60 protein-coding genes (2 of these 60 running past the window's edge) are annotated in these 55627 nt (G+C 70.4%); 42 read left to right on the forward strand and 18 right to left on the reverse strand.

Going from position 1 to position 55627, the window contains the following annotated elements; all coding sequences use genetic code 11:
• On the reverse strand, positions 1 to 422 hold the start of the coding sequence (locus KV102_RS08770) for a diacylglycerol kinase family protein (protein WP_220343218.1). It extends 490 nt beyond the left edge of the window; only the first 422 of its 912 coding nucleotides appear in the window; its start codon is at positions 420 to 422; its stop codon lies off the left edge, out of view.
• A gap of 114 nt (positions 423 to 536) precedes the next feature.
• Between KV102_RS08770 and KV102_RS08775 the strand changes: the two genes are divergently transcribed.
• Genes KV102_RS08775 through KV102_RS08785 form a run of 3 tightly spaced genes read left to right on the forward strand, consistent with a single transcriptional unit; the run spans position 537 to position 3615 of the window.
• Positions 537 to 1820: an adenylosuccinate synthase gene (locus KV102_RS08775; RefSeq protein WP_220343219.1), complete on the forward strand. Its 1284-nt coding sequence runs from the start codon at positions 537 to 539 to the stop codon at positions 1818 to 1820.
• Between the two features lie 48 nt (positions 1821 to 1868).
• Complete coding sequence (purD, locus tag KV102_RS08780; RefSeq protein WP_220343220.1) at positions 1869 to 3131, forward strand: phosphoribosylamine--glycine ligase; 1263 nt, start codon at positions 1869 to 1871, stop codon at positions 3129 to 3131.
• A 46-nt stretch (positions 3132 to 3177) separates the two neighbouring features.
• Positions 3178 to 3615 carry a nitroreductase family deazaflavin-dependent oxidoreductase gene (locus KV102_RS08785; protein ID WP_220343221.1) on the forward strand — a complete coding sequence of 146 codons (438 nt, stop codon included), beginning with the start codon at positions 3178 to 3180 and terminating at the stop codon, positions 3613 to 3615.
• 13 nt (positions 3616 to 3628) lie between these two features.
• Here KV102_RS08785 and KV102_RS08790 read toward each other — a convergent pair whose 3' ends face one another.
• Positions 3629 to 3916: a transcriptional regulator gene (locus tag KV102_RS08790; protein ID WP_301021503.1), complete on the reverse strand. Its 288-nt coding sequence runs from the start codon at positions 3914 to 3916 to the stop codon at positions 3629 to 3631.
• The gene (locus KV102_RS08795; protein ID WP_220343222.1) at positions 3913 to 4389 is read right to left on the reverse strand and encodes a hypothetical protein; all 477 of its coding nucleotides are present in this window, start codon (positions 4387 to 4389) and stop codon (positions 3913 to 3915) included. Before KV102_RS08795 ends, KV102_RS08790 begins: the two co-directional genes overlap by 4 nt.
• A gap of 108 nt (positions 4390 to 4497) precedes the next feature.
• Here KV102_RS08795 and purB point away from each other — a divergent pair, with 108 nt between their 5' ends.
• A complete protein-coding gene (purB, locus tag KV102_RS08800; protein WP_220345951.1) occupies positions 4498 to 5919 on the forward strand; it encodes an adenylosuccinate lyase in 1422 nt (473 codons plus the stop codon).
• Between the two features lie 94 nt (positions 5920 to 6013).
• Here purB and KV102_RS08805 read toward each other — a convergent pair whose 3' ends face one another.
• Positions 6014 to 6823, reverse strand: coding sequence for an ABC transporter permease (locus tag KV102_RS08805; RefSeq protein WP_220343224.1), 810 nt, complete (start codon positions 6821 to 6823; stop codon positions 6014 to 6016).
• On the reverse strand, positions 6820 to 7833 hold the full coding sequence (locus KV102_RS08810; protein WP_308290277.1) for an ABC transporter ATP-binding protein: 1014 nt from the start codon (positions 7831 to 7833) through the stop codon (positions 6820 to 6822). Before KV102_RS08810 ends, KV102_RS08805 begins: the two co-directional genes overlap by 4 nt.
• A 63-nt stretch (positions 7834 to 7896) precedes the next feature.
• Here KV102_RS08810 and KV102_RS08815 point away from each other — a divergent pair, with 63 nt between their 5' ends.
• Entirely contained in the window at positions 7897 to 8844 is a 948-nt protein-coding gene (locus KV102_RS08815; RefSeq protein ID WP_220343225.1) for a YafY family protein, read from the forward strand.
• Positions 8845 to 8860: 16 nt separating this feature from the next.
• On the opposite strand, the gene KV102_RS08820 is transcribed toward KV102_RS08815, so the two are convergent.
• The gene (locus KV102_RS08820) at positions 8861 to 10399 is read right to left on the reverse strand and encodes a DUF6297 family protein (protein WP_220345952.1); all 1539 of its coding nucleotides are present in this window, start codon (positions 10397 to 10399) and stop codon (positions 8861 to 8863) included.
• On the reverse strand, positions 10396 to 11037 hold the full coding sequence (locus KV102_RS08825; RefSeq protein WP_301021499.1) for an ABC transporter ATP-binding protein: 642 nt from the start codon (positions 11035 to 11037) through the stop codon (positions 10396 to 10398). The genes KV102_RS08820 and KV102_RS08825 overlap by 4 nt, the downstream gene beginning before the upstream one ends.
• Positions 11038 to 11160: 123 nt before the next feature.
• Here KV102_RS08825 and KV102_RS08830 point away from each other — a divergent pair, with 123 nt between their 5' ends.
• The gene (locus KV102_RS08830; RefSeq protein WP_255559665.1) at positions 11161 to 12303 is read left to right on the forward strand and encodes a serine hydrolase; all 1143 of its coding nucleotides are present in this window, start codon (positions 11161 to 11163) and stop codon (positions 12301 to 12303) included.
• A gap of 3 nt (positions 12304 to 12306) precedes the next feature.
• Here the strand turns inward: KV102_RS08830 and KV102_RS08835 are convergent, their stop codons facing one another.
• Positions 12307 to 12741 (reverse strand): MarR family winged helix-turn-helix transcriptional regulator, encoded by a 435-nt coding sequence (locus KV102_RS08835; RefSeq protein WP_220345954.1) that lies wholly within the window; start codon positions 12739 to 12741, stop codon positions 12307 to 12309.
• 86 nt (positions 12742 to 12827) lie between these two features.
• On the opposite strand from KV102_RS08835, the gene KV102_RS08840 reads away from it, so the two are divergent.
• From KV102_RS08840 to KV102_RS08890, 11 genes are all read left to right on the forward strand, one after another.
• Positions 12828 to 13265: a nuclear transport factor 2 family protein gene (locus KV102_RS08840; RefSeq protein WP_220343230.1), complete on the forward strand. Its 438-nt coding sequence runs from the start codon at positions 12828 to 12830 to the stop codon at positions 13263 to 13265.
• 26 nt (positions 13266 to 13291) lie between these two features.
• The gene (locus KV102_RS08845) at positions 13292 to 14161 is read left to right on the forward strand and encodes a phosphoribosylaminoimidazolesuccinocarboxamide synthase (RefSeq protein ID WP_220345955.1); all 870 of its coding nucleotides are present in this window, start codon (positions 13292 to 13294) and stop codon (positions 14159 to 14161) included.
• Positions 14162 to 14299: 138 nt separating this feature from the next.
• Complete coding sequence (locus tag KV102_RS08850) at positions 14300 to 15850, forward strand: long-chain fatty acid--CoA ligase (protein ID WP_220345956.1); 1551 nt, start codon at positions 14300 to 14302, stop codon at positions 15848 to 15850.
• A 164-nt stretch (positions 15851 to 16014) separates the two neighbouring features.
• Positions 16015 to 16287: a phosphoribosylformylglycinamidine synthase subunit PurS gene (gene purS, locus KV102_RS08855; protein WP_220343233.1), complete on the forward strand. Its 273-nt coding sequence runs from the start codon at positions 16015 to 16017 to the stop codon at positions 16285 to 16287.
• The gene (purQ, locus tag KV102_RS08860) at positions 16284 to 16952 is read left to right on the forward strand and encodes a phosphoribosylformylglycinamidine synthase subunit PurQ (protein ID WP_220343234.1); all 669 of its coding nucleotides are present in this window, start codon (positions 16284 to 16286) and stop codon (positions 16950 to 16952) included. Before purS ends, purQ begins: the two co-directional genes overlap by 4 nt.
• Before the next feature lie 31 nt (positions 16953 to 16983).
• Positions 16984 to 17286: a GNAT family N-acetyltransferase gene (locus KV102_RS08865; protein WP_220345957.1), complete on the forward strand. Its 303-nt coding sequence runs from the start codon at positions 16984 to 16986 to the stop codon at positions 17284 to 17286.
• Positions 17287 to 17397: 111 nt separating this feature from the next.
• Complete coding sequence (locus KV102_RS08870) at positions 17398 to 17811, forward strand: hypothetical protein (RefSeq protein WP_220343236.1); 414 nt, start codon at positions 17398 to 17400, stop codon at positions 17809 to 17811.
• 1 nt (position 17812) lies between these two features.
• On the forward strand, positions 17813 to 18301 hold the full coding sequence (locus KV102_RS08875; protein WP_220345958.1) for a hypothetical protein: 489 nt from the start codon (positions 17813 to 17815) through the stop codon (positions 18299 to 18301).
• A gap of 63 nt (positions 18302 to 18364) precedes the next feature.
• Positions 18365 to 19585, forward strand: a complete 1221-nt coding sequence (locus tag KV102_RS08880; protein ID WP_220345959.1) for an Nramp family divalent metal transporter — start codon at positions 18365 to 18367, stop codon at positions 19583 to 19585.
• 62 nt (positions 19586 to 19647) lie between these two features.
• Positions 19648 to 20064 carry a VOC family protein gene (locus KV102_RS08885; RefSeq protein WP_220343239.1) on the forward strand — a complete coding sequence of 139 codons (417 nt, stop codon included), beginning with the start codon at positions 19648 to 19650 and terminating at the stop codon, positions 20062 to 20064.
• A 35-nt stretch (positions 20065 to 20099) separates the two neighbouring features.
• On the forward strand, positions 20100 to 20945 hold the full coding sequence (locus KV102_RS08890; RefSeq protein ID WP_220345960.1) for a siderophore-interacting protein: 846 nt from the start codon (positions 20100 to 20102) through the stop codon (positions 20943 to 20945).
• A gap of 25 nt (positions 20946 to 20970) precedes the next feature.
• Here the strand turns inward: KV102_RS08890 and eis are convergent, their stop codons facing one another.
• On the reverse strand, positions 20971 to 22122 hold the full coding sequence (gene eis, locus KV102_RS08895; RefSeq protein WP_220345961.1) for an enhanced intracellular survival protein Eis: 1152 nt from the start codon (positions 22120 to 22122) through the stop codon (positions 20971 to 20973).
• 82 nt (positions 22123 to 22204) lie between these two features.
• On the opposite strand from eis, the gene KV102_RS08900 reads away from it, so the two are divergent.
• From KV102_RS08900 to KV102_RS08910, 3 genes are read left to right on the forward strand one after another with little or no spacing between them, the layout of a single operon-like run.
• Positions 22205 to 22519, forward strand: a complete 315-nt coding sequence (locus tag KV102_RS08900; protein WP_220345962.1) for a cupin domain-containing protein — start codon at positions 22205 to 22207, stop codon at positions 22517 to 22519.
• A gap of 30 nt (positions 22520 to 22549) precedes the next feature.
• Positions 22550 to 24856: a phosphoribosylformylglycinamidine synthase subunit PurL gene (gene purL / locus KV102_RS08905; RefSeq protein WP_220345963.1), complete on the forward strand. Its 2307-nt coding sequence runs from the start codon at positions 22550 to 22552 to the stop codon at positions 24854 to 24856.
• Positions 24857 to 24862: 6 nt separating this feature from the next.
• On the forward strand, positions 24863 to 25363 hold the full coding sequence (locus tag KV102_RS08910) for a GNAT family N-acetyltransferase (RefSeq protein ID WP_220343244.1): 501 nt from the start codon (positions 24863 to 24865) through the stop codon (positions 25361 to 25363).
• 4 nt (positions 25364 to 25367) lie between these two features.
• Here KV102_RS08910 and KV102_RS08915 read toward each other — a convergent pair whose 3' ends face one another.
• Positions 25368 to 25757, reverse strand: a complete 390-nt coding sequence (locus KV102_RS08915) for a nuclear transport factor 2 family protein (RefSeq protein WP_220345964.1) — start codon at positions 25755 to 25757, stop codon at positions 25368 to 25370.
• A gap of 56 nt (positions 25758 to 25813) precedes the next feature.
• On the opposite strand from KV102_RS08915, the gene KV102_RS08920 reads away from it, so the two are divergent.
• The 6 genes from KV102_RS08920 (at position 25814) to KV102_RS08945 (ending at position 31188) form a co-directional block, all read left to right on the forward strand.
• Entirely contained in the window at positions 25814 to 26905 is a 1092-nt protein-coding gene (locus tag KV102_RS08920) for a sensor histidine kinase (RefSeq protein ID WP_220343246.1), read from the forward strand.
• 120 nt (positions 26906 to 27025) lie between these two features.
• Positions 27026 to 27688: a hypothetical protein gene (locus KV102_RS08925; RefSeq protein WP_220345965.1), complete on the forward strand. Its 663-nt coding sequence runs from the start codon at positions 27026 to 27028 to the stop codon at positions 27686 to 27688.
• A 369-nt stretch (positions 27689 to 28057) separates the two neighbouring features.
• Positions 28058 to 28486: a hypothetical protein gene (locus KV102_RS08930; protein WP_220345966.1), complete on the forward strand. Its 429-nt coding sequence runs from the start codon at positions 28058 to 28060 to the stop codon at positions 28484 to 28486.
• Positions 28487 to 28520: 34 nt separating this feature from the next.
• Positions 28521 to 29279 (forward strand): LytTR family DNA-binding domain-containing protein, encoded by a 759-nt coding sequence (locus KV102_RS08935; RefSeq protein WP_220345967.1) that lies wholly within the window; start codon positions 28521 to 28523, stop codon positions 29277 to 29279.
• Positions 29276 to 29653, forward strand: a complete 378-nt coding sequence (locus KV102_RS08940; RefSeq protein WP_220343248.1) for a hypothetical protein — start codon at positions 29276 to 29278, stop codon at positions 29651 to 29653. Before KV102_RS08935 ends, KV102_RS08940 begins: the two co-directional genes overlap by 4 nt.
• A 20-nt stretch (positions 29654 to 29673) precedes the next feature.
• Positions 29674 to 31188 (forward strand): cation acetate symporter, encoded by a 1515-nt coding sequence (locus KV102_RS08945; RefSeq protein WP_220343249.1) that lies wholly within the window; start codon positions 29674 to 29676, stop codon positions 31186 to 31188.
• Here the strand turns inward: KV102_RS08945 and KV102_RS08950 are convergent.
• Both KV102_RS08950 and KV102_RS08955 read right to left on the reverse strand, forming a co-directional pair.
• The gene (locus KV102_RS08950; protein WP_220345968.1) at positions 31185 to 31688 is read right to left on the reverse strand and encodes a TMEM175 family protein; all 504 of its coding nucleotides are present in this window, start codon (positions 31686 to 31688) and stop codon (positions 31185 to 31187) included. The two genes, KV102_RS08945 and KV102_RS08950, sit on opposite strands and share 4 nt — an antisense overlap.
• 263 nt (positions 31689 to 31951) lie before the next feature.
• Positions 31952 to 33388 (reverse strand): DEAD/DEAH box helicase, encoded by a 1437-nt coding sequence (locus tag KV102_RS08955; RefSeq protein WP_308290278.1) that lies wholly within the window; start codon positions 33386 to 33388, stop codon positions 31952 to 31954.
• A gap of 207 nt (positions 33389 to 33595) precedes the next feature.
• On the opposite strand from KV102_RS08955, the gene KV102_RS08960 reads away from it, so the two are divergent.
• The 4 genes from KV102_RS08960 (at position 33596) to KV102_RS19555 (ending at position 38304) form a co-directional block, all read left to right on the forward strand.
• The gene (locus KV102_RS08960; protein ID WP_255560591.1) at positions 33596 to 35101 is read left to right on the forward strand and encodes a glycosyltransferase family 39 protein; all 1506 of its coding nucleotides are present in this window, start codon (positions 33596 to 33598) and stop codon (positions 35099 to 35101) included.
• 170 nt (positions 35102 to 35271) lie between these two features.
• Positions 35272 to 35610 (forward strand): DUF485 domain-containing protein, encoded by a 339-nt coding sequence (locus tag KV102_RS08965; protein WP_220343253.1) that lies wholly within the window; start codon positions 35272 to 35274, stop codon positions 35608 to 35610.
• A complete protein-coding gene (locus tag KV102_RS08970; RefSeq protein ID WP_220343254.1) occupies positions 35607 to 37259 on the forward strand; it encodes a cation acetate symporter in 1653 nt (550 codons plus the stop codon). Before KV102_RS08965 ends, KV102_RS08970 begins: the two co-directional genes overlap by 4 nt.
• A gap of 121 nt (positions 37260 to 37380) precedes the next feature.
• Positions 37381 to 38304 (forward strand): AEC family transporter, encoded by a 924-nt coding sequence (locus KV102_RS19555; RefSeq protein ID WP_220345971.1) that lies wholly within the window; start codon positions 37381 to 37383, stop codon positions 38302 to 38304.
• Between the two features lie 5 nt (positions 38305 to 38309).
• Here the strand turns inward: KV102_RS19555 and KV102_RS08980 are convergent, their stop codons facing one another.
• Positions 38310 to 39350 carry an NAD(P)-dependent alcohol dehydrogenase gene (locus KV102_RS08980; protein ID WP_220343256.1) on the reverse strand — a complete coding sequence of 347 codons (1041 nt, stop codon included), beginning with the start codon at positions 39348 to 39350 and terminating at the stop codon, positions 38310 to 38312.
• 73 nt (positions 39351 to 39423) lie between these two features.
• Here KV102_RS08980 and KV102_RS08985 point away from each other — a divergent pair, with 73 nt between their 5' ends.
• Both KV102_RS08985 and KV102_RS08990 read left to right on the forward strand, forming a co-directional pair.
• On the forward strand, positions 39424 to 40275 hold the full coding sequence (locus tag KV102_RS08985) for a patatin-like phospholipase family protein (protein WP_220345972.1): 852 nt from the start codon (positions 39424 to 39426) through the stop codon (positions 40273 to 40275).
• Between the two features lie 4 nt (positions 40276 to 40279).
• Positions 40280 to 40654 (forward strand): sterol carrier family protein, encoded by a 375-nt coding sequence (locus tag KV102_RS08990; protein WP_220343258.1) that lies wholly within the window; start codon positions 40280 to 40282, stop codon positions 40652 to 40654.
• Between the two features lie 3 nt (positions 40655 to 40657).
• Here KV102_RS08990 and KV102_RS08995 read toward each other — a convergent pair whose 3' ends face one another.
• Positions 40658 to 41983 (reverse strand): glycoside hydrolase domain-containing protein, encoded by a 1326-nt coding sequence (locus KV102_RS08995; RefSeq protein ID WP_220345973.1) that lies wholly within the window; start codon positions 41981 to 41983, stop codon positions 40658 to 40660.
• A 21-nt stretch (positions 41984 to 42004) separates the two neighbouring features.
• On the opposite strand from KV102_RS08995, the gene KV102_RS09000 reads away from it, so the two are divergent.
• From KV102_RS09000 to KV102_RS09025, 6 genes are all read left to right on the forward strand, one after another.
• Entirely contained in the window at positions 42005 to 43360 is a 1356-nt protein-coding gene (locus KV102_RS09000; RefSeq protein ID WP_220345974.1) for a dipeptidase, read from the forward strand.
• Positions 43361 to 43452: 92 nt separating this feature from the next.
• On the forward strand, positions 43453 to 44568 hold the full coding sequence (locus KV102_RS09005; RefSeq protein WP_220345975.1) for a hypothetical protein: 1116 nt from the start codon (positions 43453 to 43455) through the stop codon (positions 44566 to 44568).
• 221 nt (positions 44569 to 44789) lie between these two features.
• A complete protein-coding gene (locus KV102_RS09010) occupies positions 44790 to 45155 on the forward strand; it encodes a hypothetical protein (RefSeq protein ID WP_220345976.1) in 366 nt (121 codons plus the stop codon).
• Complete coding sequence (locus KV102_RS19560) at positions 45152 to 46240, forward strand: polymorphic toxin-type HINT domain-containing protein (RefSeq protein WP_220345977.1); 1089 nt, start codon at positions 45152 to 45154, stop codon at positions 46238 to 46240. Before KV102_RS09010 ends, KV102_RS19560 begins: the two co-directional genes overlap by 4 nt.
• A complete protein-coding gene (locus KV102_RS09020; protein ID WP_220345978.1) occupies positions 46222 to 46644 on the forward strand; it encodes a HEAT repeat domain-containing protein in 423 nt (140 codons plus the stop codon). The genes KV102_RS19560 and KV102_RS09020 overlap by 19 nt, the downstream gene beginning before the upstream one ends.
• Positions 46645 to 46844: 200 nt before the next feature.
• On the forward strand, positions 46845 to 47318 hold the full coding sequence (locus KV102_RS09025) for a hypothetical protein (protein ID WP_220345979.1): 474 nt from the start codon (positions 46845 to 46847) through the stop codon (positions 47316 to 47318).
• A gap of 93 nt (positions 47319 to 47411) precedes the next feature.
• Here the strand turns inward: KV102_RS09025 and KV102_RS09030 are convergent, their stop codons facing one another.
• Positions 47412 to 48983: a long-chain-fatty-acid--CoA ligase gene (locus KV102_RS09030; RefSeq protein WP_220345980.1), complete on the reverse strand. Its 1572-nt coding sequence runs from the start codon at positions 48981 to 48983 to the stop codon at positions 47412 to 47414.
• Between the two features lie 122 nt (positions 48984 to 49105).
• On the opposite strand from KV102_RS09030, the gene KV102_RS19095 reads away from it, so the two are divergent.
• Positions 49106 to 49234, forward strand: a complete 129-nt coding sequence (locus KV102_RS19095) for a hypothetical protein (protein WP_255559662.1) — start codon at positions 49106 to 49108, stop codon at positions 49232 to 49234.
• A gap of 6 nt (positions 49235 to 49240) precedes the next feature.
• On the opposite strand, the gene KV102_RS09035 is transcribed toward KV102_RS19095, so the two are convergent.
• Positions 49241 to 49699, reverse strand: a complete 459-nt coding sequence (locus KV102_RS09035) for an SRPBCC family protein (RefSeq protein WP_220345981.1) — start codon at positions 49697 to 49699, stop codon at positions 49241 to 49243.
• A gap of 61 nt (positions 49700 to 49760) precedes the next feature.
• On the opposite strand from KV102_RS09035, the gene purF reads away from it, so the two are divergent.
• The 3 genes from purF to KV102_RS09050 all read left to right on the forward strand — a co-directional run bounded on the left by purF (position 49761) and on the right by KV102_RS09050 (position 52671).
• Positions 49761 to 51272: an amidophosphoribosyltransferase gene (gene purF, locus KV102_RS09040; RefSeq protein ID WP_220343264.1), complete on the forward strand. Its 1512-nt coding sequence runs from the start codon at positions 49761 to 49763 to the stop codon at positions 51270 to 51272.
• A 16-nt stretch (positions 51273 to 51288) separates the two neighbouring features.
• Positions 51289 to 52338 (forward strand): phosphoribosylformylglycinamidine cyclo-ligase, encoded by a 1050-nt coding sequence (gene purM / locus KV102_RS09045; protein WP_220345982.1) that lies wholly within the window; start codon positions 51289 to 51291, stop codon positions 52336 to 52338.
• Between the two features lie 138 nt (positions 52339 to 52476).
• Positions 52477 to 52671, forward strand: a complete 195-nt coding sequence (locus tag KV102_RS09050; protein WP_220343266.1) for a DUF3073 domain-containing protein — start codon at positions 52477 to 52479, stop codon at positions 52669 to 52671.
• A gap of 49 nt (positions 52672 to 52720) precedes the next feature.
• Here the strand turns inward: KV102_RS09050 and KV102_RS09055 are convergent, their stop codons facing one another.
• Together KV102_RS09055 and KV102_RS09060 are read right to left on the reverse strand one after the other, a co-directional pair.
• Complete coding sequence (locus KV102_RS09055; protein ID WP_220345983.1) at positions 52721 to 54493, reverse strand: ABC transporter ATP-binding protein; 1773 nt, start codon at positions 54491 to 54493, stop codon at positions 52721 to 52723.
• Positions 54490 to 55627 carry the 3' portion of an ABC transporter ATP-binding protein gene (locus KV102_RS09060; RefSeq protein WP_220345984.1) on the reverse strand. The gene runs 560 nt beyond the window's last position, so the window shows 1138 of its 1698 coding nt (coding positions 561-1698); the start codon falls outside the window, past its right edge — the gene reads right to left on this strand; its stop codon occupies positions 54490 to 54492. Before KV102_RS09060 ends, KV102_RS09055 begins: the two co-directional genes overlap by 4 nt.

Raw genomic sequence — 55627 nt, forward strand, 5'->3', positions numbered from 1 at the left:
GCGCCGACGCCCACGTGGACGGCGTTGACGACCACGTGGTCGTCGTCGTCGATGGCGATGTCGTGCGGAGTCGGCGTCGCCCCGAGGAGGCCCTGAGCCACCTTCTCGGGGTCCTCGTCGAGACCGACCGTGCGGGCGAAGTCGTTGCCGGTTCCCATCGGGACCAGCGCCAGCGTGGCGGTCGAGAGCCGGTCGAGCGTCCACAACCCCTGGACCGTCGCGTGGAGCGACCCGTCACCACCGGCGACCACCACGACATCGACGTCGGGGTGCGAGACGAGCGCCTCCGCCAGGTCCTCGGCGTCGCTGGTGCGGGCCACCTCGACGGTCCAGGAACGGCGGAGCGTCTCCAGGATGCGCTCGAGCACCTCGTCGTCGGAACTCCCGGCGTCGGCGTTCGCGATCAGCAGTGCGGCGGTCATGGAACGAGGTCTATCACCGTGGGGAAACTCCGTCCGAGGGCGAGGCCGATAGACTCCCACCGTAAGAGCCCCTCCCGTGGGGCTTGTCGTATGTTGTCAGGTGGTGCGCCTCCCATGCCCGCAGTCGTGATCGTCGGAGCCCAGTGGGGTGACGAAGGGAAGGGCAAGGCGACCGACCTGCTCGGCAGCCGCGTCGACTACGTCGTGAAGTTCAACGGTGGCAACAACGCCGGGCACACGGTCGTGATCGGCGACGAGAAGTACGCGCTCCACCTCCTCCCCAGTGGCATCCTCACCCCCGGCTGCATCCCCGTGATCGGCAACGGCGTCGTGGTGGACATCGGTGTCCTCTTCGAGGAGATCGACGGGCTCGAGGCCCGCGGCGTGGACACGTCGCAGCTCAAGGTCAGCGCGAGCGCGCACGTCATCCCCGAATACAACAAGGTGCTCGACAAGGTCACCGAGCGATTCCTCGGCTCCCGCAAGATCGGCACCACCGGGCGGGGCATCGGCCCCACCTACGCCGACAAGATGAACCGCCAGGGCATCCGCGTCCAGGACATCTTCGACGAGAAGATCCTCACCCAGAAGGTCGAGGGCGCGCTCGAGCTCAAGAACCAGATCCTCACCAAGGTCTACAACCGTCGCGCCGTGACCGTCGAGGAGGTTGTCGAAGACCTTCGCTCGTACGCCGACCGGCTCGCGCCGTACGTCGCCGACACCACGCTGCTCCTCGACTCGGCCATCGTCGACGGCAAGATCGTCCTGCTCGAGGCGGGCCAGGCGACGATGCTCGACGTCGACCACGGGACGTACCCGTTCGTCACGTCCTCCTCGGCCACGTCCGGCGGTGCGGCGACCGGGTCCGGGATCGCGCCGACCAGGATCGAGCGCGTGATCGGGATCGTCAAGGCCTACACGACGCGTGTCGGCGAGGGGCCGTTCCCGACCGAGCTCTTCGACGAGTCCGGCGAGTTCCTCCGGGAGCAGGGTGCCGAGTTCGGCACGACGACGGGACGCCCGCGTCGTTGCGGCTGGTACGACGCGGTGATCGCGCGTTACGCGGCGCGCATCAACGGGGTGACCGACTTCGTCCTCACCAAGCTCGACGTCCTGACCGGCCTGGAGACGATCCCTGTGTGCGTCGCCTACGACGTCGATGGAGTGCGGCACGAGGAGATGCCGGTCAACCAGACTGACTTCCACCACGCCGTCCCGGTGTACGAGGAGCTGCCCGGCTGGAGCGAGGACATCTCCGGCGCGCGCTCGTTCGAGGACCTTCCGCCCACCGCGCAGGCGTACGTCCGCCGTGTGGAGGAGCTCTCGGGAGCCCGGATGTCGGTGATCGGCGTCGGTCCCGGTCGCGACCAGGCCATCGTCTGCCACGACCTGATCTGAGTCAGGCGCCGCCTGGTTCCGGGCCGGCGGCCACTAGGGTGGGGGCCCGTGAAGACCCTCGTGATCGGGACCGGCGGCCGTGAGCACGCCCTCGCCCTCGCACTCTCCCGTGATCCATCGGTCGCCGAGGTGCACGCCGCGCCGGGCAACCCCGGCATCGCGCGGATCGCGACGCTGCACGACGTCGACCCGATGGACGGCGAGGCGGTCGCCGAGCTCGCGGTCTCGGTCGGCGCGGACCTCGTCGTCGTCGGCCCGGAGGCTCCGTTGGTGGCCGGCGTCGCCGACGCCGTCCGCGCGCGGGGCATCGCGGTGTTCGGTCCGTCGGGGGAGGCTGCGCAGCTCGAGGGATCGAAGGCGTTCGCGAAGCAGGTGATGGCCGCTGCCGAGGTCCCGACCGCGGTCGCGCACGTGTGCACCGACGCCGACCAGGTCGCCGCGGCGCTGGACGCGTTCGGTCCGCCGTACGTGGTGAAGGACGACGGCCTGGCCGCGGGCAAGGGCGTCGTGGTCACCGACGACCGGCAGGAGGCGGTCGAGCACGCGGCCGGGTGCGGGCGGGTGGTCGTCGAGGAGTACCTCGACGGGCCGGAGGTCTCGCTCTTCGCGCTGTGCGGCTACAGCGAGGCCGAAGGCGCCACGGTTGTGCCGCTCCAGCCGGCGCAGGACTTCAAGCGCGCCTACGACGACGACGCCGGCCCCAACACCGGGGGCATGGGGGCCTACACGCCGCTCCCGTGGGCGCCTGCCGGGCTGGTGGACGAGGTCACCCGTCGCGTCCTCCAGCCCACGGTGGACGAGATGGCGCGGCGCGGCACCCCCTTCTCCGGGCTCCTGTACGCAGGACTGGCGCTGACCTCTCGCGGACTGAAGGTCGTCGAGTTCAACGCGCGCTTCGGTGATCCTGAGACCCAGGCCCTGATGGCACTGCTCGTGTCGCCGATCGGTCCGCTGCTCCACGCCGCCGCGACGGGCACCCTCGACGAGGTCCCGGCGCCACGGTGGCGTGACGGTGCGGCGGTCACGGTCGTCGTGGCCGCCGAGGGCTATCCCGTGTCGCCGCGCAAGGGCGACAGGATCCGCGGGGTCGAGGAGGCCGACGCGCTCGAGGGAGTCGACGTCATCCACGCGGGTACGGCGCTGGACGCCGCCGGGCAGCTGGTGACCGCGGGCGGGCGCGTGCTCGCCGTCACCGCCTCCGGCCCCGATCTGGACGCGGCGCGGCGACGGGCGTACGAGGCCGTCGACCTGATCACGATCGACGGCGCTTTCTCCCGCCGCGACATCGCCGCGAGGGCCGCCGGAGCCTGACTTCGGGTGCCGTGCCAGGGGCCGCGGTCGGTGCTTGACTGGGGAGATGTCAGTCACCGGAGAGTATGAACCCAGCCCTTCCGCGCGTGTCCGCAAGCACGTCGAGGAGATGGAGACGACGGGACGGCCCACGGAAACGCCGCTGGGTCTCCCCATCGTCGTGATGACGTTCCAGAGCCGCCGGTCCCACAAGGTCCACAAGACGGCGGTGATGAAGGTCGAGCACGACGGGTCGTACGCGCTCGTGGCGTCGAAGGGCGGTGCTCCTCAGCACCCGCAGTGGTACCACGCGCTGACGCTGCATCCCGACCTCGACCTGCAGGACGGCACGGAGAAGTACGCGATGCGGGTGCGCGAGCTCCACGGCGACGAGCGCGCGCAGTGGTGGGAGCGGGCGGTGGAGGCGTACCCGCCGTACGCGGACTACCAGCGCAAGACCGATCGCGAGATCCCGGTCCTGCTGGCCGAGCCCGTCGCTCGTTAGCGGTCCGCCCCGCTCATTCGCCGAGCAGCTCCTGGAGGGCCGTACGGTAGCGACGGTAGGCCGACCGTCCGCTCGAGGTGAGCGAGTAGGACGTCCCTGAGCCTCGCCCGCGCCCACTCTTGTGCACCTTGATGTAGCCGGCCCCCTCGAGCGCGGACATCTGCTTCGACAGGTCCGACTCCGCGATCGTGAGGTGCTCGACGAGGAACCGGAACGTCACCTGGTCGGACGCGGTGAGGACGGCCATCGCCGCCAGTCGCTTGGGGGCGTGGATGACGGGGTCGAGGTCGGCGAGGCTCACGCGAGACGCTTCTTGGTCGCCGCTGCGGCTGCCACGTAGGCGCGCTCGTACCACCAAAGGCCGGCGGCTGTGGTGACGAACCCGACCACCGCGCACACCCACCAGGGCGCGACAGCGACCGTGAGTGCGTTGAGGGCCAGTACGACCGCCGCACCCACGGCATAGAACCCCATGACGCGCCGGATCTCGGGCGGCTTCTTGCGGAACAGCGAGGGCGTCGCGCCGTGGTAGCTCTGGTACCAGGCGACGTAGACACCGAGGAGTGCCGAGAGCCCGATGATGCCGACGACGGCCACGATCTCGGCGGGCCGGCTGTCGCTCCGGCCCAGGCGGACCAACGCCGCGAGGGAACCGCCCCAGAGGGCGGCTGCGGGGAGGAACCACCGAGGGGTCGGTCGGAAGTCGGTGTAGGGCGCGGCCTCGGCGCGCTCGAGGGTCCGGAGCTGTGCGCGGATCTCGTCGTCACTTTCCATATCGGAAACCTATCAGGTTACTTTCCACTTGTGCAACTAGAAAGCAAGGGAGGCAGTCTCTCTCGGAGCGGTTCGGACTCGCACGGCCTACCTGGGACACTGGGAGGCGTGACGACTCCCAACGTGCTTGCCCTGCGCTACGCCTCGCCCGAGATGGTTCGCCTCTGGTCGCCCGAGCACAAGATCGTGCTCGAGCGCCGACTCTGGATCGCGGTCCTCGAGGCGCAGCGCGACCTCGGCATCGAGACGCCCGACGGCGTGATCGAGGCGTACGAGGCCGTCGTCGACCAGGTCGACCTCGCGTCGATCGCCGCCCGCGAGCGGGTGACCCGGCACGACGTCAAGGCGCGGATCGAGGAGTTCAACGCCCTCGCCGGCCACGAGCACATCCACAAGGGCATGACCTCGCGCGACCTCACCGAGAACGTCGAGCAGCTCCAGGTCCGCTCATCGCTCGCGCTCGTCCGCGACCGCGCCGTGGCCGTCCTCGCGCGGCTCGCCGAGCGAGCCGCGGAGTACGAGGCGCTCGTGATGGCGGGACGCAGCCACAACGTCCCCGCGCAGACCACGACCCTCGGCAAGCGCTTCGCGACCGTCGCCGACGAGATGCTCGTCGGCACCCGCCGGATCGAGGAGCTGATCGCGCGCTATCCGATGCGGGGGATCAAGGGTCCCGTCGGCACCGCCCAGGACCAGCTCGACCTCCTCGGCGGCGACCGCGACGCGCTGGCCGCCCTCGAGCAGCGGGTCGCCGACCACCTGGGCTTCGAGAACGTCCTGACCAGCGTCGGGCAGGTCTATCCGCGCTCGCTCGACTTCGACGCGGTCAGCGCCCTCGTCCAGCTCGTCGCAGGCCCGTCGAACCTCGCCACCACCGTGCGACTGATGGCCGGCAACGAGCTCGTCACCGAGGGGTTCAAGCCGGGTCAGGTCGGCTCCTCGGCGATGCCGCACAAGATGAACTCCCGCTCGTGCGAGCGGGTCAACGGTCTCGCCGTGGTCCTTCGCGGCTACCTGTCGATGATCGGTGAGCTCGCCGGTGACCAGTGGAACGAGGGCGACGTCTCGGACTCGGTCGTACGCCGCGTCGCGCTGCCGGATGCGTTCTATGCCGCGGACGGGTTGTTCGAGACGTTCCTGACCGTGCTCGACGAGTTCGGAGCGTTCCCGGCGGTGGTGCAGCGCGAGCTCGACCGCTATCTCCCGTTCCTCGCGACCACCAAGGTGCTGATGGCCGCGGTCCGGCACGGCGTCGGGCGCGAGGTGGCGCACGAGGCGATCAAGGAGCACGCGGTGGCCGTCGCGCTGGAGATGCGGGAGAAGGGTGCGAGCGTGAACGACCTGTTCGGCCGGCTCGCCGCGGACCCCCGGCTCGGACTCACCGAGTCCGACCTCCGCGCCCTCGTCGCCGAGCCGCTGTCCTTCACCGGCGCGGCCGTTCCTCAGGTGGAGTCGGTCGTCGCGCAGGTGGCGCAGCTCGTGGAGCGCTATCCCGACGCTGCCTCGTACGCCCCCGGTGACATCCTCTGACCTGCGGCGAACGTGAACTGAGGCGAAAGGCTGAGGCATCGCGACCACCCGGTGGTCGCGATGCCTCATCCTTTCGCCGATTCTCTCGTCGCGGTCAGCTGCTGGCGCGCATCGCCTTCGCGCCGACGACCAGGCCAAACGCGCACGTGATCGTCGCAGCGACTGCGCCGGCGACCGCGTCGCCGTCCCAGGTGCCCGCGATCAGGGCACGCTCCGCGTCGACGACGTACGTCAACGGGTTGACCTTGGAGGCGACCTCGAGCCATCCCGGTGCGCCGGTGAGCGGGAGCAGGATCCCGGCGAGCAGCATCAGCGGGAACAGCAGTGTCTGCTGGACGCCCCAGAACGCCCACTGGTTCTCCTTGACCGCGAGCGCCAACGCGTACGACAGCGCGCCGAGCCCGACGCAGAACACCGACAGCACCGCGAGCCCGACGACGAGTCCGGCGACGTCGGGACGGAAACCGAACGGCACCGCGACGCCGACGATGACCAGCGCCTGCACGATCGTCGGGACGATCTCCTTCAGGGCGCGTCCGATCATGAGCGACGAGCGGGACAGCGGGCTGACGAGAGTGCGCTCGTGCGAACCGGTCTGCATCTCGACCTGAAGGTTGGAGCCGGTCGTGGAGGTGCCGAACAACGCCAGCATCACGATCACGCCCGGCACGAACCACTGGAGGGTGTCGGCCGTCGACTGCCCCGACGAGGCCACGAGCAGCGGTGTGAACAGCCCGAGGAAGAACAGCGGCTGGATGATCCCGAAGACGATCGAGAACGGGTCGTGGGCGACGGGACGCAGCTCGCGGCCGAAGACGAGCCCGATGTTGTGGAGCTGGCTGGTCGGCCGGCTGGTCGCCGCCGGGGCGGACGTCGTACGGGGGTGGGTGTCGAGGGCGGTCATGCCGCCACCTCCTCGGTGGTCTGGGTGATCGGGTCGGTACGGAGGTCGGTGCGGCCCTCGCGCAGGCTGCGGCCGGTGAGGGCGAGGAACACGTCGTCGAGCGTCGGTCGCGCCACCTCGACGGTTGCCGGCGCGATGCCTGCGCCCGTGAGGTCGGTGATCAACGCGCTGACGTGGCCGGCGCCCCCGGCGACCTGGAGGTCGACCGCGGTGCCGTCGTGGGCGAGCTGCGCTCCCGGGAACGCCGCCGCCGCCCGCTCGGACGCGCGAACCGCGTCCTCCACGCGGGGGAACGTCATGGCGATCCGGTCCCCGGCGTGCTCGGCCTTGAGAGAGTCGGGCGTGTCGTCCGCGACGACCTGCCCGTGGTCGATCACGACGATCCGCTCGGCCAGGGCGTCAGCCTCGTCGAGGTAGTGCGTCGTGAGGACGACCGTCGCCCCGTGCTTGCGTCGCAGGTCGACGACGTGCTGCTGGAGGTTCGCACGGTTCTGCGGGTCGAGCCCGGTCGACGGCTCGTCGAGGAACAGGAGTCCGGGCGAGTGGATGAGGCCCATCGCGATGTCGAGCCTGCGCCGCTGTCCGCCTGACAGTGTCATGACCTTCCTTGTCGCCTGCTCGCTCAGGGCCAGTGACTCGAGCAGCTCGCCGGCGCGGCTGCGCGCCTCGCCCCGCGACATCCCGTACGCCCTGCCGCTGACGACGAGCTCGTCGATCACGCGCTGCGAGTGGCCGGCGCTGTTGCCCTGGCCGATGTAGCCGATCGCACGGCGGACGGCGTGCTGGTCCGTCGTCACGTCGAGCCCGGCCACGCGGGCCGAGCCGGACGTCGGTGCGAGCAACGTGGTCAGCATCCGAAGCGTCGTCGACTTGCCCGCGCCGTTCGGTCCGAGCAGCGCGACCATCTCGCCGTCGGCGATGTGGAGGTCGAGGTCCTTGACCGCGGTGACGGTCTTCTTGCCGGAACGGAACTCCTTGGTGAGTCCCCGGGTGTCGATCATCGTGTCCATGGACCTACCGTCTCGTGGCTTCCGGACAGGTTTTGTCCTGATTCAGCCTCTAGGCTGAGAAACATGGCGGGATCGAGTGAACGCATGCTGCGGCTGCTGTCTCTGCTGCAGACCCATCGCTACTGGACGGGCCCCGAGCTCGCAGGTCGGCTCGACGTCAGCGAGCGCACGCTGCGACGCGACGTCGAGCGGTTGCGCGGGCTCGGCTACCCGGTGGACGCCACGCGTGGCGCCGCCGGGGGCTACCAGCTGCAGGCCGGCGCGTCGCTCCCACCGCTGCTGGTCGCCGACGACGAGGCGGTCGCGATCGCGGTGGGGCTGCAGGCGTCGGCCGGCACGGGGACGAGCGCGTTCGACGACGCTGCCGTCCGCGCGCTGAGCAAGATCGTGCAGGTCATGCCACCGCGGCTGCGCCGGCGGGTGAAGGCTCTGCAGGACTACACCGATCGGGGCCCGATGTACGGCCCGTCGACCGATGCGGTGCTGCTCTCCGTCCTCGCGCAGACGTGCCGCGACGACGAGCGTCTCGAGATCGTCTACCACCGCGCCGACGGTGAGCGGAGCCGCCGTACGGTCGAGCCGCACCGCCTGGTCTCTCGTGGTCGCCGTTGGTATCTGGTCGCGTACGACCTCCAGCGTGGCGACTGGCGCACCTTCCGGGTCGACCGGATGTCCGAGCCGCGTGCGACGGGTGTCCGGTTCCGTCAGCGCGAGCTGCCGGCTCCCGATGCGGCGACGTTCGTGAGCGAGAAGATCGCTGCACTCCGGCCGACCACGGACGTCTCGTTCGTGGTGCGCGCGCCGGCCGAGAAGGTGGCCGACGTCGTCCGCTGGTGGGGCACGGTCGAGCCCGACGGCGACGAGCGGTGCCGCGTCACGATGAGCGTGGACACCCTGGACTGGGTGGTGTTCGTGCTCGCGGCGGTCGGCGCCCCGTACGAGCAGGCCGAGCCCGCCGCTCTCGCCGAGCACCTGCGCCGTACGGGGGAGATGCTCGCCGGCTCCCGCTGACCGTCGTCAGGTCGGGTCAGGACTCCCGCTTCTCGCGGGCGGCCTCGAGCACGCGCTCGCTGTACGGGCGGGTGTCTCCGACCGCCGCGAGCGCCCGCCACAGGACCCACGCCGCGACGAGCGCCGCCAGGGCGAGGGACCATCCGGTCGGTGCGCCGAGCGTCGGAGCGATGGCCGCGAGGATGGTGGCGTCGGGTCCACGGACGACCGCCCCGACCGCCCCGGGAGGCAAGGCACCCATCGGGCTGGTCACCAACGGCCCGTCGAAGCGCGGTGGCGCCGACGCGGCCGAACGGACGATGCCGCTGCCGATCGCCACCGTCAGCACGATCCCCGTCACCACGGAGGCGTCAGGGAGGAGTGCGGTGACGCCCGCTGCCCACAGGGCGCACACGACGACGCCCGGCACGGCGAGCCCGACCAGGAGCGCCATGTCGTCGATCCCGAGGGCCCGCCGCAGACCGGGCGAGCGCCAGACGATCCGCAGGGACGCGGTGGTCCACCGGGTCGCCGCATAGCCGACGACAACCGCCAGCAGGGTCGTCACCGAACCAAGACCGGTCGCCGCCCCGAGCTCCACGACGACCGCGGCTGCCGCCAACGCGAGAACCCGCCGGGGCGAGCGGCCGAGCCGCATCGCCTCGCGCGCGACGACGGCGCCGAAGCCTCGACCGACCCCGCGCCACGAGCGGCGCGCGCCGAGCAGACGGTAGCGGCGCGCGGTGAGCACCTCTCCCACCAACGACGGATCGAGCCCGTACGCCGCACCGGACAGCCCGGCGACCAGCGCACCACCGGGCTGGACGTCCGCGCGAGTCAGGCGGCTCACCCGCGTCGATGCGAGCACGACGGCCACGAGGCCCAGGACCACCAGGCCGCCGGCGACCAGGCTGGCGGACGACCGCTCGACCGACACCTGCCAGGACCACCCGAGCGCCACCGCCGCCGCGAGCACGACGGCCACGGCGAGCAGCAGGTCACCCACCACCGCGACCGTGCGACGGGCGCCGGGGTGCGGCTGAGCGGCGGTCGCGGCGGCGGTGGCGAGCAGGCCCACCCCCGCTGCCCCGACCAGGACCGTCACGACCGTCGCCGCCGAGGCGGTCGTCCCCGTCATCGCGAGGCCTGGCAGCGCCACGGTCGTCACGACCGCTACGCCCACGGCGGCGGCGAACGCGCGGCGGAGGAGGCCGCCACGGGCCACCGGGGTCGCGAGCACCCACTGGCCGAACGCGGCGTCGCTCACCACCGGACCGATCGAGGCGAGCGCCCGGAGGACGACGCCGACCGTGCCGACGGCGGCCACCACCGGCAGCTCCTCGCGGACGACCCCGCACCCCGCGGTGGGGCAGCCGAGCAGCTCGTGGTGGACCTGGGCGATCGCCGCACCGACGACGACCCCGAGCATGAGGAGCGAGAAGATCGCGACGTACGCGTCCTCCGCGACCTGCAACCACGTGCGGTTGGCGTGGGCTCGGCGCACACGCGTCAGCCGTCGACGCATCGCGCGCGGCGACGGGACGGGCTGCTGCGCCGGGGCGACCGAGGTGGTCACGCGCCGAGCTCGAGCACGTCGTCTCCCACGGCTGCGGCGAGGTCCGGGTCGTGGGTCGCCATCACGATCGCGGCACCCCCGCGCTTGTCGTCGAGCAGGCGGTTGGCCAACCACTCCTGGCCGTCGGTGTCGAGGCGCTGCTCCGGCTCGTCGAGCACCAGCAGCCGGTACGGCCGGACGAAGGCCGTCGCCAGGGCGAGGCGCTGCCGCTGGCCGGACGACAGCGTGCCGGGGAACTGGTCGCGCACGGCGGCGATGCCGACCGCCTCCAGCACCGCCTCCGCCCGATCCGGAGGCTGGCCGTGGGCGCGAGCAAGGAGGTCGAGATGTTCGAGGACGGTGAGGTCGGGGAAGAAGTCCAGGTCACCGAGGACGGTGGCCACGTCCGCACGGAACCGCGGGTCGGACTCGTCCACGCGGCGGCCGTCGTACGACACCGTGCCCGACGTCGGCGGGTCGCCGACAAGGCAGCGCAGGAGCGTGGTCTTGCCCGACCCGTTCGGGCCACGCAGCACCAGGCAACGACCGGCCCGGACGTGGAACGTCACGTGGTCGAAGACGACGCGGTGCCCGTAGGCGTGCTGGAGATCGTCGACCGAGACCAGTGGGGGAGGTGTCTTCTTCGACTTGCGGCTCACCGCGTCAGTCTGCCACCGGCTTCCGAGGCGCCCGGCGACGCCGTCGACGCTCGACAGCCGTCGGCCAGAATGGGAAGGTGAGCGGGCGCTCAGTCGCTCACGCCCCCTGCTCCAGGAGCCCGCATGGCCGAGATCCACGGCACGTACGACGACCGTTTCCAGCCGCTGGTCGATGAGCTCGCCCGACGCGTGGACGCCGGCGAGGAGGTGGGAGCCTCTCTCGCCGTCGTGCAGGACGGCCGCCTGGTGGTCGACGTCTGGGGAGGCCATGCCGACGCCGGACGGACCACGCCGTGGGTCGAGGACACCGTCACCAACGTCTGGTCGTGCACCAAGACGGTGACCGCGCTCGCCGCCCTCGTGCTGCACGACCGCGGGCTGCTCGACGTGCACGAGAAGGTGGCGACGTACTGGCCGGAGTTCGCTGCGAACGGCAAGGCCGACGTCGAGGTGCGTCACCTGCTCGCCCACACCTCCGGCGTCGCGGCCATGGACCCGCCGTGCGTCGTCGAGGACCTCTTCGACTCTCGGCGCGCGGCGGAGAGGTTCGCCGCACAGGCGCCCTGGTGGGAGCCGGGGACGGCGTCCGGCTACCACGCGATGAACTACGGCCACCTCGTCGGTGAGGTCGTACGCCGGGTCACCGGCCAGACGCTCAAGGAGTTCGTCGCCGCGGAGATCGCCGGCCCGCTCGGTGCCGACTTCACCATCGGGTTGCCGCGCGACGCGTACGACCGCGTGAGCGACATCATCGCCCCGACAGGTGTGGAGTTGCCTCCCGGCGTGCAGCCCGGTCCGCTCGCGATGCAGACGCTCGGCGGCCCGCCGCTGCACGCGAACGTCGCGCTCACCGATGCCTGGCGCAGTGCCGACATCGGTGGGGCGAACGGCCACGGCAACGCTCGGTCCCTCGCGACGATCCAGTCGGCGGTGAGCCACGACGGCATCGCCGTCGGCGGGCACAAGCTCCTCGGTCCGGAGACGATCGAGCTGGTCTTCGACGAGCAGGTCGAGGGTCGCGACCTCGTGCTGGGCGCGCCGCTCCGATGGGGCATCGGCTATGCCCTCGTGGACCGGGCGACACAGCCGTACCTTCCTGACGGTCGGATCTGCCACTGGGGAGGGTGGGGCGGCTCGTACGTCGTGAACGATCTCGACCGCCGGGTCACGGCGACGTACGCGATGAACCGGATGAGCAACGGCCTGCTCGGGTCGCGCCGCGGCGAGGGCTACCTCCGCGCGGTGTACGCCTGCCTGGACGCGTGACGGTCACGCGCCGAGGAGCTTGCGGAGCAGGTCGACCAGGCGGTCTCGCTCGTCGCTGGTGAGGCGTGCCGTCGCGTCGTCCTGCGCCGTGGCCAGCACCCGGTCCAGCGCTCGCAGCCGCGCGCGGCCGGCCGGGGTCAGCACGATGAGGTTGCGACGCCGGTCCTCCGAGTCCGGCTCGCGCACGACCAGGCCGTCGTCGCCGAGGACGTCCAGCAGTCGCACCATGTCGCTGCGGTCGACCCCGATGCTGTCGCTGAGCGCCGACTGGCTCATCGGACCGCGCTCGTCGAGAGCGACGAGAACGGCGTAGTGGGTGCGGTGCGCGCCGGCTTCGCCGAGTGCTGCAGCGACGATGCGGCCGCTCGCCGACGCCGCCTGTGCGAGGAGCCAGCTCGGGAGTGCGGTCATCCGTCGAGGGGCGCGGGCGAGATCCATGGCAGCAGGGTACCCGGAGTCATGGGTTGAACGAATCATGGGCATGGCCTATCGTTGGATATCCCAACGAATGACGGAGGCCGCCCATGACCACCACTCCGACCGCCCGTGACTCCCACACCGACCGCGTTGATCTCGTCGACCTCGTCTCGCGCCTCGGCCGGTGTCTCGACACGCGTGACTTCGACGGCCTGCGAGACGTCTTCGCACCGGACGGGCGCGTCGTCACGCTCGGCGGCACCGCGGAGGGGCACGACGCCCTCGTGGCGCAGGCTGCGCGGAAGCACTCGCAGGGCAACGTCTGGCACAGCGTGACCGGGCACGTGATCGACCTCGACGGCGACACTGCGACGATCCGGGCGAACCTGCTGGTCGCCTTCGCCGAGGGCGTCGCAGACCCGGCGCCGTTCCTGCTCGGGGAGGTCTACGACATGGAGGCACAGCGCGGCGACCGGGGCTGGCGGCTCACACGCATGAGCGCGACACCGGTCTGGTCGCTCAACAACCGGTTGCCCGCGGCCTGAGGTCGAGCGAGCCCTAGGCTGGCACCGTGACCGCCCCGTACGCCGTCCCCGGAGCCACGCACGTCTACTCCGGCAAGGTCCGCGACCTCTACGAGCTCGACAACGGCAACCTGCTCATGGTCGCCAGCGACCGGATCTCGGCGTACGACCACGCGCTCGACCCGCCGATCCCCGACAAGGGCGAGATCCTCACGCGGATGTCGCTGTGGTGGTTCGACCAGCTCCGCGACGTCGCGCCCAACCACGTCATCTCGACCGACGTGCCCGACGTCGTCGCCGGCCGCGCGATCGAGGTCGAGCGGCTCGACATGGTGCAGGTCGAGTGCATCGCCCGGGGCTATCTGACGGGCTCGGGGCTCAGCGACTACCGCGCCACGGGTGTCGTGTCGGGCATCGTGCTGCCCGGCGGGCTCACCGACGGCTCCCCGCTGCCCGAGCCGATCTTCACGCCCAGCACGAAGGCGGCCTACGGCGGCCACGACGAGCCCATCTCGTACGAGCAGGTTGCCGGTCTCGTCGGGGAGGACCTCGCGGCGCAGCTGCGTGACCTCACGCTCGAGGTCTACCGCCGCGGTGAGGCGATCGCCCGTGAGCGCGGGATCATCGTCGCCGACACCAAGATCGAGATCGGCCTGCGGTCCGACGGCACGCTGGTCCTCGCCGACGAGCTCCTCACCCCGGACTCCTCCCGGTTCTGGCCGGCCGACCGGTGGGAGCCCGGCCACGTCCAGCCGTCGTACGACAAGCAGTTCGTCCGCGACTGGCTGACCTCGTCCGAGTCGGGGTGGGACCGCGCGGGAGACTCGGCGCCGCCGCGGCTCCCCGACGACGTCGTCGAGAAGACGCGCGCCCGCTACGTCGAGGCGTACGAGACCCTCACGGGCGAGACCTTCTAGTTGCGTTCCCGTCACGTCTGCCGCCCTCTCGGACCGGCTCGACGTGTTCCATGTCACTCTTGGGGCACCCGCACCGGCCGGTAGCCCCGCGGCTCCCCGGTGCAACCCCTGACGGACACCACGAACAGGAGCACTGCGGTGAGCAACCTGGCCTCCCTTCTCGAACGCTCGGCGACGTCGTACCCCGAGCGGGCCGCGATCGTCTTCGGTGACATGCGCCTGACCTACCCCCAGGTCGACGCGGCCGCGAACCAGGTCGCCAACCTGCTGGCGTCGCGTGGCATCGGCCGCGGCGACAAGGTCGCGCTGTCCTGCCCGAACCTCCCGTACTTCTCGGTCGTCTACTACGGCATCCTCAAGGCCGGTGCGACGGTCGTGCCTCTCAACGTCCTGCTCAAGGGGCGCGAGGTCGCGTACCACCTCGGCGACTCCGACGCGCGGGCGTACTTCGCCTTCCAGGGGACGCCCGAGCTGCCGATCGGTCAGGAGGCGTGGGACGGCTTCAACGCGACCGAGGGGTGCGAGCACTTCTTCCTGATCACGGCCGACCCGACCGCCCCGTCGCCGATCGAGGGCGCGGAGACCTTCGGTGCCGCGGTCGGCAACCAGCCGCCGACGTTCGACACGGTCGAGACCGCCGACTCCGACACCGCGGTGATCCTCTACACCAGCGGGACGACCGGTCAGCCCAAGGGTGCGGAGCTCTCGCACTCCAACATGATCAGCAACGCCCTCATCGGTGACCGGCTCTTCGGGGCCGACGCGGACGACCCGCACGTCTACCTCTGCGTGCTCCCGCTGTTCCACTCGTTCGGGCAGACCGTGATCCAGAACTCGGGCTTCGCCTATGGCGGGACCATCGTGATGCTCCCGCGCTTCGAGGCGGAGGCGGCGCTCAAGCTCATGGTCAAGGAGGGCGTGACCTTCTTCGCCGGCGTCCCCACGATGTACTGGGGGCTTCTCGGCGCACTCGAGGGGAGCGACGTCACCGCCGACCAGGTCGCCCGTACGTTGAAGACGGCTGCCGCCGGTGGGTCGTCGCTCCCGGTGGAGATCATCAAGGAGTTCAAGGCACGCTTCGGCATCGACATCCTGGAGGGGTACGGCCTCTCCGAGACCTCTCCGGTCGCCAGCTTCGCTCCGCTGGGCCAGCCCCCGCGTGCCGGGTCGATCGGCACCCCGATCCCCGACGTCGAGATGAAGCTCATCGACCCGGAGTGGAAGGAGATCACCGAGGTCGGCGAGATCGGTGAGATCGCGATCAAGGGCCCGAACGTCATGAAGGGCTACTACAACCGCCCCGAGGCGACCGCCGAGGTGATCAAGGACGGGTGGTTCCGGTCGGGCGACCTCGCGAAGAAGGACGAGGACGGCTACTACTACATCGTCGACCGCGCCAAGGACATGATCATCCGCGGCGGCTTCAACGTGTACCCGCGCGAGCTGGAGGAGGTGCTGATGTCGCACCCGTCGGTCTCGCTGGTCGCGGTCGTCGGTGTGCCGCACGACAGCCACGGCGAGGAGGTCAAGGCCGTCGTCATCAAGAACCCCGGCGACGAGACGACCGAGGAGGAGCTGATCGCGTGGGCCAAGGAGCAGATGGCGGCCTACAAGTACCCCCGCATCGTCGAGTTCCGTGACCAGCTCCCGATGACGAGCACCGGCAAGATCCTCAAGCGCGAGCTCTGACCCGTACGCCCCGTCCTCGTACGCCCCGTCCGCGTTTCGATGGGTTCCGGTCGCTCTCCCGGTGAGAAACCGACCGCAACCCCTCACGACGGGGACGGGGCGGCGACGGTGGCCCCGCTAGACTCGGGGCCGGAAACCCGTACCGCCTCCCAAGGAGTGCCACCGTGGCTCGTGTCGTCGTCGACGTCATGCCCAAGCCCGAGATCCTCGACCCCCAGGGCAAGGCGGTGCACGGTGCGCTCGACCGCCTCGGATTCGCCGGGGTCGCCGACGTCCGTCAGGGCAAGCGGTTCGAGCTGGAGGTGGAGGGCGAGATCACCGAGGAACGCCTCGCGGAGATCCGCAACATCGCCGAGACTCTCCTCTCCAACCCCGTGATCGAGGACTTCGCGGTCCGGATCGAGGAGTCGATCGTGCCCGAGGGCCCGGCCGCATGAGAGTCGGCGTCGTCACCTTCCCCGGCTCGCTGGACGACATCGACGCCCAGCGTGCCGTACGCCTCGCCGGTGCCGAGCCCGTCGCGCTCTGGCACGGCGACCACGACCTGCGGTCCGTCGACGCGGTCGTGCTCCCTGGCGGGTTCTCGTACGGCGACTACCTCCGCTGCGGCGCCATCGCCCGCTTCGCGCCGGTGATGACCGAGGTCGTCGCGGCGGCGCACGAGGGCATGCCGGTTCTCGGCATCTGCAACGGCTTCCAGATCCTGTGCGAGTCGCACCTCCTCCCCGGAGCCCTCATCCGCAACGACCACCGCAAGTTCGTCTGCCGCGACCAGCGTCTCCGCATCGACAACGCCGCCACTGCCTGGACCAGCGCGTACGAGGCGGGCGACGAGGTCGTGATCCCGCTCAAGAACGGTGAGGGCGGCTTCGTCGCCGACGACCTGGTGCTCGACGTCCTGGAGGGCGAGGGGCGTGTGGTCGCGCGCTACGTCGGCGACAACCCCAACGGCTCGATGCGCGGCATCGCCGGGATCACCAACGAGCGCGGCAACGTGGTGGGCCTCATGCCGCACCCCGAGCACGCGGTCGAAGACCTGTGCGGCCCGGGCACCGACGGGCTGGGCTTCTTCACGTCGGTGCTGACCGCGCTCGTCAGGTAGCCGGGCGACCGGCGTCGTACGAAGGAGCATCATGGTGCAGGCAGAAGGCAACGTCGAGGTCGTGGACAACGCCGACGACAGCCGGTACGACCTCCTGGTCGACGGCGAGCTCGGCGGGACCATCGTCTACCGGGACCCGCGTCGCGGTGTGCGCCAGCTCGTGCACACCGAGGTGAAGCCCGAGCTGAGCGGGCGTGGCCTCGCCGCGGTGGTCGCGAAGGCCGCTCTCGACGACATCCGCGCCAAGGGCTGGAAGGTCGTCGCGACCTGCCCCTACATCGCCTCCTACGTCGGCAAGCACCCCGAGTACGAGGACCTGGTCGAACCCCGCTGACCCGTCCCGGATGTGGATCCCGGCGTTCGAGTCGCGGAGCGTCCCCGATCGGGTGAGGATCGGAGGGCCCCCGAACGACGTCGAAGCGAGCCGCACTCGGGGGTCTTGTCCATGATCACGAAGCTCGTCCTGTGGACGGTCACCGCATCGGTGGTCGCCACGCTGAGCCTCGTGGGAGGTGCAGGGAAGGGGCCGACCGGTGATCCTGCGGAGAGCCTGGAGCGCATGCTCGTCGCGATGGGCAGCGCTGACTACGAGGCCGCGTGCGAGATGATGGCCCACCGTCAGGGCCCGCTCACCGACGATGCTCGCTCCGAGTGCGCCGAGACGATGCGGGTCTACGCCGAGGGGATCAGGCCCGGCGCCGTACGCCGGCTGCGCGACGTGGAGGTGTCGGAGGTCCCGGCTCACGGCTCGCGGGTCGAGATCCCCGGCGCCGACATCGTCGGTGCTCCGGCTCCCTTCAGCGAGGACGTCTACGAGCTGGTCCGTGTCGAGGACAAGTGGTACGTGGTGGCGGGCTGACGTGCGAGCTTCCCCCGAGCGCTCCGTCCCGAGACCCCTGGTGGTCCTGGCCGCGCTCGTCTTCGCGGCGACCGGGGTCGCCCTGATCACGCTCGCTATCGGGCTCGGCTCGGTCGGAGTCGACGGGCACGGTGCGGCTTCCGCGTCGGTGGCCCCTCCGCCGAGGTCACCGACGGCCGCCCTCGAGCAGATGCTCACAGCGTTGGGCCGCGAGGACGTGCGTGCGGCGTGCGAGGTCGCGGCGCCGGACGGCTTCCCGATCAGGTCGCGGGAGGCGCTCGCACGGTGCGAAGGTCAGCTGCGCGACCAGCTCGACGACCTCGATCGTCGCCTCCTCGCAGCATACCGCGGGATCGAGGTGCGGGGCGCGCGCGTGGACGGCAACAGCGCGACGGTGCACCCGCGCCAGATCGCCGGTGCTCCGGTCAGCATGGGCAACGCGGTGTTCGCCCTCGTCGAGGCCGGCGGGGTCTGGTACGTGATCGTCTGAGGCGGTGGTCCGTCGATCGGGATCGGCGGCATGAGGGGCGGCAACATGGGCCATCCTGAAAGGATGTTCCTCCGCACTCCCCGCCTCCCGAAGAACGTCGCGCTCCTCGGGCCGGCGTTCGTCGCCGCGGTCGCGTACGTCGATCCGGGCAACGTGGCCACGAACGTCACCGCGGGGGCGACGTTCGGCTACACGCTGGTGTGGGTGGTCGTCCTCGCGAACGCGATGGCGGTCGTGGTCCAGTACCTGTCCGCCAAGCTGGGCCTGGTCACCGGGCGGTCTCTCGCGACGCACATGGGTGAGACGCTCCCGCGCCCGGCGCGGATCGCCTACTGGCTGCAGGCGGAGGCCGTCGCGATCGCCACCGACGTCGCGGAGGTGGTCGGCGGCGCGCTCGCGCTCTACCTTCTCTTCGACCTCCCGCTGGTCTCCGGCGCCCTCGTGACCGTCGCTGTCTCGATGGTGGTCCTGCGGGTCGGCGACCGGTTCGGGCAGAGCGCGCTCGAACGCGTCGTGATGGCGTTCCTGCTGCTCATCGCGGTCGGGTTCACCGCCGGTCTCGTGGTCGCCCCGCCGGAGCCCGCCGCCGTCGCCGAAGGGCTCGTGCCCACCTTCGCCGGGACGGAGAGCGTGCTGCTCGCGTCCGCGATCATCGGGGCCACGGTGATGCCGCACGTGATCTATCTGCACTCCGGACTCACCGCCGGGCGGCTCGGGCGGCGTGGCGAGCGCCGGACGATCTCCGAGCTGCTCGCTGTGACGCGGATCGACGTGGTGGTCGCCCTCGTCATCGCCGGCTCGCTGAATCTCGCGTTGCTCCTGATGGCCGCGTCGAGCCTGTCCGGCCTGGAGGGGACGGACACGCTCGAGGGGGTGCACGCCCTGATGACCTCCGAGCTCGGGTCGGGTGTCGCGCTGCTCTTCGCCGTGGCGCTCCTGGGTTCTGGCCTCGCCTCGACCTCGGTGGGGTGTGCGGCGGGCGCGGAGGTGATGCACGGGCTGCTCCGCATCCGCGTGCCGGTGGTCGCCCGGCGGATCGTCACGGTGATCCCCGCGCTGGTGATCCTCGTGCTCGGGGTCGAGCCGTCGTGGGCGCTGGTGGGCTCACAGGTCGTGCTCTCGATGGGCATCCCGTTCGCGCTGGTGCCCTTGCTGTGGCTCACCGCACGACCCGCGGTGATGGGAGAGGCGGTCAACCGGCGGATCACGACGGCGCTCGCTGCCCTGGTCGCGACGTTGGTGATCGTGCTCAACGTGGCGCTCCTGGTGCTGACCTTCGCCTGAGACCGACACCGGCGTCGGGGAGACAGCACCGGTTGTCGGCGGTCCGCACTAGGCTCCCCGCCATGGATCAACGGGTCAGCTTCCTCACTCTGGCCGTGGCCGACGTCGCTGCGAGCCGCACGTTCTTCGTCGACGGTCTGGGCTGGACGGCGAGCCTCTTCGTCCCCGGGGAGGTGCTGATGATCAAGGTCGCCGACCGGGTCGTCCTGTCACTGTGGGACCGCCGTGCGTTCGAGGAGGAGGTCGGGCCGATCGCGACAGGCGGCGGCTTCGCGCCGATGACGCTCGCGCACAACGTCGCCACCCCCGCCGAGGTCGACGAGGTCCTGGAGGAGGCCGTCGCCGCCGGAGCAGCTCTCCGCTCGCCCGGCACCCGGCGGGAGTGGGGCGGCTACAGCGGATACTTCCTCGACCCTGACGGCTACGCGTGGGAGGTCGCCTACAACCCGGGCGAGATCGGGCGCGACCTCCTGCCCTGAGACGGTCTCTTGGCCCCGCAGTTAGGGTGCCTGACATGAGCATCGTGGCGCAGCCGGAGTCGTCCGCCACCAAGGGCCGGCGCGCCCCTCTCGCGTTCGAGGTCGTGTCCAGCGACCGGCTCACCCGGCACATCCAGCGTGTCGTGCTCGGCAGCCGTCAGTTCGGCGAGTTCGCCCGCAGGTTCGGTGGATTCACCGACTCCTACGTCAAGCTCGTGTTCCTCGTCGACGGTGTGGACTACCCCGATCCGCTCGACCTCGACGTCGTCCGTGGCTCCTACCCGCCCGAAGCCCAGCCCGTCGTCCGGACCTACACCCTCCGCAGGATCGACGTCGAGCACGGCCGCATCACCATCGACTTCGTCGTCCACGGTGACTCCGGTGTCGCCGGCCCCTGGGCAGTCCGAGCCGTGCCTGGCGACGTGCTGCACCTGACGGGCCCTGGAGGCGCGTACGCCCCGGACCCGTCCGCCGCGTGGCACCTGCTTGCGGGTGACGAGGCGGCGCTGCCCGCGATCCAAGCCGCGCTCGAGGCGATGCCTGCCGGTGCCCGGGTCCACGCCTACGTCGAGGTCGACGGTCCCGAGGACGAGCAGCCGGTGGTCTCCGAGGCCGACGTGACGCTGACGTGGTTGCACCGTGACGGAGCGCCCGCCGGCACCACCACGCTCCTTGCCGACGCCGTCCGCGCCCACGACTGGGCGGCCGGTGAGCCGCACGTGTTCGTGCACGGCGAGTGCGGTCTTCTCAAGCAGCTCCGCTCCTACCTTCTCCATGAGCGGGGCGTGCCGCGCGAGCGACTCTCGCTGTCGGGCTACTGGCGCTGCGGCGAGACCGAGGAGGGCTTTCGGGCCTGGAAGAGCGCCCAGCCCAAGGTCTGACACGGCGCCTGGGCCGTGCCGTGGCTCAGAAGTAGTCGGTCATGTACGGCGTCGCCGCGAAGGCCGCATCGAGCAGCGGGTCGTCCTCCGGGTCGCCTCCGTCGGCGAGCCCCGAAGCGCGCAGGGTGGCGAGCGGCGTCCCACCGAAGAGCGCCGCGGCCCCGCGCGGCCCGAGCGCCACGCCGCCCGCCCCTTCGGTACGGCGCAGCACCCCCTGACCACCGGACACCACGAGCAGGTGTCGACCCGACGAGCCTTCGTGGAGCGGATCGGTGAGGACCAGGGGCACCTCGACGTCGATCGCGGCGGGGAAGCCGCGGGCGGCGACGGCCGCAGGGGCGTCGACCAGCCGCAGCATCCACCACTGCGTCTGGTGCACGGCCACCTCGTTGTCGGGCAGCATCCAGAACAGCGGGTCGTGCGGCCCCAGGGCGACCCGTACCGAGGACCGCGTGGACGACCCGGACCCGACGAGCCGCCACAACGCCCGCAGCGTCGAGGTCGATGCGGCACACAGAGTCTGGACGTCCAGGTGGTCACCTGCGAAGGCGTACGAGACGACCCCGTCGTCGGCGAGGTAGGTCAGGATCTCGTCGTCGGCCAGGTCGACGGCCACCTCGACGGGATCCCAGTCGAAGGGGCCGCTCTGGCGACGCGCCTGGTATCCGGCCGCGAGGAGGCGGGTCAGCTCGGCGGCGTCCTCAGGCCCGCCGCGGCGGAGCCGGACCGGCTCTCCGGACAACCGCCTCAGCGCCTCGGTCGAGACGTCGACGACCCGCCGGGTGCCGGTGATCTCGTAACCGACCGCGCGGTACGGAGCAGTCGTCGCCGGATAGAGCGCAGAGACCAGGAACCCGAGCTCGCGGGAGCGCTCGAGCACCGCGCGCATGAGCGCTGAGCCGACGCCGCTCCCACGGTGCTCGGGCGCCACCACGACGCCGCCGATCCCCGCCATCGGCAGGCGACGCCCTCCCCACCACTGCCCGAAGGCGTTGATGCGCGCTGTCGCGACGACCGTGCTGCCGTCGTAGGCCGCCAGCTGTCGACCGGCGTCGACGGCTCGCGCGACCATGCCCTTCCACTGGTCGACGTCGGTCGACGAGAGGGGACCGAAGGACCGCGAACGGACGTCGAGCGCCGCATCGAGGTCGTCGAGGCCGAGGTCACGAATCTCCACCGCACGACCGTAGTGGCTGCCTGAGGCGTGGGCGACGGAAATACGCGAGGTCCGGGAGGCTGCCGGTGGTTAGCGTCGTGGCATGCACATCATCGAGGTCGGCACGACCGACAACATCGAGGGAGCGGCGTACGGGGCGGGCGTCTCGATCATCCAGTCGGACACCCAGGTCGAGGGCAGCGGCCCGCGGCTGCACACCCATCCGTACGCCGAGACGTTCCTGATCCATGCCGGGAGCGCACTGTTCACCGTCGACGGTGAGGAGCTCGTGGGGCGTGCAGGCCACGTGATCGTCGTCCCGCCCGACACCCCGCACAAGTTCCGCGTCCTGCCGGGCGGCTACCGCGCGACACACATCCACGCCAACGACACCTTCGTGACGGACTGGCTGGAGTAGGCGCCTGGCAGCGACGACTACGCTGGTGCCGTGACCGACGCGCCTGCCGCCACCATTCCCTCCGCGAAGCCCCGCCTCGACACCGTCGAGAACGCCGCCGCCACCCCAGACCGGGAGCTGCCGTGGGCGGAGCTGGGACTGAAGCCCGATGAGTACGAGCAGATCGTCGAGATCCTGGGGCGCCGCCCGACCGGCGCCGAGCTCGCGATGTACTCCGTGATGTGGAGCGAGCACTGCTCCTACAAGTCGAGCAAGGTGCACCTCAAGAAGTTCGGCGAGCTCCCCCAGGAGACGCCGCTCGGCAAGACGCTCGCCGGGATCGGTGAGAACGCCGGCGTCATCGACGTCGGCCAGGGCTACGCGGTCACCTTCAAGGTCGAGTCCCACAACCACCCCAGCTACGTCGAGCCGTACCAGGGCGCCGCCACCGGTGTCGGCGGCATCGTCCGCGACATCCTCGCGATGGGCGCCCGCCCAGTTGCGGTGATGGATCCCCTGCGCTTCGGCCCCCTCGACGCCCCGGACACCACCCGTGTGATGCCGGGGATCGTCGCCGGCGTCGGGGGCTACGGCAACTGCCTCGGTCTGCCGAACATCGGGGGCGAGGTCGTCTTCGACGAGACCTATCTGGGCAACCCGCTCGTCAACGCCCTCTGCGTCGGCGTCCTGCGCCACGAGCAGCTGCACACCGCTCACGCGTCGGGCGAGGGCAACAAGGTCGTCCTGTACGGCGCTCGCACCGGCGGCGACGGCATCGGCGGTGTCTCGGTGCTCGCGTCGGAGACCTTCAGCGACTCAGGGCCGACGAAGCGCCCGAGCGTCCAGGTCGGCGACCCCTTCATGGAGAAGCTGCTCATCGAGTGCACGCTCGAGCTCTTCGACGCCGGCGTGGTGGCCGGCATCCAGGACCTCGGCGGCGCCGGTCTGTCGTGCGCGACGAGCGAGCTCGCCAGTGCCGGTGACGGCGGGATGCACGTCGAGCTCGACACGGTCCCGCTGCGCGACTCCACGCTCTCTCCGGAGGAGATCCTCATGAGCGAGTCGCAGGAGCGGATGATGGCGGTCGTGGAGCCCGACCACCTCGACGCCTTCATGGAGATCTGCGCGAAGTGGGACGTCGAGGCCACCGTCGTCGGTGAGGTCACCACGACAGGGCGCCTGGTCATCGACTGGCACGGCGAGACCGTCGTCGACGTGCCGCCGCGCTCGGTCGCGCACGACGGTCCGACCTACGAGCGCCCGTACGCCCGGCCCGCCTGGCAGGACGCGCTGCAGGCCGACACCGCCGCCACGCTGGCACGTCCGTCGAGCGGCGACGAGCTGCGGGCCGCGCTCCTCGACGTCCTCGGCTCTCCGAACCAGGCCGACAAGTCGTGGGTCACCGACCAGTACGACCGCTACGTCCGGGGCAACACCGTCCTGGCGCAGCCCGAGGACGCCGGTGTGGTCCGGATCGACGAGGAGACCAACCTCGGCGTCGCGCTCTCGACCGACTGCAACGGACGCTTCGCCAAGCTCGACCCGTACGCCGGCGCGCAGCTCGCCCTCGCGGAGTCGTACCGCAACGTCGGGGTCGCGGGTGCCCTGCCGCTGGCGGTGACCGACTGCCTCAACTTCGGCTCTCCGGAGGACCCGGCCGTGATGTGGCAGTTCGAGCAGGCCACGTCGGGTCTCAAGGACGCCTGCGCCGCGCTCGGCATCCCGGTCACCGGCGGCAACGTGTCGTTCTACAACCAGACCGGCGAGACGGCGATCCTGCCCACCCCGGTCGTGGGTGTGCTCGGCGTGATGACCGACGTCACCAAGCGGGTGAGGCAGGGCTTCGCCGCCGAGGGTGACGTGGTCCTCCTGCTCGGCACCACGCGCGAAGAGCTCGACGGTTCGGCGTGGTCGCAGGTGGCGCACGGCCACCTGGGTGGACGTCCGCCCCAGGTCGACCTTGCGGCCGAGAAGGCGCTCGCGGACCTGATGGTGGAGGTGGCGCGGCGTGAGCTCGCCACCGCCGCGCACGACCTCTCCGACGGCGGTCTGGCCATCGCCCTCGCTGAGGCGGCGATCCGCCACGGTGTCGGCGCGACGGTGTCGCTCGACGGAGGGTCCTTCGGTGGGGACGACTTCGTGCCGCTGTTCTCCGAGTCCACGGCCCGGGCCCTGGTGGCGGTCGCGCCCGACCACGTCGAGGGGTTCACCGACCTTGCCGCGTCGTACGGCGTCCCGGTCACGCGGATCGGTGAGACCGGAGGAGAGGCGCTGACGGTCGAGGGGGCGTTCTCCGTCCCGGTGGCGGAGCTTCGAGACCGCTGGTCGACCACCATCCCGGCCGCCATGGGGGCCTGAGCGCCGGTGTTCCCCACCCGCGCCTACCGGGCGGACGCCGAGGCGGTCGTGTCGCTGCGCGACGACCTCGCACGGTGGCAGCTCGGGTCAGGCATCACCCAGTGGCAGCCCGGTGAGATTACGGCGGACGAGGTGCGCGACCAGATCGCCCGGCAGCAGTGGTGGGTCGTCCGCGACGATGGAGCGATCAGCGCGACGGTCCGGGTGCTCGAGGCCGACCCCGCCATCTGGGACGATCTCGTCGATCCTGCGGCCGACGACGCGCTGTACGTGCACGGGCTGATGGTGCGGAGGGCCCACCGTGGACGCGGGCTCGGTGGAGCGCTGCTGGACTGGGTGGCCGGTCGCGCCCGCGACGCGGGGCGTACCAGCGTTCGGCTCGACTGCGCGGCGGCCAACGCCGGGCTTCGTGCGTACTACGCCGACCTCGGGTTCGTCGAGCGCGGCGATCGTGAGTTCCCAGGGCGGTGCAAGACCCTGGCACGGTTCGAGAAGCCGGTCGGCTGACCCCTCAGCGCCCGGTGCCGGCGAGGTCGGTGTCGCTCTCTGACGCGAGGTAGGTCCCGTGTCCCTCGACGACCAGCCCGTCGCGGAGCCGCAGCACCTCGCACACGAGCCCGCCCTTCTGGTTGCGGTAGTGGATGACGAGAGTGTCCAGCCCGGCGTACGCGCCGAGCACCTCGAACCGCAGGTCCGGCACGTGACGGAGGCCTTCGGTCCAGTAGTGCCGCAGGGCCCCCTTGCCGCGCAGCACACCGGCGCTGTCGGGGAGGAGCGCAGCGGCGACGGGCGAGCTGAAGACGACGTCGTCGGCGAAGTGGGCGAGAACGGCCTCGACGTCGTGGGCGTTCCAGGCGGCGCACCACTGGTCGGCGAAGGCGCGTGGGCGTGACGGCTCCATCGTAGAGCGGCCGACGGACAGCGCTCCACTGCCGACGCGTGGCACACTCTCCACCCATGTGGACACCGTGGTCCCGTCGCTCGCTCGGGTCGGCCGAGGACCGGGCGACGTACGAGACGCTGCACACGGCCTCGCTGGCCGCGCCGGCGCTGCGCCGGGGCCTCGACGAGGACAGCGCCTCCGCCTCGCTCAAGCACCTGCGGACGCTCCTCGGCGCACCGTCGGTCGCGCTCACCGACACCGAGCAGGTCCTCGCGGTCGAGGGCTCCCGCGAGCGGCGCTCGGACGCGATGGAGCTCGCGAGACAGGCGATCGCGGCTGGCGCCACGCAGGCGTTCAGCACCCCGCACGCGCACTACCCGCACGCGATCGTGGCACCGCTGACCGTCGAGGACACCGTCGTCGGTGCCCTCGTGGTGAGGTCACCGACCAGCTCGGCCGGTCTGGCCCGCGCGACGACGGAGGTCGCGCGCTGGATGTCCAGCCAGCTCGAGCTGGCCGAGCTCGACAAGTCCCGTACCGCGCTGATGGAGGCCGAGCTGCGGGCGCTGAGAGCCCAGATCTCACCGCACTTCGTCTACAACTCCCTCGGCGCGATCGCGTCGTTCGTCCGGACCGACCCCGAGCGGGCGCGCGAGCTGCTGCTCGAGTTCGCCGACTTCACCCGCTACTCGTTCCGGCGCCACGGGGAGTTCACCACCCTGGCCGACGAGCTGCAGTCGATCGAGCGCTACCTCGTGCTCGAGAAGGCCCGCTTCGGCGACCGCCTCCACGTCACCGTGCAGGTGGCTCCCGAGGTCCTCTCCGTCCGGCTCCCCTTCCTCTCGATCCAGCCGCTGGTCGAGAACGCCGTACGTCACGGGCTGGAACGCAAGGCCGACGGCGGCACGGTCGTCGTGATCGCCCGCGACGCGGGCAACGAGGCGGTGATCACCGTCGAGGACGACGGGGTCGGGGAGGACCCGGACCGCGTACGCCGTGCCCTCGCCGGCGACAGCGCGGGGGACTCGGTGGGCCTGGGCAACGTCGACGAGCGGATGCGCACCGTCTACGGCAACGCGTACGGCATCGTCATCGAGACCGCGCCGAGCGCCGGCACGAAGGTCACCGTCCGGGTGCCCAAGTACGCGCCGGGCGCCGAAAGATGAGGGGTGCGTGACGGGGGCGGTGTTTTCGTGCCGTTCAGAGGCATGAGTTCCAGATTCACTGCTACGTTCACTGGGTCATCAGCACGATGCCGGGGAGTGTGGATGGTTGGGAAACCTGCGGTGTACGCCGCTGCTGCGATCTTGGTTCTCGTCGCGAGCGCGTGTAGTGGAGAGTCGAACGACGCGAATACCGCGCGGGAAAAGGTGCGCGCGACCACATCCGAATCGATGTCAACGAGGACTCCAGACGCGGCGACAGCACCAACACCTACTCCCCTCACCGCCCAAGAGGCGGACTCGTACGAGGGTGGTGAGTCGCTCGACGCCGAGCCGTCAGCGCCGCCGGTCGTCGTCGGCGAAGTTCGCGAGTTGAACCTTGTGGATGCCTTCAGCGCGGAAGGTTGGGAGGAGGGCGCTCACCAACCCGTTGCGGGCGAACAGGCCCAGGCGATGGCCACGTTGGTCTCGTGCGGTTATGGGTATGACGGAGGTGACCCGCTGGAGTTCAGGATTGCGCAGACCGACGGCTACAAGCTCGTCGCCAAGGTCGCACAAGACCTCACCTCGCCGTCATCGACCGCGCGCCTGGAGTTTGCGCTTGTCGTCGACGGGCGGCAGGTTGCCGCAAAGGCGATCGAATTCAATGAGTCGGCGATACTCGAGGCCGACATCTCCAACGCCGCTGTGGTGAAGATGACGGTCAAACAGAGCCCCCCGCCGAACGAGGACTGTGATGATGCCGCCATCGCGTTGGTGACCGATCTGACGATGCAGTCAAAGTAGTTGCGGATGACCGTGCGGTCGTGGGCGCGCTTGTGGTGGGGGCGAGTCCGGGCGGTTGATTCAGACATCCAAGCCGCGGCCGCGCTCGCGACAATTATTGGTGCGTGCTTGACGGCAGTTAGCCTTGTCGTCACATTTGGCGACGAAGAGGAGACGCCGTCGGCTGCGGAGACGACAACCGGCGCCCCGAGCATCCCGGTCGGTTCGCACCCGCCGAGGGCGTCGGACCGAGCGACGGAGACTCCCGAGCCGTGCACGCTGCGAGCCGGGCAGCAAGCCTCTTGTGACGCGGCCGGGGCTGGCCTCGTGATGAGCACTGGGGACTGCGACGCGGAAAGCGTGTACCGCGCTTTGGGCCTGGATCCGCGTGTGGACCGGATCGGCATCGATATCGCGACCGGCGCCGCGTCCTGCTGGATCGCGCCCGACTCGGCTGCCGCTTCCCACGGCGCCACGGCGGCCGACCTGCGTCAAATCGCTGGTGGGGAGGTGATGGTCGCCCTCCGCGTCTGCGCGGCTCGGGCAGACGGTCCACGCTACTCGTGCGCCGACCCGCACAGGGCCGAGATCGTTGGTCTTCGTGACGAAGACACCGACCGCGCGGGCGCCTCGCGCGTCTGTCAGGAGCGAGCCGAGGTGTACGCGGGACGTGCGTTCGATGGAACGGACACCGCGCTGACCTCCGAGGCCGTCACTTGGGGAAACGAGGCAATCGAGTGCAGCGTCTCGACGCGACGTCCGGTCGTCGGATCAGTCCGGGACATCGGTGACGGAGAGCTACCAGGACGCGGCGCGTGACGTAGGCCACACCGCACACCTACACTCGTGCGCCATGGGTCTGAACGTTCTCGTCGCCGACGACGAGCAGCCGGTCCTCGACGAGCTCGTCTATCTCCTCGAGCGCGACGAGCGGATCGACCACGTCCGGGCCGTCGGCTCCGGCGCGGACGTCCTGCGAGCGCTGGAGGCCGACCCTGTCGACGCCGTCTTCCTCGACATCGCGATGCCGGCCCTGTCGGGCCTGGAGGTGGCGCGGGTCCTCGCCCGCTTCCGCAGCCAGCCCAAGGTCGTGTTCGTGACCGCGCACGAGGACCACGCCGTCGACGCCTGGGACCTCGACGCGGTCGACTACGTCCTCAAGCCGGTCGCGGAGGATCGTCTCCGCGAGTCCGTCCGCCGGATCTGCGGTGCCCGGTCGCCTCTGACGTCGTCCGCGACGGCGGACGACGACGTCGTCGCGGTCGAGCTCGCCGGCGTCACACGCTTCGTCCCGCGCAACAGCGTGGCCTACGTGGAGGCGCAGGGCGACTACGTCCGGCTCCACACCGTCGAGGGCGACAGCCACCTGCTCCGTACGGCGTTGGTGACCTTGGAGCACGAGTGGGCGTCCGCCGGGTTCGTCCGGATCCACCGCAGTCTGCTGGTGGCGTCGTCGCGGGTGCGGGAGGTGCGGATGATCGCCGGCCGATGCTCCGTCCTCGTCGACGCCGGGGGCCCGCCGTACACCGAGCTGCAGGTCGCTCGCCGCCACACGCGCGACCTGCGGGAGCTCGTCCAGCTGCGGTCCCGCTCCGGTGGTGGGGTGTCGTGACGGGCACCGACCCGGCGGTCGACCGGGTCCGCATCACCAGCCCGCACACGACCGCTCGTCCTCGCCGGCGCCGCACGGTCGTGCAGGAGATCGACGAGGAGACTGCCATCGGCGAGGTCTACGTGCGGTCGCTGGTGCGCTCGCAGCTGCGCCTTGCGCTGGTCGTCGCGGCAGTGGTCGCCGCCGCGATCGGGGGACTGCCGATCCTTTTCATGGTCGCCGATCTCGAGGCCGTCCAGGTCGGACCCCTCCCGTTGCCGTGGTGGGTCCTCGGCGTCGGGGTCTATCCGGTGCTGTTCCTGATCGGCTGGGCGTTCGTGGTGGCCTCGGAGCGCAACGAGCGTGCGTTCAGCGATCTCGTCGAACGCCCCTGACCGGGGCAAGGAGCATCCCCGTGAGCAGCACGTACGCCGCGGTTGCCGTGGCGGTGGTCGCGCTCGCGACCCTCGGCATCGGCCTGTTCGGGCTGCGGTTCAGCAGGACCACCTCCGACTTCTACGTCGCGTCGAGATCGGTGAGCCCGCTCTGGAACTCGTCGGCGATCGGCGGCGAATATCTCTCTGCGGCGTCGTACCTGGGCATCGCCGGATTGATCCTGACCTACGGCGCGGACATGGTGTGGTTCCCGGTCGGGTGGACGGCCGGTTATCTGGTCCTCCTCGCGTTCGTCGCCGCCCCGCTGCGGCGGTCGGGCGCCTACACGCTTCCCGACTTCACGCAGATGCGTGTGCAGTCGACGACCGCGCGCGCGGTCGCGTCGATGCTGGTGGTGGTCATCGGCTGGCTCTATCTCATGCCGCAGTTCCAAGGCGCCGGGCTCGTCCTGCACACCGTGACGGGAGCACCGACGTGGGTCGGGTCGGTGATGGTCGCCGTGATCGTCGTCGTCAACGTGATCTCCGGCGGCATGCGCAGCATCACCTTCGTGCAGGCCTTCCAGTACTGGCTCAAGCTCACCGCGCTGCTGGTGCCGCTGGTGTTCCTGCTGCACGCCTGGACCGACGACGGGAGGCCGACCCCTGCCGACGCCGGGGCCTCGGCAGCCTGGTTGTCGCCGATGGCCGCGGACGCGCCCGGTCTGGCGCTCTATGCGACGTACTCGCTGATCGTGGCGACGTTCCTCGGAACCATGGGCCTTCCGCACGTCGTGGTGCGGTTCTACACCAATCCTGACGGGCGCGCGGCACGGCGGACGACCCTGCTCGTGCTGGCGCTGCTCGGCGTCTTCTACCTCCTTCCGACGGCGTACGGCGTCATCGGCAGGGTCTACGCCGCCGACCTGGTCGCCACCGGCAACACCGACATCGTGGTGCTGGAGCTGCCGATGCGGATGATCGGCGGGTCGCTCGGTGACCTGCTGGGCGCGCTGCTCACCGCGGGTGCGTTCGCCGCCTTCTTGTCGACGTCCTCCGGCCTGACGATGTCGGTCGCCGGGGTGCTCGCCCAGGGATCGGTGGGTCGGCGCGTCCTCGGACCGGTCGCCGGACTGCGCGCCGGCGCCGTGGTGGGCACGGTGTTCCCGCTCGCGCTCGCGCTGGCCTCGGACCAGATCGCGGTCGCGAGCTCGGTCGGCTTCGCCTTCGCGGTAGCCGCGTCCACGTTCTGCCCGCTCCTCGTCCTGGGCATCTGGTGGCGACGCCTGACCGCAGCGGGCGCCGTCGCGGGGATGCTCGCCGGCGGGATCGGTGCCGGAGGTGCGGTCGTCGCGACGATCGTGCGCGGGAGTGACGACGGCTGGCTCGACCTTCTCTTGTCGCGACCCGCCGCCTGGTCGGTGCCGATCGCCTTCGCCACCATGGTGGCCGTCTCGCTGGCGACCCAGAACCGGCGACCCTCCAACGTCGCGCGGACCATGGTCCGGCTGCACACCCCCGAGCGGCTGCTGCTGGATCGGGCGGACGGTCCCTAGCTCGGCCGCTCGATGATGTCGCGGTCGCGGGGCAGCTTGCGGACACCCATCAGCCGCGCCACCGGCCCGGCGAGGAAGAGCAGAAGAAGCCAGAACATCCCGACGCTCGGCGCCACCAGGTGGAGGAGGAATGCGAGCAGCAGCAGGCCCAGGGCGACGAGCCCTCCGCGGACGTCGAGCTGTCCCCGTACATCGCTCCGTTGGAGATCGGGGTGGCGCACGGTGAGCCACTGGATGACGGCCAGGCACGCGCTCGCGACGATCAGCACGCCGATGTAGAGCGAGTTTCCCCCTCTGGTGTCGCTGCTCAGCTCACCGAGGAGCTGGGTCGTGAAGGGGATGAAGACGATGCTGGCCAACCAGACGAAGTTGGTCCAGAGGATGGCGTTGGAGTAGTCGCGCAGATGCTCGAACAGTCGGTGGTGCCCGACCCAGAATTGCGCGATGACCGCGAAGCTGAGCGCGAACGCGACGAACGTCCAGCGTTCGTCGGCCAGCACGGACGCGAACCGAGTGGGACCGTCCGTCCGTGACGAGGTCCATGAGGGGAAGCACGAGGAGGGTGATCGCGATCGCGACCGCGGCGTCGGTGAAGTTGACGAGCCGGTCCAGGCCGCGGTCCGTGTGAGTTCCCGCCATCCGTCCACTGTAGGAAGAGCCGGACGATGCGGCGCGGGCAAGCAGCAGCCGCGGACGCGTACCCGGCACCGAGGGGTGCCGAGGACGGCCGCGGCTGCTGGCCGAGAGGTCGTGGGGAGTCGCGTCAGCGACCGCGGCGCCCGGCCTGGGACGAGAACGAGGCAGCCCCACCGGAGCGCGAGGAGCTCGAGCTCGAGGCCGAGCCGCTGCCGCTTCGTGTGGCCGTCCCGCCACCGGAGCGACGTCCACGCGAACCGCTGCTGCTGCGGGCGCCCTCGCCGGAGCGCTGGCCCCCGCCGTTGTTGCCCCGGCCACCACTCCCGCGACCGCCGCTACGGCCACCGTTGCCGCGAGCGCTGGCCGCCGCGGCAGCGACGAGCGCCGGGGGCGGCGAGACGCGCTCGGCCTGCGGGCCGACGAGCGAGCCGATGATCTCGGAACCGGCGGCGACCTCGTGGTCGGTCGGCTTGATCGAGGCCGCGCGCATCAGCGTACGGACGTCGCGGCGCTGCTCGGGTGTCGCGATGGTGACGACGACGCCCGAGGCGCCGGCACGTGCCGTACGGCCCGAGCGGTGGAGGTACGCCTTGTGCTCGGTCGGCGGGTCGACGTGCACGACGAGCGAGACGTCGTCGACGTGGATGCCGCGGGCCGCGATGTCGGTGGCGACCAGGACTCGGACGGTGCCGTCGGAGAACGCCGAGAGATTGCGCTGGCGTGCATTCTGGCTCAGGTTGCCGTGAAGGTCGACGGCCGGGATCCCGGAGTCCGTGAGCTTCTTCGCGAGCTTCTTGGCCGCGTGCTTGGTACGGGTGAAGGCGAGCGTCTTGCCCTCGCCGCCGACCAGCTGGTTGATGAGCGACTGCTTGCCGTCGTGGGTCACGGAGAGCACGTGGTGCTCCATGTCCGGGACGTGCGACGTCGCCTCGTCCACCGAGTGGGTGACCGGGTTGTGGAGGTAGCGCTTGACGAGGGTGTCGATCCCGTTGTCGAGCGTCGCCGAGAAGAGCAGGCGCTGCGCGTCCCGCGGGGTCCGGTCGAGGATCCGCTTGACACCGGGGAGGAAGCCGAGGTCGGCCATGTGGTCGGCCTCGTCGAGCACGGTGACCTCGATGTCGCTCAGGTCGCAGTGACCCTGAGCCATCAGGTCCTCGAGCCGACCCGGGGTGGCGACGACGACGTCGACACCGTTGCGGAGCTTGGTCACCTGCGGGTTCTGGCCGACGCCGCCGAAGATCGTCATGGTGCGCATCTGCATCGCCTGCGCGAGCGGCTGGAGCGTCTCGTGGACCTGGGTCGCGAGCTCGCGCGTCGGGACGAGGACCAGGGCGCGGGGGTTCTTGGCGCGCCGGCGGCGTCCGCTGGCGGCGAGGACGGCGAGTGTCGGCAGGCTGAAGGCGACGGTCTTGCCGGAACCGGTACGGCCTCGACCGAGCACGTCACGACCCGCGAGCGAGTCGGGCAGGGAGGCCGCCTGGATGGGGAAGGGGGTGGTGATGCCGCGCTCCGCGAGGGAGGCGACGAGAGGTGCAGGTACGCCGAGATCGGCGAAGGTGGGCACAGGGGTGTCCTTCAAGTCGTGGGGGTGGCCGTGATTGCAGCCACTCACGAATGAGGACGGGAGGGCGCGGGGTGCGCGCCGCTCGAGCAGACGACCGCGGACGCCGGATGCGTCCTTCGCCGACAGTACCCGGGATGCGGCCGTGACGACGAATCGAGTGGTGCTGATCACACACGTCCTGACCCTGGGGACCCCTACATTGCGGGGATGGGCACCACGGCCCCGATGGTCGGTGGACACCAACGTGAGACGTCGCCCGTGCCTGCGTACGCACGGGTGCCCGTGCTCTCTGCCGCCGCGGCGCTCGCGGTCGTGCTGCTCGCGACGGCCGGCCGCTACGGCTTCCATCGCGACGAGCTGTACTTCCGGATGCTGGACCCGTCGTGGGGCTACGTCGACCAGCCGCCGCTGATCCCGCTGATCGCCCGCGCGATGACCGACCTGGTCGCCGATGAGCCGTGGGCGCTGCGGCTGCCGGCGATCGCGGCCGTGGTGGCCTCCACGCTGGTGGTCGCCGCGATCGTCCGCGAGCTCGGAGGCGGCGCTCTCGCCCAAGGGCTGTGCGCCTGGACGTTCGCGTTCGCGACGTTCCCGCTCGTGGCCGGGCACGTGCTGATCACGACCTCGCCGGATCTCCTGGCGTGGGTGCTGGCGTCGTGGTTCGTGATCCGCGCCCTGCTCCGCGACGACGGCCGGTGGTGGCTCGCCGTCGGTCTCGTGGTGGGTCTCGCGACCTACGGCCGCCTGCTGATCCCGTGGTTGATCCTCGGCCTGCTCGTCGGCGTGGTGCTGGTCGGTCCCCGGCGGGTGCTGCGGTCGGGCTGGTTCTGGTCCGGCGGCGCGCTCGCCGCGGTCGTCGCCCTCCCGAACCTCGCCTACCAGGTCGTGAACGGCTTCCCGCAGCTCGACATGGGCGCGGCGCTGGCTGACAACAACGCCGACGAGGTTCGGGTGATGATGTGGCCGTTCCTCTTCATCATGCTGCCCGCCGTGTGGGTCGTGGGTGCGGTCGCGCTGTGGCGACGGCCGCAGTGGCGAGCCCTCCGTGCCTTCGACGTCGCCTTCGTGGTCGTCCTTGTGCTGACCTTCGTGGGGGGAGCGCAGTTCTACTACCCGGTCGGTGTGCTCGCCGTGCTGTTTGCCGCCGGCTGGGTCCCGACGGCGTCGTGGCTCACCCGCTCGTCGAACGCCGTGCGCGCAGGGGTCGGGGCGCTGCTGGTGCTGTACGCCGCGGTGTCCGTCGTCGTGTCGCTGCCGGTGATCGGCGTCGGCACGCTCGGGAGCACCCCTGTCCCGGGGATCAACCAGGCTGCCGCCGACCAGGTCGGGTGGCCGGCGTACGTCCGTCAGATCGCCGCCGTGTGGAACGGGTTGTCGGCGGATGAACGGGCCGAGGCAGCGATCATCACCAGCAACTACGGCGAGGCCGGGGCGATCGACCGGTACGGTCCCGCGCTCGGCCTGCCCACGCCGTACAGCGGGCAGAACGCCCTCCACGACCAGGCCCGGCCGCCCGACCGAACCGAGACGGTCGTCTTCGTCGGCGGCCAGTACGGGTTCGCGGTCACGATCTTCGAGGAGTGCGAGGCCGTGGACGTGCTCCGCAACGGGGTCGGTGTCGACAACGAGGAGGAGGGCGTCCCCGTGGCCGTGTGTCGCGGTCCGCTGCGGCCGTGGGCCGAGCTCTGGGACGACCTGCGGCACCTGGACTGACGCCTGCCGTTCGTCGCGTGAGCGCGACCGCTCGGCGCGCGCGCGATGCCGTACGGCGACCGGTCGCGCACGTCCACCGAACCTCGCCGGTGTGACCTGGCACACACCCTGCGGCCGCCCCTAGCCTCACGCGAGAACACCCATGCCCGTGCGTCCCGAGAGGCGAAGCCGTGATCGAGAGAACCACAGCGGCGGAGGATGCGGCCTACGCACGCATCCGCTCCACCGAGGAGTTCCACACCCTCAAACGCAAGTACATAGGCTTCGTCGTCCCCGTGACGATCGGCTTCATGGCCTGGTACCTGCTGTACGTCATCTGCTCCAACTGGGCGCCCGACCTGATGAACGCCAAGGTCGTCGGCAACATCAACGTCGCCCTGATCTTCGGACTGCTCCAGTTCGTCTCCACCTTCGCCATCGCGATCTGGTACTCGAAGTTCTCCGTCAAGAACCTCGACCCGCTCGCTGACTCACTGCGCGCCGAGTACGACGAGGAGATCACCCGATGAGCGGACGCGACGTGGTCCTCGCAGCCAGTGCCGAGGGTGACCACCAGACGCTGACCACCGTCCTCTTCGTCGGTGTCGTGCTGCTCACGGTCGCCATCACGTTCTGGGCGAGCCGCAACAACAAGACGGCGGCCGACTACTACGCCGGCGGCCGGTCGTTCACCGGCTTCCAGAACGGCCTCGCGATCGGCGGCGACTACATGTCGGCGGCGTCGTTCCTCGGCATCTCCGGCGCCATCGCGCTGTCCGGCTACGACGGCTTCCTCTACTCCATCGGGTTCCTCGTCGCCTGGCTGGTCGCGCTGCTCCTCGTCGCCGAGCTGCTGCGCAACTCCGGCCGCTTCACGATGGCCGACCAGCTGGCGTACCGGATGCGGCAGCGTCCTGTCCGTACCGCTGCGTCCGTCTCCACCGTCGTCGTGTCGATCTTCTACCTCCTCGCGCAGATGGTCGGTGCCGGCGCGCTCGTGTCGCTGCTGCTCGGCGTCGAGGGCGACACGCTGAAGAACCTGACGATCGTCGCCGTCGGCGTGCTGATGATCTTCTATGTCGTCGTCGGCGGCATGAAGGGGACGACCTGGGTGCAGATCGTCAAGGCGGTGCTGCTCATGGCCGGCACGCTGCTGATCAGCATCCTGGTGCTGGCGAAGTTCAACTTCAACCTGTCCGAGCTGCTCGGCACGGCCGCCTCGAACTCCGGCAAGGGGCAGGCGTTCCTCGAGCCCGGGCTCAAGTACGGCGCCGACTTCACCAGCAAGCTCGACTTCCTGTCGCTCGGCATCGCCCTGGTGCTCGGCACCGCGGGTCTGCCGCACATCCTCATCCGCTTCTACACGGTGCCGACGGCGCGTCAGGCGCGCGTGTCGGTGAACTGGGCGATCGGGCTGATCGGCACGTTCTACCTGATGACGCTGATTCTCGGGTTCGGTGCCGCGGCGCTGCTCAGCGACGACCAGTACGCCAAGGTCGCCGAGTCCGGCGGCAACCTGGCCTCACCGTTGCTCGCCGAAGCCGTCGGTGGCGGCGCGGGCTCGACCGGAGGCGCGATTCTGCTCGCACTGATCGCGGCGGTGGCGTTCGCCACCATCCTCGCCGTGGTCGCGGGCCTCACGCTCGCGTCGGCGTCGTCGGTCGCGCACGACCTCTACGCCAACGTGTTCAAGAAGGGTGAGGTCTCCGGCAAGGACGAGGTCAAGGTCGCGCGGATCGCGGCGTTCGTGATCGGCGGCGTGGCGATCGCGCTGGCGATCCCCGGGCAGTCGCTGAACGTCGCGTTCCTGGTCGCCCTGGCGTTCGCCGTGGCGGCGTCGGCGAACCTCCCGGCCCTCCTCTACAACCTGTTCTGGAAGGACTTCAACACGCGCGGGGCGGTGTGGAGCATCTACGGCGGTCTGATCTCGGCCGTCGGCCTGGTGTTCTTCTCGCCGGTGGTCTCGGGCAAGGTCGACCCGGAGACGGGGGAGAGCCTGTCGCTGTTCGGGACCGGCGTGGACTTCAGCTGGTTCCCGCTGGAGAACCCCGGCCTGGTCTCGATCCCGATCGGGTTCTTCCTCGGGTGGCTGGGCACGGTCACGACCAAGGAGAAGGCCGACCCCGTCAAGTACGAGGAGCTCGAGGTCCGGTCGATGACCGGCGCGGGCGCCGAGTGACGGGCTGACCGACCTACCCTGACCGACCACGACGCACACGATTCCCCCGCTCTGACGCTCCTCCTGGCGGCAGAGCGGGGGATTCGTGCGTCCGCAGGGTCGCGTCGGTGAGGATGGACCCGTGACGGGAGTGCTCGAGGGGTTCGGCGTCATCACCGTCGTGATCGCGGTGGGCTTCGTCCTCGCGCACCTCGGGGTGGTCACGCTCGACTACCAGTGGATGCTCTCGCGCCTGGTGTTCTTCGTCGGCAGCCCGGCGCTGCTGTTCTCGGTCCTCGCCGACACCGACGTCGGTGGCGCCTTGTCGAAGGCGCTGGTCGCGAATGCGGCGAGCGTCGCGGCGGTGGCGGTGATCGCTCTCGTGCTCGCGCGGTGGCGATGGCGGCGCGGGTGGGCCGACACCACGCTGGCCGCCCTCTGTGCGGGCTACGTCAACGCCGGCAACCTCGGCCTCCCGATCGCGATCTACGTGCTGGGTGACGCATCCGCTGTCGCCGGTGCGCTGCTCCTCCAGCTGCTCGTCCTCGCGCCGCTGGCGTTCGTCGTCCTCGACCAGTCGGAGTCGATGGAGCGACCGACGGTGCTGACGGTGCTGTCGCGTCCCTTCCGCAACCCGCTCACGGTCGGCGCGGTCGTCGGGGTGGTGGTCGCGCTCACCGGCGTGCCGGTCCCGAGGTGGGTGGCCGACCCGATCGACCTGCTTGCCGGGCTCGCCATCCCCGGGATGCTGATCGCGTTCGGCATCTCGCTGCGGCTGGGGCCGAAACCCGGCGCGAGCGGCGCCGGCACCCAGGTGGCGATCCTGACGGTCGTCAAGCTGGCCGTCCAGCCGCTCGTCGCCTACCTCGTCGCGCGCTTCGCCCTCGGTCTCGACGGCAGCGCCCTCCTCGCCGTGGTGGTGGTCGCGGGTCTTCCGACGGCGCAGAACGTGTTCGTCACCGCGGTGCGCTACGACCGGTCGGTGGCGGTCGTGCGCGACGTCGTGTTCGCGACCACCGTGCTCTCGTTCCTCACGATCCTGGCGATCGCGGCCCTGCTGGCATAGCGGCCTCAGCCGTTCGGCAGGACCACGGCACGCCCTCGGATCTCTCCGGCGTGCAGACGCTCGTACGCCTGGGGTGCTTCGTCGAGCGAGTAGGTCTCGATCTCGACGTGGAGCTGGTCGCGGCGTGCCATCTCGAAGACCTCGATGAGCTCGGACCGGGTGCCCCAGTACGGCGCCCGGAACGCGGCGTCGTACGGGGTGACCCCGAATCCGACGGGCACGGCGCCTCCACCGATACCGACGAGCTGCACGTCGCCCTCGAGTGCGACCGACGCCGCCGCGATCGCGCCGGTGGCCGGAGCGCCGACGAAGTCGAAGACGGCCTCGGCGCCGAGACCGCCGGTGAGCCGCTTGATCGCCTCCGGTGCCTCATCGTTCGAGAGGACCGCCTCGTGGGCCCCGACCTCCTTGGCGAGGGCGAGCTTCTCGTCGTTGACGTCGAGCGCGATCACGCGGGCGCCGGTGAGCGCACGCAGGATCTGGATCGCGACGTGTCCGAGGCCGCCGGCGCCGATCACCACGGCCGTGCTGCCCCCGACGAGCTTCGGCATGGCGGTGCGGATCGCGTGGTACGGCGTCAGGCCCGCGTCGGTCAGCGACACGTTGCGCACAGGGTCGAGGTCGCCCAGAGGGACGAGGTGTCGTACGTCGTCGACGATCATGTACTCCGCGATCGCGCCGGGCGCTCCGAGCCCCGGCGGCGCGATGCCGAGCTCGACGGCGTACGGGCAGGAGTTCTCCGCACCGCGCGAGCAGGCGTGGCAGCGTCCGCAGCCCCAGGGGCCGTAGACCGCGACCGAGTCGCCGAGCGCCACGTTCGTCACTCCCTCCCCGAGCGCGTCGACGGTGCCGGCCCCCTCGTGGCCGAGCGTGAGCGGCAGCCCGAAGGTGTAGGCCTCCGCCGGCAGGCTCATCACGAACTCGTCGGAGTGGCAGACCCCGGCGGCCGACACCTTCAGCCGGATCTCGCCGGGCCCTGGCTCAGGGGTCTCCACCTCGACGACCCGAGGAGGACTGCCGATCTCGACGTACTGGAGTGCTCGCATCTGTTCACGCTAGATCCGCCCTGCAGGTTCAGCGAGCGCAGCGCGTCGAGGCCCTCTCCTGCACAATGGCGCGGTGACCACACGCGCGCTCGTTCTCGGTGGCGGCGGGATCACCGGCATCGCCTGGGAGATCGGACTGCTGCACGGCCTCATCGAGGCCGGTGTCGACCTCACCGGCGCCGACCTCGTCCTCGGCACCTCGGCGGGATCGGTGGTCGGGGCGCAGGTGACCAACGGTGCGACGACCGAGGCGATGTACGAACGCCAGCTCTCCCCGCTCGGCACGTACGGCCCCGAGCCCGCGTCGTCGATCGGCTGGGGCGTGACGGCACGGTGGGTGGTCCTCGGCCTGCGCAGCGGACGCGATGCCGAGGCGCTCGGTCGTCGCCTCGGCGCGTACGCGGTGAGCGAGGCCGCTGCCGGTCGCGTCGCGACGGAGGAGGAGCGCGTCGCCGTGATCCGCGACCGGCTCGTGTCGCAGGAGTGGCCGGCGCGCGAGCTGCGGGTGACCGCGGTGGACGCCGACACCGGCGCCTTCCGGACGTTCAGCCGCGAGGACGGGGTCCCGCTGGCCCGCGCGATCGCGGCGAGCTGTGCCGTCCCCGGTGTCTTCGCGCCGGTGACGATCGACGGCCACCGCTACATCGACGGAGGCACGAGGTCGTCGTCGAACGCCGACCTGGCTGCTCGCTACGACCGCGTGGTGGCGCTGACACCGGTCGCGGTCGAGCTCCCGACCTGGAGGCGAGCGGCGTCGCAGCTCTCCGGATCGGACGCCGTCCACACGATCATCGCGCCGGACCTCGCCTCGCGTCGGGCGATCGGGCGCAACGTCCTCGACCCCGCGTCCCGGGCCCGCACCGCGCGGGCAGGACGCGACCAGGGCGCGACCATCGCCCGCGCCGTCTCCGAGGTCTGGGGCTGACGGGGTGGCGCGACGACTGAAGCCTCTCGACCCGGCGGCCTGGGACGCCGTGGCGGCACGGCTGGACCTCGCGACCACCGGCAGCCAGCAGGTGTCGCCGGACGACTTACGCGCGGCGACGAAGCACCTGCTCGCCGTCCTGGACCAGCGGGCGCCCGGCAACAGCGTCGAGGTGCGGGTCCCTCCGTACGCCGCCGTGCAGGTGATCCCGGGCGCTCGGCACACCCGCGGCACGCCTCCGGCGGTCGTGGAGACCGACGCGCCGACGTGGATCGCCCTCGCCACTGGGCGTACGACGTGGGCGGAGGCGGTCTCCGCGGGCAAGGTCCGCGCCTCGGGCGAGCGCAGCAACCTCTCGCCCTACCTCCCGCTGGTCTGAGCGCTAGCGTCTGCCGGCGCGCAGGGAGGCCCACAGCCGGGGCTCCGCGGTCGCCCACCTCGGGAGCTTGACCTTCGTGCGGTAGGCGACGACGGCCCGCTGGGTGGTCGCGTCGAACAGTCCGTTGCGGGGGACGGGGCGTCCGAGGGCCGCTGTCAGCGAGCGCTGCAGCCGATAGACGTGCTTGCCGTTCGAGCCGCGCTTGAGCACCGGCGCGGCCTTCCCGTTGGACAGCAGCGCGACCCACGTCCGACGCGACACCACGCCGGTCTGCTTCCATCCCCGGGCGGCCTGGAACCGTTTGACGGCACGCTGCGACTTGGCGCCGTGGACCGGTCCGCGTGTGGATCCCTTGAAGTAGCCGTTCTGACGGAGCAGGCACTTCGCGGCAGGCGTCAGGGTGGGGCGTCGCTGCTGGGGCCGCAGTGCCCGGTACCTCTGGATCTTGTGCGTGCCGCACTGTGCCCGGGGCTTGGTCGCCCGCGACCCCGCGCCGACGTCGAGGTAGTTGCGGTCGATGTTGATGGCGACACCGTTGTAGCGACTCACCCGGTTGCCGACGTACTGGTGGATCCGCTTGCCCCTGGCCCAGTAGCGGTCGTCGAGGTACGGCTCCGCGGCCAGGTTGGCCTTGCCGTTGTACCAGCCGAACCACAGGTGGTTGGGGTAGTGGTAGTTGTCGACCTGGGCCACGCGGAGCCGGTTCATCGCGGCGATGGCCGCCGAGGCGCTCGAGTAGAGGCCCGAGCGGTAGCCGTGCTGAGCGAGTCGTGAGCCCCACCCGTCGACGAAGCTGACGACGGCGGTGTTGCACGCGGAGTTCGCGATGGAGTACGCCTCGATGTCGAGGTAGAGGACCCGCTTCCGTCCGATGCCGAGTGCCTTGGCCGACGCCACGCTCTCGTTGGCGGCCGCGACGCCCTGGGCCCGCGCGGTCGTCGGGTTGATCGACATCTTCTGCTTCCTGCCGCTGTAGCAGGGGGCCTGCCTCCCGACGTGGAGCGGGAGGAGGCGCCAGCCCCGGCGGGCCTGCGTCGTGACCCAGCTGCGGGTCAGCGCGGGCTGGGCGCAGGCACGTGACGAGCCGGAGATGTAGACGCCGACGGCGGCGTACGGGGACGAGACCCACCACGCGTCCATCTGAGCCTGCGTCGGCGCCGTGCAGGCGTCGAACGCGAATCCGGTGAAGCTTCCTGGAGCCTCGACCGCTGAGGCTGGGGCGGCAGCGAGGGCCGGCGCGAGCAGTCCTGCGGCGAGAGCGAGACCTGTGGCGGCAGCGCCGATCCGGCGCGTGGAGGCGCCACGGAGACGGCTGGCGAGTGTAGACATGATCCCCCGTATGGTGCGGGCATGAGCCCTGCAGCGGTGCAACGACTTCACAGCATCATGCCTTCGGTCCTCGCGCATCTGGGGGATCTCGTGCGGATTCCTTCGGTCGGCGCCGATCCGGCGCGGGCTGGGGACGTACGGCGCAGCGCCGACGCCGTGGCGGCACTGCTGCGCGACGCGGGGTTCGCGGAGGTCGACGTCGTGGAGGCGGGTGGCGGGCCGGCGGTCATCGCCAACCATCCCGCCCCTGAGGGCGCTCCGACGGTGCTCCTCTATGCGCACCACGACGTCCAGCCCACCGGCGACCCCGACGCGTGGACGTCACCGCCGTTCGAGCCGACCGAGCGTGGCGAGCGCCTGTACGGCCGGGGCGCGGCCGACGACAAGGCGGGGATCGCTGCGCACCTGGCGGCCTTCCGGGCCTGGGACGGCAAGCCGCCCGTCGGGGTCACCGTGTTCGTCGAGGGCGAGGAGGAGTCCGGGTCTGCGAGCCTCGGCGCGCTGCTCGACACGTACCGCGACCGCCTCGCCGCGGACGTCATCGTCATCGCCGACTCCAGCAACTGGGACATCGGTACGCCGGCGCTCACGACGACGCTGCGTGGCCTGGTCGACTGCGTCGTCGAGGTGGAGACGCTGAAGCACTCCGTCCACTCGGGGATGTGGGGCGGCGTCTTCCCGGACGCGCTGATGGTGCTGACGCGGCTGCTGTCCACGCTGCACGACGACTCCGGCGAGGTCGCCGTTGCGGGACTGCACGCGACCACCGCGGCCGAGGTGGAGTATCCGGCAGACCGGCTCGCCGCCGAGTCGGGCGTGCTGCCCGGGGTGGAGCAGATCGGCACGGGATCGGTGGTGGACCGGCTCTGGGCGAAGCCGGCGATCAGCGTGATCGGCATCGATGCGCCGACCGTGGCGGACTCGTCGAACACGCTCGTGCCGAGAGTGAGGGCGAAGGTGTCGATGCGCATCGCGCCCGGCTCGGACCCCGACGCCTCGATGGACGCGCTCGTCGCACATCTGGAGTCGCACGCGCCGTGGGGTGCTCGAGTCACGGTGACGCCGAACGACCGCGGCGACGCGTACGAGGTCGACGCGACCGGACCCGCCTACGACGCGGCACGGGATGCGTTCCGCGAGGCGTGGGACGGCGTGGAGCCGATCGACATGGGCGTCGGTGGGTCGATCCCGTTCATCGCGGAGTTCGCCGAGCGCTACCCCGGGGCGGCGGTGCTCGTCACCGGGGTGGAGGACCCCGACACCCGCGCGCACGGCATCGACGAAGGCCTGCACCTGGGCGAGTTCACGCGGGTCTGCGTGGCGGAGACGTTGCTGCTGGGGAAGCTTGCGGAGGCTCGACGCCCGCCCACCCTTTGAGAAGATATATCCGTAACTATATATCTTTCGCCGTTTTCGCTCTACGTTCTTCTTAACGGTCGCTGCAAGAGGTGGCCGCGGAAGGAGAAGACATGAAGACGACTCCGGCTCGCCGAGGGGCGGGCATGATCGCGGCAGGTGCACTTGTCGCAGGGGCGCTCGCTGCGCTTCCCGCGACCGCGGCACACGCTGCTCCGAGCACGACGAACTACGCGTGCAACTACACCTCGTTCGGTCCGTACGACGCCGCGCTGGAAACGGACTTCGCTCCCAAGACGGTGAAGCAGGGCGAGACCATCTCGATCGATGGTGCGGCCACGTACGCCTGGGGTTCGGGTTGGAGCGACCTCGCACGTCGACTGCAGATGGAGTTCAAGAGCGTCACCGCCACCATCCCGGTCTTCGTGAACGGGAAGCAGTTCGCGAGTCCGGCCAAGCTGTCGTTCGCCGACTCGGCCGTCGCGGTCCCGACTGCGGGAAACATGGTCTGGAAGGGCACGATCGACCTGCCGTCGATCCCGACCTCGTCGACCGGTCCCGTCAGCATCTCTCTCGGCAAGGCCGACTTCGGGATGCTGGCGAAGCTGATGTTCAGTGAAGGCAAGTTCGTGAACGCCGCTGTCAACTGTGCCCTTACCGGCACTGCGCCGACGATCGCTTCGGTCGACGTCACCCCTCCCGGCACGCTCGCGCCCGTCGCGGCGCTGAAGGCTGCCGGCAAGGTCGCCGTCGGACAGCGCCTGGCCGCCAGCGGCGGCACCACCAACCCGGCGAGCAGCGTCTCGTACCAGTGGCTGGTCGGTGGCAGGGCCGCCGGCGCGGGCTCCGCGTACGTCGTGAAGCCTGCTGACCTCGGCAAGGCTGTCGCCGTTCGGGCGACGGCGAAGAGGGCGGGCTACGTCACTCGCGTGACGACCGTCAACGTCGGCAAGGTCGCCGCGGGCACCCTCGCCGTCAAGGGCAAGGCCAAGATCACCGGCAAGGCCAAGGTCGGCAAGAAGCTCAAGGTCAAGCCGGGCAAGGCTGCCGGAGCGCGGGTCAAGTACCAGTGGCTCAAGAACGGCAAGAGGATCAAGGGCGCGAAGGGCAAGACCCTCAAGCTCAAGAAGTCCTTCAAGGGCAAGAAGATCTCGGTGAAGGTCACCTACACCAAGGTCGGCTACAAGACGGTCACGCAGAAGACGAAGGCCGTCAAGGTCAAGAAGTAGTCTCCGCCTGACCAGGTCCCGGCATCGCGGTTGCCCCCGCACCGCGATGTCGGGACCTTTTGCGTTCCCTGAAGGCGTGAGCCACTGGCCGCGTGACGCACCTGGCCGTGTGTCGAAATGGGACTTCAATCCCCGCGAGCCAGGGCGCCGAGAATTGCTGGTCGGTCGGTTGGAACTTCGTTACTGTTCATCGCCAACCTCATTCGCCGAGGAGGTGCCCAGTGAGTCAGGTCGTTCAGATCTCTGTCCCAAACAGCCTCATCTTGGTCCTCGACCCAGACACAGGCGAGTTGCCTGACTCTCTAGGAGGTGGGTCTGTCGTGGCGTCGCCAACCGGCATAGCAATCGGCACGCTGAGCGAGTTCGATGGGGAGACGGCCGTCCATCTCGCTTCGGCGCTTGAGCTGCCGTCCGAGCGTGACCTCGCTCTTCGGTGGAACGGAGCGCTCAGCACATCGGGCCGAATCGGCGTCCTCAACGTCTACAACGAGGTGCTGATGGAGGCCACCGCGAGCCAACAAACCGAGGTGGCAATTTGGACGAACGACCCCGTTGAGCCGGACGAAATCTGGGTGCTCCTTTCGTGAAGCGCCTCCTCGCCCCGCTCGTTGCGCTCGCCGTCGGATGGCTGGTTGCGCCATCTGTAGCGAGCGCATCAACGACCGAGCCTGGGCAGGTCCCTGGCTACACCTACGACGGCGGTTACCACGGCGTGGCGTCGTTGCGCCTCGTCAACGAGCGCGGCCCACCTGGTCAGAATGACGCCGGCACCGCGTATGACGCCGTCTACCGCTGGTCGGGCGGCGCTTCGGCGCGCATTGTCGAGACCCTCGTGGCTGCACCTACGACCGCCTACACCACCGGCGCCGGATACGCGCAGGTCGCCAAGGCCACGGAGCCGACCCAGGAGTTGGCTCAGGGCATCCGTGGGCATCTTTCGTCGCTTCACCGGACCCAAGTTGCCGCAAACACCGGACGCACGGCGGCTCGAGCCTGCTCCTTCGCTGGAGCTACGACCGTCCTCATGGCTGACGGCACGCACAAGCCGATCGAGGACGTCAAAGTCGGCGACAAGGTCATCGCGACCGACCCCGAGACCGGCGAACAGACCGCCAAGTCTGTCGAGCAGGTCTTCGTCCACGACGACACCGTCATCGACCTCATCGTTGACAGTGAAGTCATCACCACCACCGAAGACCACCCGTTCTGGTCCGTCACCGATCAGCGGTTCGAGAGGGCTGACGAACTCAGTGCGGGCGAGAAGGCTATCGCTGCGGGGGGTCGAGAGGTCAGTGTGTCCGGCCTGCGGGTCGGGACGGCTCGGGAGGCGTTGGCCTACAACCTCAGCGTGGAGGGCATCCATAACTACCACGTCGGAGACGACAAGATTCTCGTCCACAACACTTGCAACGTCCGCGGTCTGTGGCAGATCACCAAGGAGGGAACCGCGGCCACAAAGCAGGGGCCGTTTGGAACCGTCTCGAAGAGCAAGTCGGATGCTCTTTGGTGGTCAAGGGACACCGCTGGTCACGGCGGGAGCACATGGAAGGTCTACACCGAGTCATCGCGACGCCTGATCTGGCGCGCCGACGCCAATCAGTACGGCGACTTCATCATCGGTAAGCACAAGAGTGACGTTGGAACCTTCATCCCATGGAAGGACCTCAATTGATTACTTCACCTGAGGAGTTCGTCTCGCTTCGCCTGAGCGAAAGCCCATCGGACCAAACGCGTGCCAGCCAGGATGAGGCGAGTCTGGAGGTCTGGCTGGGAGTGATCGCGGACTACCCCGAGATGCGGCAGTGGGTTGCCCACAACAAGACGGTCCCCGTTGCCGTGCTCCAGGCGCTCGCGAGTGACCCCGATCCCGCAGTTCGCTGGGAGGTCGCTGGTAAGCGCAAGTTGGACCCAGCGGTCCTGCGCATGCTCGCCGACGACGAAGACGACAGCGTTCGAGCCAGGGTGGCGAGGCACCACAGGACCGAAACTGAGGTGCTCGGCGCTCTCGCACATGATGAGTCGTGGGTTGTCCGAGAGGCAGCAAAAGAGGCACTTGCATCGCGTGGGTCGACGTGAGACAGATGGTTCGCTGGCTCGCGGTACTTGCGATCACCCGGCCATCTAAGCTGCCTAAGCCGAACCTGGGCAACGACTCGATCCAGTACTGACTACCCGGCGTCGTCAATGGACGGTCGGGCGTACGAGATCTTCACGCGACCATCGACGAGCGGGCGAACCGAGATGGTCATGCACCGCTTCTTCCGGCCTGATTACTGATGATGCTGACCGAGGACCACTTCGCCTCCGAGTACCACGCAGCGATCTCGGAACATCCTGCTGCCGAGCCCGACTATGTGGTCGCGGCGGATGGTGCCGGTGCTCGCGCCGTTGCGGTCGAGGTGGAGACGTGCGGTGAGCCTGCTTGGTCGGCAGCCTTCGCGGCCCCAGGACCGGGCGTCCGGGCGCTGACGATCTTGCTCGGTACGCCCGCACCAACAGGTCCGGTCGTCGGAGCCGAGGTACTGGCCGCAGATGGCCTGCTCCTGCTGTTGTCGCCGTGGTCAATCGTGGCTGTCGACGTCGATGGGGTGCGTTGGACGACCGAGCGGATTGCTATTGACGGCTTGCGGATCGACGAGTCGGACGGCGGCTGGGTCAGAGGCGTCGCAGACCCGAATGACGATAAGCCGCGAGACTTCGCCGTCGAACTATCCAGCGGTCGAGTGGTCGGGGGCTCTGGAGTCGCCTGATCGACTCGCTTGGCCGCTGAACGCTTGGCGGGCGTGGCGGCGTAGGAGTGTGCCTTCGATGAAGGCGGTGACGGTTTGGCCCGCATCGCTCCATCAGATCTGGCGGCCCGCCTCCGGCCAGTACGACTTGCGCAGGTCGCGCTTGAGGATCTTGCCCGAGGGGTTGCGCGGCAGCACGTCCACGATATCGATCGAGGTCGGGCACTTGAAGCCTGCGAGCTGTTCGCGGGTGAACGCGATCAGCTCGTCTGGCGTCACCGACTCGCCTTCGCGGAACGCGACGACCGCCTTCACCGTCTCGCCCCACCGCTCGTCCGGGACGCCGATCACCGCCACCTCGGCCACGGCCGGGTGCGCGGTCAGCACTCGCTCGACCTCCGGGGAGTAGACGTTCTCGCCACCGCTCACGATCATGTCCTTGATCCGGTCCTCGACATAGACGTAGCCGTCGACGAAGCGGCCGACGTCACCGGTCCGGAACCATCCGTCCTCCGTGATCACCTCGGCCGTGGCCTCCGGCTGGTTGTGGAACCCCTTCATCAGCTGCGGGGTCCGGAACCACAGCTCACCCGGCTCACCCTCTGGCACGTCCTCCAACGTGAACGGGTCGACCACCCGCGTCTCGACCTCGGGGATCGGGACACCGGCCGAAAGCAGCCGCTCCGGGTGCTCGGCATCGAGGTGCGCCTCCGGGAGCAGGTGCGTGATCACGCCGCACACCTCGGTGAGGCCGTACACCTGCATGAACTTCGTGTCCGGCCACGCCTCCATCGCTCGCCGCAGGAGCGGCAGCGGCATCGGCGCGGCGCCGTACGTGAAGAACTTGAGCTTGCCGAACAGCGCGATCGCCTCGGGCCCGCCCGCCAGCGCCATCTGCGCGAGGGCGGGGACGAGGAAGGCGGAGTTGGCGCCCTTCATGATGGCGGTCGCCAGCGACACAGGGTCGGGCTCACGGGTCATGATGCTCGGGAAGCCGTCGTGCAGTGCGAACTGCACGTACGAGGTGCCGCCGACGTGGAAGAGCGGCATCGCGACGAGGCTGATGTCGCCCGGGTCCAGCTCCCAGCCGTCGTGGGAGTTGATCGTGTGGGCCACCATCGCGCGGTGGCTGAGCATGACGCCCTTGGGTCGGCCGGTCGTGCCCGAGCTGTACATGATCAGAGAGGTGTCCTCCGGACCGCGGTCGGGGGCGGGGCCAGCCGGCTGCGACGCGGCCAACCACCCCTCGTACTCGTCCGCCTCCGCGCCGTCGGGAGTGACCTGGATGATCTGCTCGACCATCGGGAGCCTGTCTCGGATCAGCTCGATCGTCGGCACCAGCTCTGTCCCGACGAAGAGCACCCGGGCGCCGGAGTCGTTGATCGTGTAGTCGAGCTCGTCGCCGGCCAGCCGCCAGTTGACGACCGCGGTCGCCATGCCGCGAGACGCCGCCGCGAGGGTGACCTCGACGCACGCCGGGTGGTTCTTGTCGAGGAAGGCCACCACGTCCCCGCGTCCGAGGCCGAGGTCGCGCAGGCCGCCGGCGGCACGGCGGATGCGCTCGTCGAACTCGGCAAAGGTCCACGAGCGCTCCCCGTACGCCATGCAGTCGGCGTCCGGGGTGGTCTCGGCCCAGTAGGCGACCCGGTCGTCCAAGAAGGTCGGGGGCGGAGGGGACGCAGTCATGGCTGACTCCTCGGTGCGGCGCAGTGCGCGTCGGCGGACAGTGGCATGACTGTGACACGGGTCACAGGCGAGGGCAAGGCCCGCCTGACAGGGCTTCGTTGGCGCCTCGTACCCTGGAAGACGTGTCCCTCGCCCAGATCTCTGCCGCCGGAATGCTCCCCCAGCCGCTCGTGGGAGCGATCGCCGTCGGCATCCCCCTCCTGATCATCGCGCTGTTCTTCGTCTACTGGGACCGCCCGAAGAAGCGCTGACGGCCCTCAGTCTCGGGCCAGCAGCCCGGCCAGGCGGTCGAGGGACCGCGTCATCTGGCGCTGGGTCGTCTCCGCGAGGCTGCCCCGGCGCAGGAGCCACCTCTGCCGGTCCTCGGACACGTCCCACGTCTCGGTGACGATCGTCCCGGCCGGGACGACCTCGAGGTCGTAGCGCCAGACCCGCCCGCCGAGCAGGCCCCCGAGCATGGTCGTCCGCCAGGCGATGGTCTGGTTCTCCACGTAGGCGACGACCACGCTGGTGGTCGTGTACGGCACACCGCCGCGTCGCATCCGCATCGTGAACTCCGACCCGAGGCGCAGCGGGACGTCGGTGACGTCGACGACCTCCACCACGTCCTCGGCGCCGGCCAGCGACGGGTGGGAGTGCGGGTCGGCGAGGAGGGCGAAGATCCGTGCGGCTGAGGCATCGATGGTGCGTACGGCGTGGACGCGGTCTGAGTTCATGCCACGAGAATGCCGGGGTCGCGGATGCGGCGCATTGGCGGCTGGCGCCTACACTGGTGCCGTGCCTCGCGGAGACGGTCGTCTGACCCACGACCTGGACCCCCACGACGTCGGCCCCCAGGACGCCTGCGGTGTCTTCGGAGTCTGGGCTCCAGGTGAAGAAGTCGCCAAGCTGTCCTACTTCGGGCTCTACGCCCTCCAGCACCGAGGGCAGGAGTCGGCGGGCATCGCGGTCAGCAACGGCTCGCAGATCCTCGTCTACAAGGACATGGGGCTGGTGTCCCAGGTCTTCGACGAGGCGACGCTCGAGTCGCTGCAGGGCAGCCTCGCCGTCGGCCACACCCGCTACTCGACGACGGGTGCGAGCGTCTGGCAGAACGCCCAGCCGACGTTCCGGCCCACCGCGCACGGCTCGGTCGCCCTCGCGCACAACGGCAACCTCACCAACACCGCCGAGCTCGCCGACCTCCTCGAGAAGCGCACGGCGGAGTCCGGCAGCGAGCTCGTCGGACGCGTCCGTGAGTTCGCGAGCAGCGACACCGCCGTGATGGCCTCGCTGCTCGCCTCGTACGAGGACCTCTCGCTCGAGCAGGCGGCACTCGAGGTGCTGCCGATGCTGCGGGGCGCGTTCTCGATGGTCTTCATGGACAACGACGCCTTGTACGCCGCGCGGGATCCCCAGGGGATCCGGCCGCTGGTCCTCGGCCGGCTCGACCGGGGCTGGGTGGCCGCGTCGGAGACCGCCGCGCTCGACATCGTCGGCGCGTCGTTCGTCCGGGAGATCGAGCCGGGCGAGTTCGTCGCGATCGACGCCGACGGTCTGCGGGTGCACCGCTTCGCCGAGGCCAAGCCCAAGGGCTGCGTCTTCGAGTTCGTCTACCTCGCCCGACCCGACACCCAGATCTCCGAGCAGCGGGTGTTCTCGGTGCGCGCGGAGATCGGCCGTCGCCTCGCTGCGGAGTCACCGGTCGAGGCCGACCTGGTCATCCCGGTGCCGGAGTCCGGCACGCCGGCGGCGATCGGCTACGCGGAGGCCTCCGGCATCCCGTTCGGGCACGGGCTCGTCAAGAACTCCTACGTGGGGCGCACCTTCATCCAGCCGAGCCAGAGCCTGCGCCAGCTCGGCATCCGCCTCAAGCTCAACCCGCTGCGCGACGTGATCGCGGGCAAGCGGCTCGTGGTGGTCGACGACTCGATCGTTCGCGGCAACACGCAGCGTCAGCTGGTGCGGATGCTGCGCGAGGCCGGTGCCGCCGAGGTCCACGTCCGCATCTCGAGCCCGCCGGTCAAGTGGCCGTGCTTCTACGGCATCGACTTCGCCACGCGTGCCGAGCTGATCGCGAACGGCATCTCGGTGGAGGAGATCCGACGCTCGATCGGCGCCGACTCGCTCTCCTACATCTCGCTCGAGGCGATGGTCGACGCGACCAACGTGCCCAAGAACGACCTGTGCCGCGCGTGCTTCGACGGCGAGTACCCCGTGCCGCTGCCCGAGGGCAGCCTGGTCGGCAAGAACCTGCTCGAGCCGGAGCGCGCGGACGACCGCGTCTCCGTCACCATGGTCAACCCCTAGCGACGGAGGGTCGCACGTGACGTCGTACGCCAGCGCCGGAGTCTCGATCGAGGCCGGCGACCGCGCGGTCGAGCTGATGAAGGAGTGGGTCGAGAAGGCCCGCCGCCCTGAGGTGCTCGGAGGCATCGGCGGGTTCGCCGGGCTCTTCGACGCCTCACAGCTCAAGCGCTACGACCGCCCGCTGCTGGCGACCTCCGCCGACGGCGTCGGCACCAAGGTGGTCATCGCTCAGCGCATGGACGTCCACGACACGATCGGGTACGACCTCGTCGGCATGCTCGTCGACGACCTCGTCGTCTGCGGCGCGGAGCCGCTGTTCCTCACCGACTACATCGCCACCGGCAAGGTGGTGCCGGAGCGGGTGGCCGCCATCGTGAAGGGCATCGCCCAGGCGTGCGAGGAGGCGGGCTGTGCGCTCCTCGGCGGCGAGACGGCCGAGCACCCCGGGCTCCTGGGGCCCGACGAGTACGACGTCGCGGGCTCGACGACCGGTGTGGTCGAGGCCGAGTCGCTGCTCGGCGCTCACAAGGTCGCGGCAGGAGACGCCGTGATCGCGATGGCCTCGTCGGGACTGCACTCCAACGGCTACTCGCTGGTGCGCAAGGTCTTCTTCGACGTCGCCGGCTGGGACCTCGAGCGCGAGGTGCCCGACCTCGGCGGGACGCTCGGCGAGACGCTGCTGACGCCGACGCGCCTGTACGCCAAGCCGTGCCTGGAGCTGGCGGCGTCGGTGGAGGTGCACGCGATGTCGCACATCACCGGCGGCGGCTTCGCGGCCAACCTGGCCCGGGTGGTGCCCGAAGATCTCTCCGTACGGGTCGACCGGGGGACCTGGAGCCCGGCGCCGATCTTCGACCTGGTCGGTCGACTGGGCGACGTCACGCGCCCCGACCTCGAGTCGGCGCTCAACATGGGCGTCGGGATGGTGGCCCTTGTCGCGCAGGACGTGGCAGAGCGCGCCCTCGAGGTCCTGGCCGAGCAGGGGGTCGAGGCATGGCAGTGCGGAGAGGTGCTGGACGAAGCCGGCGGAGAGGTCGAGCTGGTCGGTGACTACCGCGTAGTGTGATCTACATCACCCTCGACTCGTCGCACCCGGAATGCCGGTGCCGAGCCGCCGGGTCGGTTCGCGCATCCTTGTCCTGAACAGGTAGCCTTAGCGCTACGAGAGACCACATTCCGAGACTTCGCGAGGGGGTCGGACCCTATGGGGCGCGGCCGTGCAAAAGCCAAGCAGACGAAGGTTGCACGCAACCTGAAGTATCAGACGCTCGAAACCGACTTCGACCAGCTGCAGCGCGAGCTCCACGGCGAGCCGGACGGGCCCACCGAAGAGCCGGACCCCGAGCTTCTCGAGAAGTACGCCGACTTCGCAGACAGCGAGCCTCGCCCCACGACCTGATCGTCGTCGACGCAGCCCGCGGCCAGTTCCGTGGGCTGCGTCGTCTGTGTCAAGACCGCGACCACGACGCCCACAGCGTCGCGTAGGTCCCTGCGCGGGCGAGCAGCTCGGCGTGGGTTCCCTCCTCGGCCACCTTCCCGCGGTCGAGGACCACGATCCGGTCGGCGGCCGCGGCCTGGCTGAGGCGGTGCGCCACGACGAGCGCCGTCCGTCCCGCGAGGGCAACGTCGGCCGCGCGGTCCAGGAGTCGTGCGCCTGACGACCCGGCCTCGGCGGTCGCCTCGTCGAGGACGACCACGGGTCGGTCGGCGAGCACGACGCGCGCGAGCGCGACCTGCTGAGCCTGTGACGGGGTGAGGGCGTGGCCGTCGCCGCCCACGGCCGTGTCGAGCCCGTCCTCGAGTGCGTCGACCCAGCCCGAGTCGCCGGTGCGCGTCAGCGCGTCGCGGAGGCGGTCGTCGTCGGCATCCGGTGCGGCGAGGCTGAGGTTGTCCCGCAAGGTGCCGGCGAACACGTGCACCTGCTGGGTCACGAGCGCGGCGCGAGCGCGGACGCCGTCGGATCCCAGCTCCTCGTACGCCGTGCCGCCGAGCGCACGTGAGCCCGAGGTCGGGGCCAGATGTCCTGCGGCGATGAGTGCGAGGGTGCTCTTGCCCGCCCCGGTCGCTCCGACGAGGGCGACGCGTTCGCCCGGCTCGACGCGGAGGTCGACGTCGTGGAGGACGTCGTCACCGTCTGGGTATCGGTGACGGATCGCCTCGAGCCGCAGACCGGGCAGCGTCGTGCTCGGGGCAACGTCCGCGGTCAGGGCCGGGGCGAGCCGCGCCAGCCCGGCCAGGCGGGCGAGCGACGCCCCCGCGGCCTGCACCTGGTCGAAGGTCAGGAGGAGCCCGCCGATCGGATTGAAGAGTCGGTGGAAGAACAACGCTGCCGTGGTCGCCGCGCCCACGGTGACCTGACCGGACCGGACCAGCACGAACGAGGTCCCGAGGACGAGGAGCAGGCCGACGAGCTCGGCGCGATTGGTCCGCCCGAAGAACCGTGTGAGCATCCCGAAGACGCCGATCGACACACTCATCGCGCGCTGAGAGCGGTCGGCGACGTGACCTGCCCAGGCCCGCTCGTACCCGATCTCCCGGAGCGTGCGCGAGCCGTGCAGGCCCGACAGCAGCGCCTCGGCGCGCTCGCTCTGGGCCACCCGCTCCTCGGCGTAGCGCGGCGCGGAGCGCGGGAGGTACCAGCGCAGACCCATCACGTAGAACGGCATCGCACAGAGGCCGGCGAGCCCGAGGCGCCAGTCCAGCGCGGCGAGACCGACCGTGGTGAAGCCGATCGCGACGGCGGACTCGATCGTGATGGGCAGCGCCTCGTCCAAGGACTGGGTCACCGAGCGGACGTCGTCGTTGACCCGCGCGAGGAGGTCCCCGGCGCCGGCCTCCTCCACGTGCTCCGGGTCGAGCTCGAGAGCGCGCGCGACCACGTCTTCACGCAGCCGCGCCAACGCCGGCACGGCCGCGTGCCCGAGACCGATGATCGCCAGCCCGGACGCCGCCCCGCCGAGCACTGCCGCGCCCGCGACGACGACGGCCGCGCGCACCACGTCCGTCACCTCGCCGCCGTTGCGGATCACGTCGACGAGGTCGCCGAGCACCCACGGGGCCGCGAGGCCCAGCAGCCCTGCGAGTGCGAAGCCTGCTGCGGCCGCGGTCAGAGGCAGCCGTCGTCGTCGCAGCAGGCTCCACGCGAGCCGTGCGGTGTCGGCGCGGTCGGCGACGGGGAGCAGGTGCCGAGTCGCAGCACCGCCTCGACGTGGTGAGGTCATCGCAGCACCGCCTCGACGTAGTCAGCGCGCTCGAGCAGCTGGGTGTGGGGGCCGGTGGCGACGGTGCGCCCGTCGAGGACGAGGACGACGTGGTCGGCCTGTGCCAGCAACGACGGACTCGACGTGATGACCACCGTCGTCCGGGGTGCACTGCCGTGACGAGTGGCGCGCAGGCCGCGCGCGATGGCCTCCTCGGTGACCGAGTCGACCGCGCTCGTCGGGTCCTGGAGGAGCAGGACCGGTGTGTCGTGGGCGAGGGCACGCGCGAAGGCGATGCGTTGCCGTTGCCCACCCGAGAGTGAGCCGCTGGCCCGGACCCGTCGCTCGAGCCCGTCGGGGTGGGCGGTCACGAGGTCCTCGGCGGCCGAGGCGGTGAGGATCCTCGTGAGGGCGTCGTCGTCGTGGCGCCCGTGCGGGTCGACGTTGAACCGTACGGAGCCGTCGAAGAGGTCGACGCGGTGGGCGGCGACGAGCAGCACCGACCGGCGCTCACGGGTCCCCAGGCTGGAGACCGGCGTTCCGCCGAGCAGGGCCGCCCCCGAGTCCGGCACGCGCTCGCCGGTGAGCACCGACACCATCGCGTCAGAGGCGCCGGGGTCGTCCACCACGACTCCCACAAGATCTCCGGGTGCCGCCTTGAGCACGAGGTCGCGCAACGGGCCGGCGGAGACGTGGTTGAGCTCCAGGGCGTACGGCGGCTCGGGAGCGTTGCCGCCCTCGCCGACGAGCCGAGGTGTCGCGAGGACGTCGGCGATGCGTCGTGCTGAGGCGTACGAACGTGCCGCGTCGGCGCCGAGCCATCCCAGCTGGGAGACCGGCTCGGCGAGGAACTGCGTCAGGCCGACGATCGCCACGAACTCACCCAGTGACAGCTCTCCTGAGAGAGCGCGGCTGCCGGCCAGCAGCGCGACGGCCGCGAGCAGCAGACCGCTCAGTCCGGTGGTCGCCGCCGACAGAGCGCCCCAGCCGCGGACGGTCCGCAGCGCGGCCCGCTCCGCGGACCGGCTGGACCGTCGATAACGCTCCGCTGCGACCCGTTCGGCGCCGACGCCCTTCAGCGGTCGCATCCCCTGGATCAGGTCGGTCGCCATCCCGGACGCGCCGGCGACGGCGGCCTGCTCGGCACCGAAGCGT

It is taken from the genome of Mumia sp. zg.B53 (assembly GCF_019550935.1).
In the GTDB taxonomy this organism is placed as follows: domain Bacteria; phylum Actinomycetota; class Actinomycetes; order Propionibacteriales; family Nocardioidaceae; genus Mumia.

Bases quoted from the DNA above. Each gene is read 5' to 3' on its own strand.
- KV102_RS08880 (WP_220345959.1), top strand. From the start codon at position 18,365: ATGTTCCTCCGCACTCCCCGCCTCCCGAAGAACGTCGCGCTCCTCGGG.
- KV102_RS08915 (WP_220345964.1), bottom strand. From the start codon at position 25,757: ATGGAGCCGTCACGCCCACGCGCCTTCGCCGACCAGTGGTGCGCCGCC.
- KV102_RS09050 (WP_220343266.1), top strand. From the start codon at position 52,477: ATGGGGCGCGGCCGTGCAAAAGCCAAGCAGACGAAGGTTGCACGCAAC.
- KV102_RS08995 (WP_220345973.1), bottom strand. From the start codon at position 41,983: ATGTCTACACTCGCCAGCCGTCTCCGTGGCGCCTCCACGCGCCGGATC.
- KV102_RS09030 (WP_220345980.1), bottom strand. From the start codon at position 48,983: ATGACTGCGTCCCCTCCGCCCCCGACCTTCTTGGACGACCGGGTCGCC.
- KV102_RS08835 (WP_220345954.1), bottom strand. From the start codon at position 12,741: ATGGATCTCGCCCGCGCCCCTCGACGGATGACCGCACTCCCGAGCTGG.
- KV102_RS08870 (WP_220343236.1), top strand. From the start codon at position 17,398: ATGATCACGAAGCTCGTCCTGTGGACGGTCACCGCATCGGTGGTCGCC.
- KV102_RS08865 (WP_220345957.1), top strand. From the start codon at position 16,984: ATGGTGCAGGCAGAAGGCAACGTCGAGGTCGTGGACAACGCCGACGAC.
- KV102_RS08840 (WP_220343230.1), top strand. From the start codon at position 12,828: ATGACCACCACTCCGACCGCCCGTGACTCCCACACCGACCGCGTTGAT.
- KV102_RS08900 (WP_220345962.1), top strand. From the start codon at position 22,205: ATGCACATCATCGAGGTCGGCACGACCGACAACATCGAGGGAGCGGCG.
- purQ (WP_220343234.1), top strand. From the start codon at position 16,284: ATGAGAGTCGGCGTCGTCACCTTCCCCGGCTCGCTGGACGACATCGAC.
- KV102_RS08920 (WP_220343246.1), top strand. From the start codon at position 25,814: ATGTGGACACCGTGGTCCCGTCGCTCGCTCGGGTCGGCCGAGGACCGG.
- KV102_RS08970 (WP_220343254.1), top strand. From the start codon at position 35,607: ATGAGCGGACGCGACGTGGTCCTCGCAGCCAGTGCCGAGGGTGACCAC.
- KV102_RS09000 (WP_220345974.1), top strand. From the start codon at position 42,005: ATGAGCCCTGCAGCGGTGCAACGACTTCACAGCATCATGCCTTCGGTC.
- KV102_RS08935 (WP_220345967.1), top strand. From the start codon at position 28,521: ATGGGTCTGAACGTTCTCGTCGCCGACGACGAGCAGCCGGTCCTCGAC.
- KV102_RS08890 (WP_220345960.1), top strand. From the start codon at position 20,100: ATGAGCATCGTGGCGCAGCCGGAGTCGTCCGCCACCAAGGGCCGGCGC.
- KV102_RS08785 (WP_220343221.1), top strand. From the start codon at position 3,178: ATGTCAGTCACCGGAGAGTATGAACCCAGCCCTTCCGCGCGTGTCCGC.
- KV102_RS09025 (WP_220345979.1), top strand. From the start codon at position 46,845: ATGATGCTGACCGAGGACCACTTCGCCTCCGAGTACCACGCAGCGATC.
- KV102_RS08885 (WP_220343239.1), top strand. From the start codon at position 19,648: ATGGATCAACGGGTCAGCTTCCTCACTCTGGCCGTGGCCGACGTCGCT.
- KV102_RS08810 (WP_308290277.1), bottom strand. From the start codon at position 7,833: ATGGACACGATGATCGACACCCGGGGACTCACCAAGGAGTTCCGTTCC.
- KV102_RS09055 (WP_220345983.1), bottom strand. From the start codon at position 54,493: ATGACCTCACCACGTCGAGGCGGTGCTGCGACTCGGCACCTGCTCCCC.
- KV102_RS08830 (WP_255559665.1), top strand. From the start codon at position 11,161: ATGGCCGAGATCCACGGCACGTACGACGACCGTTTCCAGCCGCTGGTC.
- KV102_RS08815 (WP_220343225.1), top strand. From the start codon at position 7,897: ATGGCGGGATCGAGTGAACGCATGCTGCGGCTGCTGTCTCTGCTGCAG.
- KV102_RS09005 (WP_220345975.1), top strand. From the start codon at position 43,453: ATGAAGACGACTCCGGCTCGCCGAGGGGCGGGCATGATCGCGGCAGGT.
- KV102_RS09035 (WP_220345981.1), bottom strand. From the start codon at position 49,699: ATGAACTCAGACCGCGTCCACGCCGTACGCACCATCGATGCCTCAGCC.
- KV102_RS08775 (WP_220343219.1), top strand. From the start codon at position 537: ATGCCCGCAGTCGTGATCGTCGGAGCCCAGTGGGGTGACGAAGGGAAG.
- KV102_RS08805 (WP_220343224.1), bottom strand. From the start codon at position 6,823: ATGACCGCCCTCGACACCCACCCCCGTACGACGTCCGCCCCGGCGGCG.
- KV102_RS08795 (WP_220343222.1), bottom strand. From the start codon at position 4,389: ATGGAAAGTGACGACGAGATCCGCGCACAGCTCCGGACCCTCGAGCGC.
- KV102_RS08960 (WP_255560591.1), top strand. From the start codon at position 33,596: ATGGGCACCACGGCCCCGATGGTCGGTGGACACCAACGTGAGACGTCG.
- KV102_RS09020 (WP_220345978.1), top strand. From the start codon at position 46,222: ATGGAAGGACCTCAATTGATTACTTCACCTGAGGAGTTCGTCTCGCTT.
- KV102_RS08980 (WP_220343256.1), bottom strand. From the start codon at position 39,350: ATGCGAGCACTCCAGTACGTCGAGATCGGCAGTCCTCCTCGGGTCGTC.